This is a genomic window from Blautia sp. LMAG:36 (genome assembly GCF_008680535.1).
GTDB lineage: Bacteria > Bacillota > Clostridia > Lachnospirales > Lachnospiraceae > Blautia_A > Blautia_A fusiformis.
This window is the reverse complement of the sequence record NZ_NALB01000006.1, coordinates 315,001-372,671: the sequence shown is the minus strand read 5'-3', so window position 1 is coordinate 372,671 and position 57,671 is coordinate 315,001. Positions and strand designations below refer to the sequence as shown.

Annotated in this window: 53 protein-coding genes, 8 tRNA genes, 1 rRNA gene and 1 riboswitch (2 of these 63 only partly in view); of the genes, 9 read left to right on the top strand and 53 right to left on the bottom strand. The window is 44.7% G+C overall.

What is annotated here, in order from left to right; translation table 11 throughout:
* A protein-coding gene (locus tag CCC17_RS09170; protein WP_287082976.1) for a M48 family metallopeptidase crosses the window boundary here: on the top strand, positions 1–553 show its 3' portion. It extends 20 nt beyond the left edge of the window; the window shows 553 of its 573 coding nt (coding positions 21–573); its start codon lies off the left edge, out of view; it ends in the stop codon at positions 551–553.
* 3 nt (positions 554–556) lie between these two features.
* Here the strand turns inward: CCC17_RS09170 and holA are convergent, their stop codons facing one another.
* Complete coding sequence (gene holA, locus CCC17_RS09165; protein ID WP_022426949.1) at positions 557–1,552, bottom strand: DNA polymerase III subunit delta; 996 nt, start codon at positions 1,550–1,552, stop codon at positions 557–559.
* A 171-nt stretch (positions 1,553–1,723) separates the two neighbouring features.
* On the opposite strand from holA, the gene CCC17_RS09160 reads away from it, so the two are divergent.
* Positions 1,724–2,131, top strand: a complete 408-nt coding sequence (locus CCC17_RS09160) for a DUF6465 family protein (protein ID WP_021651876.1) — start codon at positions 1,724–1,726, stop codon at positions 2,129–2,131.
* Positions 2,132–2,256: 125 nt separating this feature from the next.
* On the opposite strand, the gene glpK is transcribed toward CCC17_RS09160, so the two are convergent.
* From glpK to CCC17_RS09095, 13 genes are all read right to left on the bottom strand, one after another.
* Positions 2,257–3,756 carry a glycerol kinase GlpK gene (gene glpK, locus CCC17_RS09155; protein ID WP_022426947.1) on the bottom strand — a complete coding sequence of 500 codons (1,500 nt, stop codon included), beginning with the start codon at positions 3,754–3,756 and terminating at the stop codon, positions 2,257–2,259.
* A 51-nt stretch (positions 3,757–3,807) separates the two neighbouring features.
* Positions 3,808–4,383 (bottom strand): glycerol-3-phosphate responsive antiterminator, encoded by a 576-nt coding sequence (locus CCC17_RS09150; protein WP_287082974.1) that lies wholly within the window; start codon positions 4,381–4,383, stop codon positions 3,808–3,810.
* Positions 4,384–4,596: 213 nt separating this feature from the next.
* A complete protein-coding gene (locus CCC17_RS09145; RefSeq protein ID WP_118515046.1) occupies positions 4,597–5,715 on the bottom strand; it encodes an Ldh family oxidoreductase in 1,119 nt (372 codons plus the stop codon).
* Between the two features lie 142 nt (positions 5,716–5,857).
* On the bottom strand, positions 5,858–6,589 hold the full coding sequence (locus CCC17_RS09140) for a glycerophosphodiester phosphodiesterase (RefSeq protein WP_021976755.1): 732 nt from the start codon (positions 6,587–6,589) through the stop codon (positions 5,858–5,860).
* 299 nt (positions 6,590–6,888) lie between these two features.
* A complete protein-coding gene (locus CCC17_RS09135; RefSeq protein ID WP_118515126.1) occupies positions 6,889–7,260 on the bottom strand; it encodes a DUF1667 domain-containing protein in 372 nt (123 codons plus the stop codon).
* A gap of 5 nt (positions 7,261–7,265) precedes the next feature.
* Entirely contained in the window at positions 7,266–8,552 is a 1,287-nt protein-coding gene (locus tag CCC17_RS09130) for an NAD(P)/FAD-dependent oxidoreductase (RefSeq protein WP_287083006.1), read from the bottom strand.
* 7 nt (positions 8,553–8,559) lie between these two features.
* Positions 8,560–10,017: an NAD(P)/FAD-dependent oxidoreductase gene (locus CCC17_RS09125; protein WP_287082972.1), complete on the bottom strand. Its 1,458-nt coding sequence runs from the start codon at positions 10,015–10,017 to the stop codon at positions 8,560–8,562.
* A gap of 464 nt (positions 10,018–10,481) precedes the next feature.
* Positions 10,482–11,141, bottom strand: coding sequence for an MgtC/SapB family protein (locus tag CCC17_RS09120; protein ID WP_044961713.1), 660 nt, complete (start codon positions 11,139–11,141; stop codon positions 10,482–10,484).
* A 345-nt stretch (positions 11,142–11,486) separates the two neighbouring features.
* On the bottom strand, positions 11,487–12,809 hold the full coding sequence (locus CCC17_RS09115) for an ABC transporter substrate-binding protein (protein WP_015527452.1): 1,323 nt from the start codon (positions 12,807–12,809) through the stop codon (positions 11,487–11,489).
* An 89-nt stretch (positions 12,810–12,898) separates the two neighbouring features.
* Positions 12,899–13,717 carry a carbohydrate ABC transporter permease gene (locus tag CCC17_RS09110; RefSeq protein WP_021651865.1) on the bottom strand — a complete coding sequence of 273 codons (819 nt, stop codon included), beginning with the start codon at positions 13,715–13,717 and terminating at the stop codon, positions 12,899–12,901.
* Entirely contained in the window at positions 13,717–14,583 is an 867-nt protein-coding gene (locus CCC17_RS09105) for a carbohydrate ABC transporter permease (RefSeq protein ID WP_022426943.1), read from the bottom strand. The genes CCC17_RS09110 and CCC17_RS09105 overlap by 1 nt, the downstream gene beginning before the upstream one ends.
* 673 nt (positions 14,584–15,256) lie before the next feature.
* Entirely contained in the window at positions 15,257–15,721 is a 465-nt protein-coding gene (locus tag CCC17_RS09100) for a DUF1700 domain-containing protein (RefSeq protein ID WP_022426942.1), read from the bottom strand.
* A gap of 283 nt (positions 15,722–16,004) precedes the next feature.
* Positions 16,005–17,240: a galactokinase gene (locus CCC17_RS09095; protein ID WP_431833698.1), complete on the bottom strand. Its 1,236-nt coding sequence runs from the start codon at positions 17,238–17,240 to the stop codon at positions 16,005–16,007.
* Between the two features lie 347 nt (positions 17,241–17,587).
* Between CCC17_RS09095 and CCC17_RS09090 the strand changes: the two genes are divergently transcribed.
* Positions 17,588–18,478, top strand: coding sequence for an AraC family transcriptional regulator (locus CCC17_RS09090; RefSeq protein ID WP_173733447.1), 891 nt, complete (start codon positions 17,588–17,590; stop codon positions 18,476–18,478).
* A 74-nt stretch (positions 18,479–18,552) separates the two neighbouring features.
* On the opposite strand, the gene xylB is transcribed toward CCC17_RS09090, so the two are convergent.
* The 5 genes from xylB to CCC17_RS09065 form a co-directional block, all read right to left on the bottom strand.
* The gene (gene xylB / locus CCC17_RS09085; protein ID WP_173733446.1) at positions 18,553–20,013 is read right to left on the bottom strand and encodes a xylulokinase; all 1,461 of its coding nucleotides are present in this window, start codon (positions 20,011–20,013) and stop codon (positions 18,553–18,555) included.
* Positions 20,014–20,211: 198 nt separating this feature from the next.
* The gene (locus CCC17_RS09080) at positions 20,212–21,696 is read right to left on the bottom strand and encodes an L-fucose/L-arabinose isomerase family protein (RefSeq protein WP_118515064.1); all 1,485 of its coding nucleotides are present in this window, start codon (positions 21,694–21,696) and stop codon (positions 20,212–20,214) included.
* Between the two features lie 83 nt (positions 21,697–21,779).
* A complete protein-coding gene (locus tag CCC17_RS09075; RefSeq protein ID WP_114002067.1) occupies positions 21,780–22,397 on the bottom strand; it encodes a DUF4867 family protein in 618 nt (205 codons plus the stop codon).
* A 112-nt stretch (positions 22,398–22,509) separates the two neighbouring features.
* Positions 22,510–23,361 carry an AraC family transcriptional regulator gene (locus CCC17_RS09070; RefSeq protein ID WP_287082971.1) on the bottom strand — a complete coding sequence of 284 codons (852 nt, stop codon included), beginning with the start codon at positions 23,359–23,361 and terminating at the stop codon, positions 22,510–22,512.
* Positions 23,345–24,319, bottom strand: a complete 975-nt coding sequence (locus CCC17_RS09065) for a bile acid:sodium symporter family protein (protein ID WP_287082969.1) — start codon at positions 24,317–24,319, stop codon at positions 23,345–23,347. Before CCC17_RS09065 ends, CCC17_RS09070 begins: the two co-directional genes overlap by 17 nt.
* A gap of 208 nt (positions 24,320–24,527) precedes the next feature.
* Here CCC17_RS09065 and CCC17_RS09060 point away from each other — a divergent pair, with 208 nt between their 5' ends.
* A complete protein-coding gene (locus tag CCC17_RS09060) occupies positions 24,528–25,469 on the top strand; it encodes a glycosyltransferase family 2 protein (RefSeq protein ID WP_015527465.1) in 942 nt (313 codons plus the stop codon).
* Positions 25,470–25,472: 3 nt separating this feature from the next.
* Here the strand turns inward: CCC17_RS09060 and CCC17_RS09055 are convergent, their stop codons facing one another.
* Positions 25,473–26,036: a prolyl-tRNA synthetase associated domain-containing protein gene (locus tag CCC17_RS09055; protein WP_144093907.1), complete on the bottom strand. Its 564-nt coding sequence runs from the start codon at positions 26,034–26,036 to the stop codon at positions 25,473–25,475.
* A 179-nt stretch (positions 26,037–26,215) separates the two neighbouring features.
* Positions 26,216–26,288, top strand: a riboswitch (Fluoride riboswitch).
* 61 nt (positions 26,289–26,349) lie between these two features.
* On the opposite strand from CCC17_RS09055, the gene CCC17_RS09050 reads away from it, so the two are divergent.
* On the top strand, positions 26,350–27,579 hold the full coding sequence (locus tag CCC17_RS09050; RefSeq protein WP_287082967.1) for a chloride channel protein: 1,230 nt from the start codon (positions 26,350–26,352) through the stop codon (positions 27,577–27,579).
* Between the two features lie 117 nt (positions 27,580–27,696).
* Here CCC17_RS09050 and CCC17_RS09045 read toward each other — a convergent pair whose 3' ends face one another.
* From CCC17_RS09045 to CCC17_RS09000, 10 genes are all read right to left on the bottom strand, one after another.
* On the bottom strand, positions 27,697–28,032 hold the full coding sequence (locus CCC17_RS09045) for a hypothetical protein (RefSeq protein WP_244791238.1): 336 nt from the start codon (positions 28,030–28,032) through the stop codon (positions 27,697–27,699).
* Positions 28,033–28,324: 292 nt separating this feature from the next.
* Entirely contained in the window at positions 28,325–29,653 is a 1,329-nt protein-coding gene (locus tag CCC17_RS09040) for a transposase (protein WP_244791240.1), read from the bottom strand.
* Positions 29,654–29,818: 165 nt separating this feature from the next.
* On the bottom strand, positions 29,819–30,406 hold the full coding sequence (locus CCC17_RS09035) for a hypothetical protein (protein WP_244791242.1): 588 nt from the start codon (positions 30,404–30,406) through the stop codon (positions 29,819–29,821).
* 9 nt (positions 30,407–30,415) lie between these two features.
* Positions 30,416–31,015: a hypothetical protein gene (locus tag CCC17_RS09030; protein WP_270484784.1), complete on the bottom strand. Its 600-nt coding sequence runs from the start codon at positions 31,013–31,015 to the stop codon at positions 30,416–30,418.
* A 516-nt stretch (positions 31,016–31,531) separates the two neighbouring features.
* Positions 31,532–32,125, bottom strand: a complete 594-nt coding sequence (locus CCC17_RS09025) for a hypothetical protein (protein ID WP_287082965.1) — start codon at positions 32,123–32,125, stop codon at positions 31,532–31,534.
* Between the two features lie 29 nt (positions 32,126–32,154).
* Entirely contained in the window at positions 32,155–33,090 is a 936-nt protein-coding gene (locus tag CCC17_RS09020) for a hypothetical protein (RefSeq protein WP_287082964.1), read from the bottom strand.
* A 142-nt stretch (positions 33,091–33,232) separates the two neighbouring features.
* On the bottom strand, positions 33,233–33,886 hold the full coding sequence (locus CCC17_RS09015; protein WP_021650214.1) for a hypothetical protein: 654 nt from the start codon (positions 33,884–33,886) through the stop codon (positions 33,233–33,235).
* Between the two features lie 34 nt (positions 33,887–33,920).
* Positions 33,921–34,529, bottom strand: a complete 609-nt coding sequence (locus CCC17_RS09010; RefSeq protein WP_022427313.1) for a hypothetical protein — start codon at positions 34,527–34,529, stop codon at positions 33,921–33,923.
* A gap of 13 nt (positions 34,530–34,542) precedes the next feature.
* Complete coding sequence (locus tag CCC17_RS09005) at positions 34,543–35,469, bottom strand: hypothetical protein (protein ID WP_287082962.1); 927 nt, start codon at positions 35,467–35,469, stop codon at positions 34,543–34,545.
* Positions 35,470–35,640: 171 nt separating this feature from the next.
* Complete coding sequence (locus CCC17_RS09000) at positions 35,641–36,141, bottom strand: hypothetical protein (RefSeq protein ID WP_022427046.1); 501 nt, start codon at positions 36,139–36,141, stop codon at positions 35,641–35,643.
* A 261-nt stretch (positions 36,142–36,402) separates the two neighbouring features.
* Between CCC17_RS09000 and CCC17_RS08995 the strand changes: the two genes are divergently transcribed.
* Both CCC17_RS08995 and CCC17_RS08990 read left to right on the top strand, forming a co-directional pair.
* Positions 36,403–37,494 carry an acyltransferase family protein gene (locus tag CCC17_RS08995; protein WP_015527472.1) on the top strand — a complete coding sequence of 364 codons (1,092 nt, stop codon included), beginning with the start codon at positions 36,403–36,405 and terminating at the stop codon, positions 37,492–37,494.
* A 6-nt stretch (positions 37,495–37,500) separates the two neighbouring features.
* Positions 37,501–37,974: a hypothetical protein gene (locus tag CCC17_RS08990; RefSeq protein ID WP_015527473.1), complete on the top strand. Its 474-nt coding sequence runs from the start codon at positions 37,501–37,503 to the stop codon at positions 37,972–37,974.
* 131 nt (positions 37,975–38,105) lie between these two features.
* Here the strand turns inward: CCC17_RS08990 and CCC17_RS08985 are convergent, their stop codons facing one another.
* From CCC17_RS08985 to CCC17_RS08945, 9 genes are all read right to left on the bottom strand, one after another.
* Positions 38,106–39,113 (bottom strand): calcium/sodium antiporter, encoded by a 1,008-nt coding sequence (locus CCC17_RS08985; protein ID WP_015527474.1) that lies wholly within the window; start codon positions 39,111–39,113, stop codon positions 38,106–38,108.
* Positions 39,114–39,453: 340 nt separating this feature from the next.
* Positions 39,454–40,263 (bottom strand): Cof-type HAD-IIB family hydrolase, encoded by an 810-nt coding sequence (locus tag CCC17_RS08980; RefSeq protein WP_015527476.1) that lies wholly within the window; start codon positions 40,261–40,263, stop codon positions 39,454–39,456.
* A gap of 7 nt (positions 40,264–40,270) precedes the next feature.
* Positions 40,271–40,873 carry a class I SAM-dependent methyltransferase gene (locus CCC17_RS08975; RefSeq protein ID WP_287082960.1) on the bottom strand — a complete coding sequence of 201 codons (603 nt, stop codon included), beginning with the start codon at positions 40,871–40,873 and terminating at the stop codon, positions 40,271–40,273.
* 21 nt (positions 40,874–40,894) lie between these two features.
* Entirely contained in the window at positions 40,895–41,125 is a 231-nt protein-coding gene (locus tag CCC17_RS08970; protein WP_015527478.1) for a hypothetical protein, read from the bottom strand.
* 228 nt (positions 41,126–41,353) lie between these two features.
* Positions 41,354–41,427: transfer RNA gene (locus tag CCC17_RS08965), tRNA-Arg, on the bottom strand.
* A gap of 158 nt (positions 41,428–41,585) precedes the next feature.
* The gene (locus CCC17_RS08960) at positions 41,586–42,818 is read right to left on the bottom strand and encodes an ABC transporter permease (RefSeq protein WP_287082959.1); all 1,233 of its coding nucleotides are present in this window, start codon (positions 42,816–42,818) and stop codon (positions 41,586–41,588) included.
* Positions 42,811–44,598, bottom strand: a complete 1,788-nt coding sequence (locus tag CCC17_RS08955; RefSeq protein ID WP_287082958.1) for an efflux RND transporter periplasmic adaptor subunit — start codon at positions 44,596–44,598, stop codon at positions 42,811–42,813. The genes CCC17_RS08960 and CCC17_RS08955 overlap by 8 nt, the downstream gene beginning before the upstream one ends.
* A gap of 2 nt (positions 44,599–44,600) precedes the next feature.
* On the bottom strand, positions 44,601–45,308 hold the full coding sequence (locus CCC17_RS08950; protein WP_118608647.1) for an ABC transporter ATP-binding protein: 708 nt from the start codon (positions 45,306–45,308) through the stop codon (positions 44,601–44,603).
* 277 nt (positions 45,309–45,585) lie between these two features.
* A complete protein-coding gene (locus CCC17_RS08945; RefSeq protein WP_287082956.1) occupies positions 45,586–46,980 on the bottom strand; it encodes an aminopeptidase in 1,395 nt (464 codons plus the stop codon).
* A gap of 261 nt (positions 46,981–47,241) precedes the next feature.
* On the opposite strand from CCC17_RS08945, the gene CCC17_RS08940 reads away from it, so the two are divergent.
* A complete protein-coding gene (locus CCC17_RS08940; RefSeq protein WP_287082955.1) occupies positions 47,242–48,954 on the top strand; it encodes an ABC-ATPase domain-containing protein in 1,713 nt (570 codons plus the stop codon).
* Between the two features lie 384 nt (positions 48,955–49,338).
* Here CCC17_RS08940 and CCC17_RS08935 read toward each other — a convergent pair whose 3' ends face one another.
* The 11 genes from CCC17_RS08935 to CCC17_RS08885 form a co-directional block, all read right to left on the bottom strand.
* The gene (locus tag CCC17_RS08935) at positions 49,339–50,070 is read right to left on the bottom strand and encodes a histidine phosphatase family protein (RefSeq protein WP_021650251.1); all 732 of its coding nucleotides are present in this window, start codon (positions 50,068–50,070) and stop codon (positions 49,339–49,341) included.
* Between the two features lie 88 nt (positions 50,071–50,158).
* Positions 50,159–50,569 (bottom strand): metal-dependent transcriptional regulator, encoded by a 411-nt coding sequence (locus tag CCC17_RS08930; protein ID WP_021650250.1) that lies wholly within the window; start codon positions 50,567–50,569, stop codon positions 50,159–50,161.
* A gap of 77 nt (positions 50,570–50,646) precedes the next feature.
* Complete coding sequence (locus CCC17_RS08925; RefSeq protein ID WP_092071906.1) at positions 50,647–51,231, bottom strand: TetR/AcrR family transcriptional regulator; 585 nt, start codon at positions 51,229–51,231, stop codon at positions 50,647–50,649.
* Positions 51,232–51,377: 146 nt separating this feature from the next.
* Positions 51,378–52,421, bottom strand: coding sequence for a [FeFe] hydrogenase H-cluster radical SAM maturase HydE (hydE, locus tag CCC17_RS08920; RefSeq protein WP_092071903.1), 1,044 nt, complete (start codon positions 52,419–52,421; stop codon positions 51,378–51,380).
* Positions 52,422–52,579: 158 nt separating this feature from the next.
* On the bottom strand, positions 52,580–53,332 hold the full coding sequence (locus tag CCC17_RS08915) for a tRNA threonylcarbamoyladenosine dehydratase (RefSeq protein ID WP_059086183.1): 753 nt from the start codon (positions 53,330–53,332) through the stop codon (positions 52,580–52,582).
* Between the two features lie 216 nt (positions 53,333–53,548).
* Positions 53,549–53,632: transfer RNA gene (locus tag CCC17_RS08910), tRNA-Leu, on the bottom strand.
* A gap of 24 nt (positions 53,633–53,656) precedes the next feature.
* Positions 53,657–53,729: transfer RNA gene (locus CCC17_RS08905), tRNA-Val, on the bottom strand.
* Between the two features lie 9 nt (positions 53,730–53,738).
* Positions 53,739–53,812: transfer RNA gene (locus CCC17_RS08900), tRNA-Asp, on the bottom strand.
* Positions 53,813–53,836: 24 nt separating this feature from the next.
* A tRNA-Ile gene (locus CCC17_RS08895) sits at positions 53,837–53,910 on the bottom strand.
* 4 nt (positions 53,911–53,914) lie between these two features.
* Positions 53,915–53,987: transfer RNA gene (locus CCC17_RS08890), tRNA-Thr, on the bottom strand.
* A 54-nt stretch (positions 53,988–54,041) separates the two neighbouring features.
* Positions 54,042–54,113, bottom strand: a tRNA-Glu gene (locus tag CCC17_RS08885).
* Between the two features lie 301 nt (positions 54,114–54,414).
* On the opposite strand from CCC17_RS08885, the gene CCC17_RS08880 reads away from it, so the two are divergent.
* Complete coding sequence (locus CCC17_RS08880; RefSeq protein ID WP_118515110.1) at positions 54,415–54,981, top strand: flavodoxin family protein; 567 nt, start codon at positions 54,415–54,417, stop codon at positions 54,979–54,981.
* A 155-nt stretch (positions 54,982–55,136) separates the two neighbouring features.
* Here CCC17_RS08880 and CCC17_RS08875 read toward each other — a convergent pair whose 3' ends face one another.
* The 3 genes from CCC17_RS08875 to CCC17_RS08865 all read right to left on the bottom strand — a co-directional run.
* Positions 55,137–56,027: a ribokinase gene (locus CCC17_RS08875; RefSeq protein WP_118515112.1), complete on the bottom strand. Its 891-nt coding sequence runs from the start codon at positions 56,025–56,027 to the stop codon at positions 55,137–55,139.
* Positions 56,028–56,121: 94 nt separating this feature from the next.
* A tRNA-Asn gene (locus CCC17_RS08870) sits at positions 56,122–56,194 on the bottom strand.
* A 99-nt stretch (positions 56,195–56,293) separates the two neighbouring features.
* Positions 56,294–57,671 (bottom strand): 23S ribosomal RNA (locus tag CCC17_RS08865); it runs 1,509 nt beyond the window's last position.

The window sequence follows — 57,671 nt, the reverse complement described above, 5'->3', positions numbered from 1 at the left end:
CTACCGCATTATCCGCAGCAGTCGGAAAACCCTGGCGATCCAGGTCAGCGTTTCCGGTCAGGTAACTGTCCGCGCTCCACACACAATGCCAGATTCCACCATCCATCGTTTTCTCTCACAGAAAGAAAGCTGGATCCTGGAGCATCTCTCACACGCTGCCACTGATCCGGCACAGCCCCAGGCTGAAAACCCGCCTCTTTCAGAATTCCGCCGCAGTTATTATATGGAATCCGCCAGAAAAATATTCAAAAGAAAAACCGCAGCCTACGCCAGAAAAATGGGCGTAACCTACGGCCGTATCACGATCCGGGAACAAAAAACCCGCTGGGGAAGCTGCACCAGCGAAGGAAACCTGAATTTCAACTGGCGGCTGATCTTCGCCCCGGAAAAAGTCCTGGATTATGTTGTGGTACACGAACTTTCCCACAGAAAAGAAATGAATCATTCCCCTGCCTTTTATGCAGTGGTGGCATCTGTGATGCCGGAGTATAAAGCCTGCGAAAAATGGCTCAGGGACAACGGAGCGACCCTGTGGCAGAACCAGTCTCCGTAAAACTCAGGCTCTCACTGCTCTCGCCGAGCTGTACTTCACGATCAGAAGCTCCACGCTGAGCACATCTCCAAGTGTACCTGTCTTTACCGCCTCTTCCGCATCCACAAAATCCCGCACAGCATTCTCCAGCTCTTCCACAGTGTAGGATCTGGCACAGGATGCCAGATTCCGCACAACAAAAGAGGGTACTCCCAGTTTGGAAGCGATCTCGGTTTGAGAAAGACCCTCCTGTGACATTTTCTTGGTCAGGCAGATCTGACGAAACTGTTTCGCCAAAAGAAACAATATCCGCATCGGCGGTTCCCGAAGAGTCAGAAGGTCATAGTACAGATCCAGGGCCCGCTTCTGGTTCTTCTCCGTCACCGCACGCACCATATCAAAGATCTTATTGGTTGTCTGCGTGGTACAGACAGCCTGGATATCTGCAGCAGTCACAACATCTCTTCCGACCGTATAGGAGATCAGCTTTTCCAGCTCCATCCTTATATTTCCCATATCTGTTCCCGTCATGGTCAGCAGAAGCTCCACATCTCTCTGGGTGATCCTGCGGCCATTTTTTCCAAGGATCCCTGCTGCCCACCGCATAAGAGTCTTTTCATCCTGCTGTTTAAATTCCCCGATGCTGCCGCAGGCTTTTACCGCCTTGTACATACGGCTTCTTTTATCTACTTCAGACTCGCAGAACACCAGATACAGATAATCAGGCAGAGCTTTCATATAATCTGCCAGTTCCTCACATTTGTTCTTAAAGAATCCCGTATCCTCAAGAAGGACTACTCTTCGCTCTGCAAAAAAGGGCATGGTATCACAAAGACTCAAAAGCTCCCGGACATCGATCCCCTTCCCCTCATATCTGGTAAAATTCATGGTATCATCGTCCGGGTTCAGAGCCTTCACCAGATTTCTTTTATATTGTTGTTTCAGATAGGCTTCCTCACCGTAAAGGAGATATGCCTGCTTAAATTTTCCTGTTTTAATATCTTCCTGAATATTCTTCAATCTCTGTACCCCTGTCTGATTTTCTCTGTAATCCAGTTTATACGACAACTGCCGGAAATGCAACACCCAAGCAAAAATTTGACTTTCCACCGGATTCATGATACTGTAAACAGGTACATATTCCGGCAGATCCGTTCTGTCAGCGAAATATGCGGAAGGGAGTGTTCCATTATGGAAAAAAGAAGAAACAGCAGAACAAGCAACCTGAAGAGCGCAACCACCAAGGCCAAAGCTACCGTGAAATCAACTGTAGAAAAGATTGAAAAAACACCTGCAGCTGAAAAAACCGTTAAAGCAGTCAAAAAGGCAACAGAGACTGTAGCAGCCAAGGCACCAGAAGTAGTAGAAGAAGTTAAGAACACTGTAAAAAATCATAAGATCAGCGGCATCACACTTGAAATTTTTGAGACATCCATCACAGTTGCCGACCTTGAGGCAGCTGTTAAGAAAGATGCAGAAGCAAAGGGCCTGAAAGGCAAAGAGCTCCACATCTATGTAAATGCAGAAGAAAGAGCAGCTTACTACACTGCTGACGGAGAGGGTTCCGACGATTACAGGATCGATCTGGCCACTCTGTAAGCTCCGGCGGATCTGTTCCGCGATCGCTTACTATGCCGGTCTGTCTGTGACATTCCGGAAACGCAAAAAGCCATGCACAGGACATTTTCATCCGGTCCCGCTGCATGACTTTTCTTTTTTATCTTTTACTGGATCTTTTTGATCCAGTCTCTGGAGCAGCCTACTGCAGCTCTCCAGCCTTTTACCATGGCATTTCGCTTCTCGTCATCGATCTCCGTGCGGAAAATACGTTCCACATCACGGCTTTCCAGTACTGCCTCCTTGCTTTCCCAGAATCCCACAGCAAGACCTGCCAGATATGCGGCACCAAGAGCAGTTGTCTCAATACATTCCGGACGTTCTACAGCTACATTACTGATATTGGCCTGGATCTGCAGGAGAAGATTGTTTGCACTTGCTCCGCCGTCTACACGAAGAACTGCAAGGTCACTTCCTGCATCTTCCTTCATAACCTCCAGCACATCATTGACCTGATATGCAAGTGATTCCAAAGTCGCACGCACAATATGATACTTATTTACACCACGGGTCAATCCCACGATCGTGCCACGGGCATACTGATCCCAGTAAGGAGCTCCAAGTCCTGTAAATGCAGGCACGACGTAGCAGCCGTTTGCATCCGGTACCTTTCCCGCAAAATACTCGGTATCCGATGCGGAATCCACCAGATGAAGCTCATCACGAAGCCACTGGATCGCAGCACCAGCCACAAATACGGATCCCTCCAGAACATAAGTGATCTCTCCGTTAAGTCCCCATCCGATGGTTGTAACCAGCCCGTTATTGGAAAATACCGGTTTATCTCCTGCATTCATCAGAAGAAAGCCACCGGTTCCATATGTATTCTTGGTTTCACCTTTCTCAAAGCAGGCCTGCCCGAACAGCGCCGCCTGCTGGTCCCCGGCAGCACCGGCTACCGGGATCCTTCCACCGAAAAAGGATGGATCTGTCTCACCATAAATCTCACTGGACTCTTTTACCTGCGGGAGCATGCATTTCGGAATATCAAGTTCCTCCAGGATCTCATCATCCCACTCCAGTGTATTGATATTGAACATCATCGTTCTGGATGCATTGGAATAATCTGTTACATGAACAGCTCCCTTGGTCAGCTTCCAGATCAGCCAGGTCTCCACGGTACCAAACAGAAGCTCTCCCTTCTCTGCTCTTTCGCGGGCACCCTCCACATTATCCAGGATCCATTTTACCTTTGTGGCTGAAAAATACGCATCAATAACAAGTCCTGTTTTCTGACGGAATTTTTCTTCCAGTCCCTTTGCTTTCAGACTGTCGCAGTATTCTGAAGTTCTTCTGCACTGCCATACGATGGCATGATAAACCGGCTGTCCCGTATTCTTATCCCAGACAATAGTGGTCTCTCTCTGATTGGTGATACCGATCGCTGCAATATCCTCTGCCGTTGCCTCAATCTGGTTCATAGCCTCTCTGGCAACAGAAAGCTGTGTGGACCAGATCTCACCTGCATCATGCTCTACCCATCCCGGTTTCGGAAAATGCTGGATAAACTCCTTCTGCGCCACACTGCGGATCCTTCCGCTTTCATCAAAAAGAATACAGCGGTTACTGGTCGTTCCGGAATCCAGCGCCATAACATATTTTGCCATATAAAAATCCTCCAATACATTTCTTGGCTGCGGCTCAATGCCTCTGCAGCCTCATAATTTCCATACCTTCTGATTTGTAGTGGAAACCGCTGCTGCCCCCGCACCCAGGGCTCCCATCACATCCTCCTTATCGGAGATCAAACCGCCTGCGATCACAGGCACCTTGCTTGTTTTACATATCTGTTTAAGAATCTTCGGCATCAGCCCCGGCAGAACCTCTACCACATCCGGCAGCTGCTCATGCTGATTTCCCAGATTCTCAATATTCTTGATCGCCATGGAATCAATAAGGAAAAAACGCAGAACTGTATACATTCCAAGCTTCTTCGCCCTGTTGATCATGGATGCTTTTGTTGAAATGATCCCATCTGCATGGATATTTTTACAAATATAATCCACAGAAACCTCTTTTGAGCTTAAACCTGCGATCAGGTCTATATGTGCCATCGCGATCTTCCCCGCCTGGTGGATCCGCTCCACAATTCCCCCAATAGAACGGATATCTCCATACAGGATAAAGATCACGGTAAGCTCCTCCCTGCCCAGACAGTTCTGAAGCCCCTGCTCATCCTTCACAGCCGCTATGATCGGGTTCGCCTCGATCGCGTCCAGAAATTCTTTGTTCATCTTCTCTCTTCCTCCGCAATGTTCACACAATATCATACTATCTCCGCGCATTGTTTGAAGATATTATTCTTATTGTATCAGTTTATTGCTTCAAAGACCAGACACATTTGCCAAATATATCTGTTTTATTTCCGGCTGTATTACAATTCTCAGACAATCTTCTGCTCTGGCAAAAGAAGGGAAGCCCCTATGGACTTCCCTTCTGCAGATACATTATTTCTCAAATGGGAATTTGAACTGTGTAAGTCCGAATTCATCACGAAGTCCGATAAACTCTTTCTGAACTGCCTCTGTCACCGGAACTCCCTTATCCTTACGATACATCCATACATCATATTCCTTCTCGCCTGCTGTGTAGATACGTTCCTGTCCAGGAGCCTTCTCGGAGCCTCTCAGGTCTCTCAGGATATCACCGCATGTTTTCTTGAATGCCTCTGCACCCATAAATGCCTCTGTGTCGATAGCAATAAAGAAATGTCCAAGATGATATGGACGGATCTTTCCTTCCTCATCCTTGCCCTCCAGAGCTTTCAGGAAGAGACCGGACTGAAGAGCTGCGGAAAGGATCTCAACAACAGTAGAGTATCCGTATCCCTTATATCCTCCGGTTGTCTCACCAAATCCACCGAGAGGAGCAAGTGCTGCCTGCTGGCTTCTGATCTTCTTAAGGATCTCTGCACTATCTGTAAGCTCCTCTCCTTCTCTGGAAATAACAAGACCCTTAGGAGTATCATGATTGATACGTGCGTAGTATTCAATCTTGCCATTCTGGATAACAGATGTTGCACAGTCCAGTGTAAATGGGAACGGCTCATCTGTAGGCATACTAAATGTCAACGGGTTGGTTCCAAGCATATTCTCAACACCAAATGTCGGTGCAACGGATGGTCTTGCGTTGGTACCACTGATACCGATCATATTCTCCTTTGCTGCGAGACCTGTCCAGTAGCCTGCGATTCCATAATGGGAAGAGTTACGGACTGCAACCATACCCATGCCGTATTTATGTGCTTTTTCAATACACATGTCCATAGCCTTTTTGCTGGCTACCATTCCCATACCATCGTTAGCATCGAGAACTGCAGTTGTCGGTGTCTCTTTAAGAATATCGATCTTTGTTACAGGATTTAAAATTCCAGATTTGATACGGTCGATATAAATCGGTTTAAAGCGGTTGCAGCCATGGCTCTCAATTCCACGTCTGTCACTTTCCAGAAGTACGTCAGAACAAAGTCTTGCATCCTCTGTTGGAACTCCCATTTTCTCAAATACTGCAGTCATAAAATCGTCTGCAAGCTGCCAGGAAATAAAAGGTCTTGTTTCTTTCTCCATTGTAAAAACCCCTCCATATACATTATTATAGTTTTTTTATTTTACTTATATAGATCTGCAGCAGGACCCCCTCCTGCCGGAGATTTCAAATTTAGCCTGCCTCCTGTATGTGCCTCACAGAAAGCGTCTTTACATCGCAGTGTCAATCCTCATCTGCCACTGCTCTTCCTCTGTCCGGATAATTGGTGATAATGGAGTTTACTCCCCATTTCTTCATCCTTCTCATATCCTCTTCCTCGTTTACAGTCCAGACATTCACCCCGATCCCGTTCTGGGAACAGCTGCGTACATGCTCTTCCTTCAGGTATTCCAGATTCGGATGATAATACTGCACATCACAGGTTCTTGCATAAACCCCTGCATTATCCACGTATTTCTCTACCAGAAAGCCTCCTGCAATAGTCTCATCACTCTGTCTGCACAATACAATGGATGCGTTATTGAAAGAGGAAAGAATGATCCGATCCTCCAGACCATATTCGCAGATCATATCAATGACCTTCTCTTCCATACCACCATAATAATAAACACTGTTCTTCAACTCGATGTTTGTGATCAGATCTTCCTCCTCTGCCATCCACTCCAGATACTCTCTCAGAGTCGGAATCTGAAGCCTGCCGAATTTTCCGGCAAACTTATCCGGATAACTGCAATCCAGTTTACACAGCTCGGCATATGTAAGGTCATAGATATATCCGTTTCCATCTGTGGTACGGTCAACCTTCTCATCGTGCATGATCACCGGAACCAGATCCTTAGTCAGCTGCACATCAAGCTCGATTCCCTCGCAGCCAGCCTCCACAGCTTTCTGAAACGCCAACATTGTATTCTCCGGATATTCTCCGCTGAAACCACGATGTCCAAATACTTTCATTCTAATCATCCTCCATTCAATGCATTACATCATTGTGAGCATTTTTGCTAATTTATATTTCTGATTATATCATAGTATTTATTTATTTTCAACATTTTTCATCTATTTTTATGTATATTTTTTGTTGTTTTTAATCAATTATCCTTTTTAAGCGCTGATATTTTTTGTGCATTTTGTATATTTCATTTCATAGCAAACAAAGCGATAAAAAAGCCTTTTCAGGTTTATTTTATTCGCTTTGTCTGCCGGAGGGCTGACATATTATAAGCATACAGTTTGCCATATATATCCTCTGCTGATCACTGTATGATCTGCTTCACATTTCCTGTAGCCACGATATCCACGCCTGTTCCTGCTGCATTCTCCAGGATCACGTCCCCGATCTGAACCGGTGCTTCCACACATACATCCCGCAGCGCTTCCACACAGTCAAAAATCTTTCCTTTCGGAATATCCTGTGCTGTCTTTACTGACACCACCGGCATATTTCCATTCTTCACACGAACGGTCGTTGTCACGATCCTGGTCGGATCTGTCACTTCCTTCACTGCATATTCCGCGCCTTTTTTACAGGTATTTCCTGTGACGGAAATGATCTCTTTTCCATTCATTTCCACCAGAAGGGCGCATCCCATAGGACATCCGATACAAGTAAGATTCCTTTTTTCCATTTTCATCACTCCTCCACCTGGATCACAAGTTCATGTTTATCCTGTTTCTGTTTTCCTTCCAGAATGGAAAGAAGCTGCTCTTTTTTCAATTTGATCTGTTCCATCTCTCCGGGTGCTGCCACCTGTTTTTTTCTGGAAAAGATCCGTTCTCCATCCAGATATGCACGGATGTAACAATTTTTATACACATTTCCCACACGGAAGCGGACCAGCTGCTCCTCCGCCATATGACCGATACGGATCTCAGACGGCACTGTATAGCGGACTCCGTTTTTGGGCGAAAGCGTGATCTTTATCTCTTCCGGTATTTTGTCCTCTCCATTGTTGTTTATATAGAGAGCCGCATTTCTTCCTGCATTGCCGGCTTCCTCCGAAACAAAATCCACCAGATCATGAACATGAAGAACATTTCCGCAGGCAAAAATACCTTCTACATTTGTCTCCAGACTTTCGTTTACCACCGGTCCGGAGGTCACATTGCTCAGCTTCACACCTGCCTGTCCGGAAAGCTCATTCTCCGGGATCAGACCAACAGAAAGAAGAAGCGTATCGCATTCAAAAAATTCCTCTGTACCGGGAATCGGGCGTCTGTTTTCATCTACCTCTGCAAGAGTGATTCCTTCCACACGCTCTTTTCCTTTTATGTCAACCACTGTATGGCTAAGCTTCAACGGGATATCAAAGTCATCCAGGCACTGCACGATATTTCGCTTCAGGCCTCCGGAATATGGCATCAGTTCTGCCACTGCCTTAACCTCTGCACCTTCCAGCGTCATACGTCTGGCCATGATCAGTCCGATATCACCAGATCCCAGGATCACTACTTTTTTTCCCGGCATAAATCCTTCCATATTTACAAGGCGCTGTGCTGTTCCTGCTGAATAAATGCCTGCCGGACGATATCCCGGAATGTTCAGTGCGCCTCGCGGTCTCTCTCTGCAGCCCATGGCAAGGATCACAGCTTTTGCCCGGATCTGATACATTCCCTCCTGGCGGCTCATGGCAGTGATCACCTTATCCTGGCTGATATCCATGACCATGGTGTTCAGCCGGTACTCGATCTGCTGCTCTTTTACCATCCGGATAAAACGTGCCGCATATTCCGGTCCTGTCAGCTCCTCCTGAAATGTATGAAGACCAAATCCATTATGGATACACTGATTCAGGATCCCGCCCAGTTGCTTATCACGTTCCAGGATCAGGATACTCTCTGCTCCCTCTTTCTTTGCAGCCAGGGCTGCTGCCAGTCCTGCAGGGCCTCCGCCTATGATCACGATATCTCTCTTCACCATAATCTTATCATTCATGGTTCTCGCCCTCCTCTGCAATTTTTTTGTTGATTCCTTCGATCAGTCTGGAAGCTCCGCCTGTTTTTGTGATCTCCTCCATGGAAATGCCAAGCTCCCGGCTGAGGATCTCCATTGTTCTGGGAGAACAGAAGCCTGACTGACATCTTCCCATTCCTGCTCTTGTACGACGTTTTACTCCGTCCAGGGATTTCGCTCCAAGCGGTCTTCGGATCGCATCCAGGATCTCTCCCTCAGAGATCATCTCACATCTGCAGATGATATTTCCATATTCCGGTGATCTTTTGATCAGCTCATTTCTTTCTTCCAGAGAAAGCTCTGACGGATCCAGGATCCCTTTTCTCACCGGATCAAAATCCGGATTTACTTCCGGATGTAATTTTTCTTTTACGATGTCAGCAATCATACAGCCAATGGCCGGTGAGCTGGTAAGTCCCGGTGATGCAATTCCTGCACAATCGATAAATCCGGGTGCATCCTCCACCTCTTTGATCACAAAATCCATACCATCCTCGACAGCACGGAGTCCCGCAAAGCTTGTGATCACCTTCCGCAGTGGAATATCCTTTACTGTTTTACCGGATTTGACGCTTACTGTCTCCATACCCTCCGAGGTAGTTGCTGTTTCCTCCCGATCCTCCAGATCCGTAGCTGTAGGTCCGATCAAAAGGTTTCCATGAACAGTCTGTGTTACCAGAACTCCTTTTCCGCTCTTGTTTGGAAGTGCAAAGATCGTATGATTCACATGTGTTCCTGTACTTTTATCAAGGAGCATATACTCACCCTTACGAGGAGTGATATGCAGTTTTTTCTCACTTACCATATTATGAAAAACATCCGCATAGACACCGGCAGCATTGACGATACAGCCTGTCTCAAGATCACCCTTTGAGGTTTCCACAACAAAACCTTTTTCCTGTTTTCGGATGTTCTTTACTTCTGTGTCAAATTTAAATTCCACACCATTGTTATATGCATTCTCTGCCATTGCAATGTTCAGCTCAAAGGGACAGACAATTCCGGCTGTCGGTGCATACAGTGCTGCCAGCACCTGATCAGACAGATTCGGCTCCATGGCAAGTGCCTCTTCTCTGTCAAGGATCCTCAGTCCCTCTACTCCGTTTTTCAGTCCTCTTTCACGCAGCTTATGCAGCATGGCGATTCCATTCTCAGTTGTACAGACAGTCAATGAACCAGTCTGTTTAAAAGGAAAATCCAGTTCCTTCGAAAGCTGTCCCATCATATTGCTGCCCTTCACATTCAGTTCCGCCATAAGGCTTCCCGGTTCTGCATCATAACCGGAATGAGCGATTCCGCTGTTTGCCTTGGAAGTTCCACAGCATACATCCTCTTCTCGCTCCAGAACGCAGATTTTCAGCCGATATCTTGAAAGCTCTCTCGCCGCTGCCGCTCCGGAAACTCCTGCTCCGATAATGATCACATCATACATAGATCTGTTTCTCCTTTCCTGTTTGCGGATCTTCTGAACTGTCCCCGGCTTTCTCTGCGCCGGAAACAGCAGAATATCCGTTGCAACACAAGCATTGCCGTCCGCAGGTAAATATTCTACGAGGAGTACTGCTTACGAACAGCAATCTTTCAAGCGAATATGCCATTATTTTTATGCCGTAACCCTTGTAATCCTTGTAATCCTTTTGAAACATTAACATTTGTGCATAAAAATAGCCGGCATAAAAACACATTTATCCATGTGTCTTCATGCCGGTCTCTGTTCTCAATGGCATTCTCTGTATTCAGCAAGCTGAATCAGATTCCTTCTTCACTTTGTATTCATTGTATCAGACTATTCTTCATATTTCAAGTGCATTTTTCGTAAAATACATCGTTTTTTCTTTAACATGCTCTTAACTTTCTCAAAAACATGATAAGTTTCATTGTATTCCCGATTCCCGATCATATTTCCTCCACAGAAATAACTCCTTCCTGCTGTCTTACCTCACGAAATACAGTATGGCGTGCTTTCCATTTGGCAGCCTCCATTGTTGCCTGGATCACCACACTCTGTGTTTTGGATCTCTTTTTGATGATAACTACGTTGGAGATCATGATGTCCTCTTCCCGGAGCTTCTTTATGACCATACTCATCTTGTCTTCATTTTCAAACTCCATATATACGTCATAGGTATTGGAATGCTCTTCCACATAAACCTCTATATATTTCGCATATTTGAACACCAGAATAAGCCCCAGCGTGGTAAAGATCGCACCGCTGTAAAAGCCGATCCCCACAGCAAGTCCGATACACGCAGAAGTCCAAAGACTGGCCGCTGTCGTAAGACCGGATACATGTCTCTGTCCGGTCACGATGATGGTTCCCACTCCGAGAAAACCGATTCCGCTGACAACCTGTGCGCCAAGTCGTGCAGTATCTCCGATTCCTGCCCCATTAGAATATACATGGATAAAATCGCCCGTCATCATAACCAGAGTTGCCCCCATACAGACGATCATATGTGTTTTTACACCTGCCACACGCTTCTTCATTCCACGGTCAATACCGATCAGACATCCAAGAAACATCGCAAGAATCAGCCGAAACAGCGTCGATCCCATATTTAAAGTGTGCAAATAATCCGATATTGCATTACATGCTCCGAGAATTCCGCCCAAAAATTTGCCCCTTTCCTGTTGTAACATTATTTTCTGCCGGTGATAACGCCAATAGCGCATCACTTCATTTTGCCTTGCACGAACGCCGCAGGCCACACTCACTCCATTCGAAAGCTGTCTAGTCAGCCGGACTCACTCCGTCCGTCTCACTACGCAGTTTTTCATATGATCCTATCCCCCGGATATACATGATCTGTAGTCTCACAGCATGTAAAACAGCAGGGATACCGGCGCCCAGCGGCGGTATCCCTATCTGTTGCTCTATCTACTGATCAGAGGGCATTCTGATTATTTAATAGACTCGTTATAGTTCTCGATCGCTTTGTTTACAGAAGCTGCAAGCTGATCAACAGCGTCCTGAGTTGTAAGCTTGCCATCATATACCTGCGGCATGATCTCGTTGAATGTAAGACGGGCTTCTGTCTGTACACCTGAGAGAACACCTGCTGTATTGCAGTTTACAGGAGAATCCTTCAGCTGGTTGATAGCTGTCTCGAAGTTCGGGTTTTCTTTGAGGTAAGCCTTCATATCCTCTGTCTCATAAGCTTTCTCGTTGATCGCAAAGTATCCTGTACCCATGGACCATTTAGCCTGTACATCAGGAGTTGTGATGTACTCGATGAATTTCCATGCTGCATCTTCGTTAGCTTCGTTGCCTGTATCTGTAAGCCACAGGGATCCACCACCGATGATAACACCGCCTTCATCATTCTGCTCGATTCTCGGAAGATATCCTGTACCAACTTCGAACGGAGAAGAATCAACTGCATTTTTCAGGATAGCAGTAGACTCGATGATCATACCAACCTGTCCGGAGAAGAATGCTGTCTGAGTATCTGCTGTTGTTGTTCCGTAATCTTCGAAATATCCGGAATCATACAGCTTTTTCCACATATCAAATACTTTCAGGCCGCCGCCGTTGGAATCAAAATCAACAGCTGTAACTGCCTCTTTACGTCCATTGTCATTGTTTCCGTATGTTACACCAAGTCCTGCAAGCTGCTGCTCAAAGAACCATCCGTAAATAGCCTGTGAATAACCAACCGGAGCTGCTCCGCTCTCTACGATCTTCTTGGCATCCTCAAGAACCTCATCATAAGTTGTTGGCGGAGTTTCAGGATCAAGTCCTGCTGCCTCAAATACGTCTTTGTTGTAATACAGCATAGGTGTGGATACGTTAAATGGCATTGCATACTGCTTGCCGTCTACGGTATAGTAGCTGCTGATAACCTCCATAACAGAGCTCTTATCATAGCCTGTGCTCTCAAATTTGTCTTCTACAGGAATGACAGCACCACTGTCATACATGAACTTTGTTCCTACGTCATACATCTGGCAGACATCCGGAAGACCGGAGTCACTCTGCATAGCAGCTTTCAGTTTTGTGATGGTATCATCATAGGTTCCCTGATACTCAGCTTTAATCTCAATCTCATCCTGGGATGCGTTGAAATCATCCACGATCTGCTGAAGCACCTCACCGTTTGTGCCGCCCATTGCATGCCAGAATGTAAGTGTTGTTTTCTCAGCTGCACTTACTGAGCACGGAGCTGCCAGAGATGCAGCCATGATTCCTCCTAAAAGAATCGCCATCCATTTTTTGTTGTTCATATAGAAACCCTCCTTTTATAATGGTCCGACCCGCCCCAATACAGGTCGGACAAATTAACATTTTTGCTACTTGCTCTTATGTGATTGGATCAACCCTTAACAGCACCTGCTGTCAGACCACTGATCATCTGCTTCTGACCAATGATAAATACAAGGATCGACGGAATCAGGATAACCATAGCGCCAGCCATAACCGGTCGGAAGTCTGTTGCCTCAGCCCCCTGAAGCATACCAAGACCGATCTGAACCGTTCTCATATTTACACTGTCTGTTACAAGCAGTGGCCACAGATAGTAGTTCCAGCTCTGAAGGAATACATAGATGATCAGAGCACCCAGTGATGGTTTGATAAGCGGAACACCGATGGTATATAAGAACTTGAAATTTGTACATCCGTCAATCTCTGCCGCCTCATGGATCTCCTTCGGCAGTGTCAGGAATGCCTGACGCATGTTGAATACCGCAAAAGCTGCTGCTGCATTAGGAAGGATCAGCGCTGCGTATGTATTACGGATACCCCAGTCAGCAATAGTCAGGTAGTTTGCGATGATGATCGCCTGGCTCGGGATCATCATGGTTGCCAGCATAATATAGAACAGGACCTTTTTGCCTTTGAACTCCATCATTGCAAAAGCATATGCTGCAAGAGCACCTGTAACGACCTGAGCAAATGTGATAACACCGGATACGATCAGTGAGTTCTTAATGAAGGTAAAGAACGGTGCAAGCTGAAATGCTCTTGTGTAGTTCTCGATAGTCAGATGGGACGGCCAGAACTTTCCGCCGTAGATCTCCTTCAGATCCATCATACTAACATTGAAACAGTAGATAACAGGAACAATAATAATAATTGCAAAAATAATATTCAGCGCATACATCGCCACTTTTACATATGGTTTTTCTTTCATCAGTAGGTCACCTTCTTTTCCAGTCTAAACTGCAGTGCAGTCAGGATGATCAAAATAACAAACAGAATTACGGATTCTGAACAGGCCACACCGAAACGGCTGTTGATAAATGCCTCCTGGTAAATCTCATACACGATAACGTTGGTACTCTCTGCCGGTCCGCCCTGGGTCATCATCTTGAACTCTGCGTATGCCTGTACGGAGTTGATGACATTGATGATGAGAAGGAAGAACAGTGTCGGAGAGATTGACGGAATCGTTACATGACGGTGCTTCTGGAAGAAATTCGCTCCATCCAGGGCAACGCTCTCATAAAGCTCAGCCGGTACACTCTGGATCGCTGCAGTAAGGTAAATGAAATTCATACCGATCGCCATCCATACACTAACGATCGTAACTGCGATCAGTGCATATTTCTTATCTGTCAGCCATCCGATATGAGTTCCGAGAGCCCTGTTCAGGATACCCAGAGAGCTGTGGAAAATAAACATGAACACTACAGATGCCGCTGCTGCGGAAATAGCCATCGGAAGTGCATATACAGTACGGAAAAATCCCTTTGCCCTGATCTTCTCTGTACTGATGATCGCCAGTATAAAACCGAGCACAATAGAAAGGATAACTCGCATAACAGAAAATTTCAGTGTTGTCACCAAACTGTTAAGGAACGTTCCATCTGTAAAAATATTCGTATAGTTGTCAAGTCCTACATACTGTGCCACCTGACCAAGAGGTGTGGTTCTGGCAAAGCTCAGCTGGATCGTCTTAACGAACGGCCAGAATACAAACAGTATAAAAAGGATCATTACAGGAACCAGATAGAGATAAGGCTCCACTGTCCTGAAAAAAGATTTTTTACTTTTCATTGTATATCACCTGCTTTTCATAAATTTACGTACTACCGATCAGCTGCATCATCACGATATCTCTGTCCCCCTGACAGTGCTGATCATGTTGCTCATTACACATTCTGCTGAAAAACATTTCCGTTATATCTTCCAGCAATTACCCCAATACATTAAGCAAAACTCTCATTTACGTTCTGCTGTCAAAAATGCCCTCTCACTACCCTCCTTTGTATTTGCGCGTTTGTTATCTTTACCAGCTTTTTTACCAAATGATAACATATTTCTTGCATATAATCAACAGCCATTTCTCTATTTTTCAATATTTCTTTATTTATTTTATACAATTATCATTTAATAACAATTATTTTTTTATCTATTTTATACAATTTACCGTACCTCAATAAGGCAATCCATTCTGATCACCTTCCATAAAAAAATAGATAAAAAAATCGGCAGAAAATAACGCATCCTTCGATGCATATCTTCTGCCGTTCTCTCTTCTCAATGGCATCATCTGTTTTTATACAAAACAGACACAATCTCAACTTGTTAATCCAGATTATACAGTAAAATCCACTATAAATCAAGACCAAACACATATTTTTTATGCAAATCTTATAAATACTTTTTTCACAAGCAATCCATTTCATTACACGGAAATTGTCTTTAACTCACAGCTGTTGTGGAACAATTACACTTTTTTCTTCCTGTACCAGGATATTAAATACAAAACTATACCAAAAATTATCAAAAATGGAGCAACTGCCACCAAAACAGTTGTTAAAAGTATCACAATTAACGCTGCAATGGCGATCACGATCGCCTTCCCATACCATGTGCTCAGATCCAGTTTAAAGCTTCTTGCCTTTCCGGCACTGCTCTCCGTCCCATTATCCGCATAATCATCTGCACCGTAGCTCTCTTCAGAATAACCGGACTCATCATAAACAGCTGCACTGTCATCTGTATCGATCAAAGTCTTGGCAATCAGCCTGGGATCCCCCAGTTCTGCCAGAACATCTGATTCACTTCGGCCGTTCCGGACCTGAGACTGAATGTAATCCTCATAATACCGCACATGAGCCGCAGCTCTCCCCTGGGTCATCTGTCCGGACAGCTGCCCCCGTAAAACCTCAAGAAACTCTCTTCTGCTCATAAATATGTCAAACCTTTCTTATGAAATATAATGAAAAAAACAAAACTCAAAACAACTCCAGAAACATCACCTTGAAAACTTCTGCAAATTCTTTTTTAATACTCTCTTAAAATTTTTCTCATTATACCATAACCCATAAATTTAAATCAGAAACAAATCATAAAATTTTGATTAAAAAATAAAAAATCATAGTACAGCGCAAAGGGCGGTTCATTTCCGGATGCCGCCAAAGCCGCATTCGGAAACGAATCGCCCTCCATGACGTTCGTTATGCCGTCAAAAATCACTCAACATGAACAGCCCCTGTACTCCTGATATTCATCGGATAGACATTTTCCCTTCCAACATACTGAGCCATATAGTCCACATACGCATCTGCGTTCTCGATTGGAAGCACGCACATGATAACTCCTGCAAAACCACCACCATGAACTCTGCAGATACCAGCACCGATCTTATTCAGAAACAGCTTGGTAAGCGCCAGACTCAACGTGATCTTCTGCTCCTTGCAATTCTGCAGAGAATAACAGTTCTGCAACCACTCCCAGGAAGAATTACCAGACTCTTCAAGAAGGCGCAGGAATCCCTCACCGTCTTTATTCTCAACAGCCTTCACAGCATCTGCAACACGTCTGTTCTCTTCATAAAAATGCATCGCACGAAGAACAGCACGGTCATTCGGAATATCCTTCACATGTGCCAGAAGATTCTCCATACTGGACTCACAGAGAAGCTCTACGCCCATAGCCTTCGCAGCCTCACGCATCTCCATAGGAATAGAGGAATATTCCTCACTGAGATCTGCATGGCCCTTACCGGTATTTACGATCACAAGTCTGCAGCCCATATCCTCAAAGGAAAATGCAATCTTCTCACAGCTGATATTCTCTTTATCAGAGAAATCCAGAAGGATCGGGCCACCGGCAGCACAAGCCATCTGGTCCATCAGACCGGAAGCCTTTTTCCAGTAAACATTCTCAGCATACTGACCTGCTCTCGCATACTCGCCATACTCCAGCTTACCTTCATTAAAGAAATAATTGGTGATCGCACATACAAGCATCTCAAAGGAAGCAGAGGAGCTTACACCTGCAGCGGCAATAACCTTGGTGGAAACATAAGCGTCAAATCCACCGGTAGCATAGCCTTTTTTCTGCATATACTCCATAATACCTGCAACAAGAGCATCTGTACCTTTTGTATAGGTTTCTGTGCTGAGCTTGTCAAGATCAACAACTACTTCCTGTTTGTAACCCTCACTGATCATATGGATCACATTGGTTCCGTTTGGATAAGCAGCACCGATGGTATCCAGATCAATACTTGCCGCAATGATCTGACCGCCGTTATGATCAACATGGTTGCCAATGATCTCCGTACGGCCCGGAGCAGTAAAAAACTCTGCCTTGTCATGATGATATTTCTTCTCGAAATTCACAGCAAGATTGGTATAACGGGCGCTGCTCTCCTCTGTCTCGCCATAGATTTTTTTCAGCACTTCTGCTGCCGGAATTTTAATTGTTCCCATTTTTTCTTCCTCCTGTTATATAGTTTACACACCCCAGATCCGGAAGAACCTGAAAAAATCTTCCGCTCTGTCACGCTTCATGGTTACTGTTCACTCCGTTCTCAGCAACACGCTTCGCAATGCGCGGAATATTACCAGTGAATAGTAACGCTTCATGTACTTTTATTATAGCAGTTCCGTCTTTTCTGTCCATAACAATTTTGTGTAAAAACCGTATTATTTTGTGGTGATCCCGGAATATCCCTTTGCATTTTCTGCCTTTTCTGATAAAATAAATTCCACTATGAAAAGCAGATATACACTTCAGGATCCGCGCACAGAAGGAAGGAGGTAACACCATGCAGATCATCACAGATCCCGCCGGAAAAGAACTGAAAAAACACGGAGACAGCTCCTTCCCATTCCTGGTAAGCTACGAGCGGCTTTCCGGCTATGAGACCGGTTCCTTTCTGTGGCACTGGCATCCGGAGATCGAGCTTACCTATATCGAAAAGGGCGAAATGCTCTACAAGGTCAATCAGAATACCTTTCACTTGAAAGAGGGACAGGCAATCTTTGGCAATGCCAATGCCCTTCATGCCGGATATATGTATCAGGATCAGGACTGTCAGTATATCCCCATAACCTTTGACCCCAAACTGATCTACGGATTTTCGGGAAGCCTTCTTTTCCAGAAATATACAGAACCGATCCTCCGAAGCTTTTCCCTGTCCGCCGTACCGCTTGATCTATCTTGCAAATGGCACTCCGAGGCCATAAAAGATATCCGTGACATCATCGGCCTGGACTGCAGTCGGGAACCCATGTATGAATTTGAGATCATCGCCAGACTGCAGCACTTCTGGAAGATCTTGTATGAAAATACGATCTCCCGGACAACTCTTCCATCCGGTCAGGATGAAGAAAACTACCGCCGCATCCGTCAGATCATGTCCTATATCGCAGAACACTACTCTGAAAAGATCCTCCTGAATGATGTTGCAGACCTGATCCACTTAAGTCCCAGCGAATGCAGCCGGCTTTTCAAAAAATGCATGAATATCACACTCTTCGGATACATCCAGGAATACCGCATTGAACGCAGCCTGGAATATCTGGAAAATCCCTCCTGTTCTATTACGGAATCAGGACTACTGTCCGGTTTTTCGGACTCTAATTATTACACAAAAGTCTTTACGAAAATCAAGGGCTGTACACCAAGACAGTACAGAAAAAATCAGGAGCTGTGACATGCTCCTGATCTTTAACCGTTCAGTGCTCCATACCTATGAAGCATAACAATATTTATCCGTGAAAATGGCTGTTATCTGAACAACTCTTTCATTGCCGGATACAGTTTGCGAAATTTCCGGTATTTTTCTTCATATTTTGCAACCAGCTCCGGTTCCGGTTCTACCGTATCTACTACCCTGACCAGCTTATTACAGATCGTTTCCACATCCGGGTATTCGCCGCAGCCTACTGCTGCCAGCATTGCACCGCCCATGGACGGGCCTTCCTCATTCTCCGGCACATCCACCTTCAGGTTCATCACATTTGCGATGATCTTTTTCCAGAGAGGGCTCTTGGCTCCGCCGCCGCAGATCTTGGTGCGCTCAATATGGATCCCGAGGCTTCTTGCAACCTCCAGGGAATCGCGAAGCCCGAAAGCAACTCCTTCCAGAACAGCCTGTGTCATATCTGCTCTCGTGGTATCCATGGACATTCCGAAAAATACGCCTCTTGCATCCGGGTTGTTATGCGGAGATCTCTCTCCCATCAGATATGGAAGGAAAAACACCTGATTTTCGCCAAGCTTTTGGATCGGTGCCTGCTCTGCCGCAAAATCCTTTATCTTAAGGATCTCCTCTGACCACCATTTGTTGCAGGAAGCAGCACTTAACATGCATCCCATCAGATGATAGCTTCCATCTGCATGGTCAAAGGAATGCAGTGCATTGTTTTCATCTACTCCGAAATCTTTGCTGGAAATAAAGATCGTACCAGATGTTCCAAGGGAAATGTTGCACTGGCCATCGCCAACCGTTCCTGTTCCCACAGCTGCCGCAGCATTGTCGCCTGCACCTGCTACAACCTTCACATCCTCTGAGAAGCCAAGCTCTTTTGCAACTTCCGCTTTCAGGTTTCCGACTACCTGCCAGCTCTCGTACAGCTTCGGAAGCTGTTCCTCTGTGATATGGCAAATCTCAAGCATTTCCTTTGACCAACAGCGGTTCTTCACATCCAGAAGAAGCATACCGGAAGCATCGGATACATCTGTGCAGAAGGATCCGCTTAAACGATAGGCAAGATAATCCTTCGGAAGCATGATCTTTACCACTTTTTTGAAATTCTCAGGCTCATGCTTCTGCATCCAGAGGATCTTTGGTGCAGTGAAGCCTGCAAATGCAATGTTTGCGGTATACTGAGAAAGTTTTTCCTTTCCGATAACCGTATTAAGATATTCCGTCTCCTCACCGGTACGGCCGTCATTCCAGAGAATCGCCGGACGGATCACATTGTCATCTTTATCCAGAGTTACAAGACCGTGCATCTGACCACCAAAACCGATTCCTGCTACTTCTTTGCGGTCAATCCCTTCTGTGAGCTCTTTGATCCCTTCTATGCTCTGGGTGAACCAGTCCTCCGGATTCTGCTCAGACCAGCCCGGATGGGGGAAGAACAGCGGATATTCTTTTGATACGATGTTGCAGATCTTTCCGGATCCTTCCATAAGAAGAAGCTTTACAGCGGAAGTTCCAAGATCAACGCCAATATAATACATAGTAATTTTTCCTCCTGTAAATACAGAAACCGCAGCTCTCAGTTCGCAGCGCCTGCACGCCTGAGAGCCCGCGGTTTCTGAATCGTATTTAACCAAATCAAGAAAGTCCCCTGCGGGGTTACGAAAAGCAATAAGCAGCGAGTGGAGACTTGCTTGTATCAGGCAGCACGTACGGATGATCTTACCTGCCTGTTTTAATTATCTCCAAGGATTCTCTGTCGGATATCTCACGCCTGCCGGCTGATTGTAACCGATCTCTTCAACCGGTACACCAATGTATTTGAACACCTCGAAGAGAGCTTTTCCGTGATGTCCGAATGCTACAGCACCGTGATGCGGGAATCCTCCCTCGATCAGCACGTGACGGTAGAAACGTCCCATCTCCGGAATTGCAAATACACCGATAGCACCGAAGGAACGTGTTGCAACCGGAAGAACCTCGCCGTGTGCGATATATGCACGAAGCTTGTTGTCCGCTGTACTCTGCAGACGATAGAAGGTGATATCTCCAGGCTTGATATCTCCCTCAAGAGTTCCGTTTGTAACCTCGATTGGAAGGGATCTTGCCATGATCATCTGATATTTCATCTCACAGAAGGACAGCTTGCTGGATGCTGTGTTTCCACAATGGAATCCCATAAAGGTATCCTGAAGTGTATAGTTGAATTTTCCTTCGATAGATTCTTTGTACATATCCTTCGGAACGGAATTGTTGATATCAAGAAGTGTAACGATATCATCACTTACTACCTGTCCAATAAACTCACTTAATGTACCATAGATATCAACCTCACAGGATACTGGAATGCCCTGTGCTGTCAGGCGGCTGTTTACATAACACGGAACGAATCCGAACTGTGTCTGGAATGCCGGCCAGCATTTACCTGTCAGTGTTACATATTTACGATATCCCTTGTGATCTCTCACCCAGTCTTTCAGAGTCAGCTCATACTGTGCAAGTTTCGGAAGGATCTCCGGCTTCTTGTTTCCTGCGCCAAGCTCCTCTTCCATCTCTTTAACGATTGCCGGGATTCTCTCATCACCTGCATGATTGTTAAATGCCTCGAAAAGATCCAGCTCAGAATTCTCCTCGATCTCTACGCCAAGGTTGTAAAGCTGTTTGATCGGTGCATTGCATGCAAGGAAGTTTGTAGGACGCGGTCCGAAGCTGATGATCTTTAAGTTGCTAAGTCCTTCGATTGCTCTTGCGATCGGAAGGAACTCATGGATCATATCTGCACAGTCCTCTGCGTCACCTACCGGATACTCCGGAATATAAGCTTTTACGTTGCGAAGCTGCAGATTGTAGCTTGCGTTCAGCATACCGCAGTAAGCATCTCCACGTCCCTGGCAAAGATTATCCTGTGTTTCCTCTGCTGCTGCGATGAACATCTTCGGTCCCTCGAAATGCTTTGCAAGAAGGGTCTCAGAAATCTCCGGTCCGAAGTTTCCAAGATATACACAGAGTGCGTTACAGCCTGCTTTTTTGATATCCTCCAGAGCCTGGACCATATGGATCTCACTCTCTACGATACAGACCGGACATTCGTAGATATCCTTTGCATCGTATTTCTTTGTGTAAGCTTCTACAAGAGCTTTTCTCCTGTTTACGGAAAGACTTTCCGGAAAACAATCTCTGCTGACTGCAACGATTCCGATCTTAACTTCTGGCATGTTGTTCATAATCTTCATTCTCCTTTTTATATCCGGCAGATTTTCCACCGGTGATATTATTGTTCGTTTGTAACTATTCACTTCACCCAAAATCAGTCAAGTGTGATATTTTCACCCTTCAATCCGTTGAATGCACCTTCGATCTTCGCATCCTCATGAGCGATAAGCCATTTATTTCTGGCTGTCATCAGACCGTCCTCTCCGTCCTCTGACATCGGAAAATCAATCTCTGTGTTGGTTCCTTTCGGAAGAACAACTACACACTGAAATCCACTCTCATTCACATGACACGGTGCATAGTGGAGCGTTGTGGCATAAACCTCGATCCCGGTTCCTGCCGGTACCAGAAATGCCTCCACCTTTGAGGTATCGTATGTAAGATCCTCTTCTATATCCTGCTGATGTCCGATAAGCAGTACAAGATCTGTCACTGCTACATTGATCTCGGAATTCCGATGATATTCCAGGGCATTCAGCTTTTTATTGTGACCATTGCAATATCCGATCTGGACAGGTAATCCACCAAACGCTCTGTTTTTCAGCTCTTTTTCCACATCGAGAGCTTCCAGCTCCTCTGCTGACGGAACATATACCACATCCTCCGGAACCGGTGTATGCTTCATCTCCTTCAGAAGCGGACCGAAATTGTATCCCTCCAGAACCTTTCCGTATCTGCGGAAAGCCGGATCTGTTACTTTCTGAATTTTCACGATTTAACCCTCCTTACAAAATTACTGTTTCACAGCTTCTCTGTATCTTCGTTTTGAACTGAAAAAAGCATACCACATCATGGTATGCTTTTCGCCGCTTTTCTTGACTCATTCATAGCACTTTTTTGACATTTTTATGATTCTGACGCTCCACTCTTCCCGGCAGGATCCCGTAACGCTTTACAAATTCCCTGGAAAAAGCCCTGCTGCTTGCAAACCCGTTGTCAAGTGCGATGGAGCTGATGGTATGATCTGTATTCAAAAGCTCCTTATAGGCGTATGCCATGCGGATATCCTGTAAATATGTCTTAAAATTGACCTTCGCATATTTCCGGAACATCCTTGACAGATATGCATCGGAATATCCGAACATGGCTGCAAGTCCGGAAAGCCTGAGTTCCTCCTTGTAATGCTCCCGCATATAAGTGGTTATTTTTGACAAAGCATCCAATCTGCGGCTGATCTTCAGCGCATTCTCCTCCACCTCTGTTTCCCTGTATGCGGAAACCATAAGATAAAGGACTTCATAGAACACTGCCCTGATACGGAATTCGTACCCAGTTTCCCCGGATACGTACACCCGATACATCTCCCGGATCAGAGAAACCATCCGCCTGTCTGTTTCCTCAGACTCTTCGTTTCTGCTCCGAAAACGGATGAACCTCTGAGCGGTAAAATAATCCGAAAACTGCTTCAGCGGGATCTGCAGTACGATGGTCTCATTACGTACTGGCGCCTGAATAGAATGTACTTCATTGGAATTAATGATCAGAAACTCCCCTGCCTTCAGCGGATACTCTTTCTCATCGATATAAAAATAAAGGCTCCCGTCCATCACCGCAAAGATCTCGATCGAAGTATGCCAGTGTTTTTCCCTTACATAATTTCCGTTTCTTCCTTCAAAAAGAAAAAGCTTAAAAGGAAATCCCTCATTGGGAATGATCAATTCATGCTGAAACTCCATGCTCCTTCTCCCTTTCCTGCTGTCCGGTCTGGACCCGGCGCATCATACTTCCGTAAAAAGCCGCCAGGATCTGCTGAAATAACGTTCCGATCATAACCGGAAATAATGTTTCCGCCGGAAAATACGCTCCCGCGATCACCGCACCGGCGCTGATGTTCCGCATTCCGGAACCATAGATCATGGAAACCGTTGCCTCTTTATTCTGCCTTGTAAGAATGGCAATGATCCAGCCAATGGCATATCCCCCTGCTGCCAGGACCAGGATCGCTGCTGCTACCTCCAGCCGTTCTCCGTTAAGATGCTTCATATAAGGAGAAACTTTGGAGGAGTTGGAGGTTACCACAAAAATCAGGCACATTTTTGAAAAAGGTGCCAGCTTTTTCGGCCAGGTCTCCATAACCTTTCCATGGCTGACTTCATTAAGGCACATGGCAAGGACTGCCGGCAGAGCGATCATGAAAACCAGCTCCTTCATCATTCCCACAGTATCCATTTTTACGCTGGAGCCCACCAGGAGCTTCAATACTGTCGGGATCAGAAAGGGAGCCAGGATCGTATCGATCACAACCAGCGAAAGTGACAGCGGACTGTTTCCATTATAAATGGATACCCACATCAGACTGATCACCGCTGCAGGTACGGAAAATTCCAGCACCATTCCTGTGATATAATTCATATTGCCCGGGAACAGAAGATGTCCCAGACCGCAGGCGGCCACCGGTCCCAGCACATGAAGGACCAGCAGCATCAGGAGCAGCGGAAGCGGCCGCTTAAACACATCTGCTACATCACGGAACCTGGATTTCAGCGCACCGATAAAGGTCATAAATGCAAAAGCATACGTCACATAGGGCACGCCATGCTTTGCAATATCCGGAAACAGTACCCCCGTAAGCAGACAGGCCGGCGTCACAAAAGCCATCCATTTCTCCATAAAGCTGTTAAATTTTTCCAGCATATCACACCTCTTGTTTATCTTTTTTTCTGTCTTTTTTTACAGTTTATCACAAAAAAACAGCGGTGCAAGAAAAAAATCCCCTGTTTTATAGCCGATTCCGGATAAATATGATATGATAGTACCCATCCAAAAGCAACCTGAAACCAGGGCGGACTACAGATAACCGCCAAAATGATCATTTTTTATGATCTGGAAAACGAGGCAAAAAATGATTTCTTTAATTATACCATGCTTCAATGAGGAAGAATCTCTTCCGCTTTTTTACCCGGAAGCCACTTCTGTCCTCAGGCAAATGAACTGTGATTATGAACTGATCTTTGTGAATGACGGTTCCAGAGACAGAACCCTTGAGATTTTAAAAGAACTTTCCGAAAAGGATCCTCATGTGATCTATCTTTCTTTTTCCAGAAACTTTGGAAAGGAAGCTGCCATGTATGCAGGCTTCTGCAATGCCGGCGGCGATTATGTAGCAGTGATGGACGCTGATCTTCAGGATCCGCCGTCCCTTCTTCCGGAAATGCTGGAGAAGCTGGAATCCGGAGAATATGACAGCGTTGCCACCAGGCGTGTCAGCCGTGACGGAGAGCCACCTATCCGGAGCTTTTTTGCCCGGAAATTTTATCAGCTGATCAATAAGATCTCGGATGCAGATATTGTGGACGGTGCCAGAGACTTCCGTCTGATGAAGCGCAGTATGGTGGATGCCATCGTCTCCATGAGTGAGTACAACCGCTTCTCCAAGGGAATCTTCGGCTGGATCGGTTTCCGCACCTGCTGGCTCCCCTACAAAAATATCGAACGCGTAGCCGGTGAGACCAAATGGAACTTCTGGAAGCTGTTTAAATACGCCGTCAGCGGCATCATCAATTTTTCTCAGGTACCGCTGACCATCGCCTCCTGGTTCGGAACGACCATGACCGGTTTCTCCTTTCTGGTCCTGGTAGCCATCATCGTCCGAAAGCTGATCTTTGATGATCCGGTCCCAGGCTGGGCTTCCACCATCTGTGTCATCATCTTCATCGGCGGCCTGCAGCTTTTCTGCCTGGGTATCATGGGACAATACATAGCCAAAACCTACATGGAGGTCAAGCAGCGCCCCCATTACATCATAGCAGAGTCCAACAAAAAGGACTTTACACCCATACGTTGATTTTTATTCTGTCGGAAGCTCGACCACCTGATATTCGTGGCCCAGCGCCGGCAGGATTTTTTCTTTTACATCACTGGTCTTCATTAACAAAGTGGAAGTATTGATACACGGATGGCATCCGAAATATTCTTCATCCAGGACTTCTTTATCGATCACCAGATGTACCTTCTTTTCTCTGTCAAAGATCAGTCCCATCAGACTTAAGGATCCCGGGGTAATGTTCAGATATTCCTCCATCTGCTCTCCGTCTGCAAAGGAAAGTCTGGCTGTTCCGATCTGTTTGGACAGAAATTTTGTTTTAAACGGCTTCTCTCCAGGCATCAGCAGAAGATAGAAATCTGTTTTCTGTCGGTTGCAGAGAAAAAGATTTTTGCATATCTGCGCTCCCAGAAGCTGATCCACTGCCTCGCAGGCCTCCATGGTCATCAGTGCCTCATGATCTGCTCTTTTATATTCAATCCCAAGACTGTCCAGAAAATCGTACACTGCGATTTCCTTCTCCAGACGGCCCTCGGTATTCTCCGGTCTTCCTGTATAGATCGTTTTGTCAATTCTTGGTTCTTCCATGGTGTCTCCTCCGTTATTTTTACATTCTCATATGTGCAAGTCTTAGTCGCAGCATATTACGCTTTGCTGCTTCACCCGTAACCTGCCGATTTGTTTAATCATAGCATACCTGTAGCAAATAAGATACTCCGGATTTCCGTCTGACTATTGACGATATCAGCCTCGGATGCTATACTCTCAGGCAGAAAGGGAATGAAGTTCTCCCCCGATCTTTATCGAAACCGCCAATGAGCTGATGACTTCTGTGCAATGCACGGGGTTACCAGCTTTTTTTGATGGATTTTTAAGATCCGGGAGATTGAAAGGAGTTACTATGACAAAAGAAACTATCCAAAAAGAACATCGGATCCTACAGCTGAAATATGCTGTCCTTGCAGTGGTCGTGGGAATCTGCGTCGGGATCGTAGATACCATCTTCGGCCGGGGCCTGCTGGCGATCTCTGATCTTCGCACCGCACACTGGCGATATCTGCTGCCCTTCCTGCCTCTGGCCGGACTTCTTATTGTGTGGATGTATCATCATTTCAGCACCTTAAGCTTAAAGGGCATGTCCCTGATCTTCGAAACCGGGCAGAAAAAAAGAGACCAGATTCCTCTGGCCCTTGTCCCTCTGGTAATGATCGGCACCTGGATCACTCATCTCTTCGGAGGAAGTGCCGGTCGTGAAGGTGTTGCCGTGCAGATCGGTGCTACACTCTCTCACGAGGCAGGACGCAGGCTGCATATCCGGGAAAATAAGCCTGTCATGCTGATCACCGGTATGGCTGCCGGTTTTGGCGGTCTGTTCCAGACGCCACTGGCCGCTGTATTTTTTGCCATGGAGGTGATCGTTGCCGGATATCTTGAGTACGATGCGCTGCTGCCGGCACTTATTGCCGCATATACAGCCTCCTTCACCTCTCATTTCCTGGGACTGGAAAAATTTGCTGTGGATATCCAGGACACCTGGACTGTGACCGATCTCCGAAGCATGATCTCTCTCATTGCTCTCGGACTTGCCTTTGGTCTCGCCGGACGATGCTTTTCCGTACTTCTTCAGAAAGCAAAGAAATTATTCGGGGAAAAAATCTCAAATCCGCTGATCCGCATCGGTGTCATGGCCATTCCACTGGCAGCTCTGCTGTTTGTGATCCACGGCGGACGCTACACAGGTCTTGGAACCAATCTCATCTCCGCTTCCTTTGCCGGAGAAACGATCTACGGATATGACTGGATTCTGAAGCTTCTGTTTACTGTATTTACACTTGCCATCGGTTTTCAGGGCGGCGAAGTGACACCACTGTTCTCCATCGGCGCTTCCCTTGGAGTCGTCTTAGGTTCCATCCTCGGGATCCCTCCGATGATCTGTGGGGCACTTGGCTACGCCACAGTATTCGGCAGCGCCACCAACACCCTCATCGCCCCGATCCTCATCGGCCTGGAAGTCTTCGGCACCCGAAACACCATCCCCCTTATCCTGGTATGCATCCTCGCTTATCTGGTCAATGGAAATCACTCCATTTATGGAGCACAACAGAAGGCGCTTTGCAGGTTTGAGAAGTAGATATGTACATATTTTTTATTCGGTCATGGCTGACTCGGTTGTGACCGAATAAACATTAATATTGTTATAACTCTTTCGAAAATGCTCAATATCAGATTCGCCATATGATTCCTTTCTTCAGCTATTAATGGATTCTATCTCCGAATCATCATATATTTTCTTTAACTCTTTTCTCATTTCCTTATTGATATTCATATATCTTGAATTATCATCAGCCCATTTTACTTTCAGGATATCGTGTTTGCGTACATATAATACAGGCAGCCGGCTTCTGTGCTTAGCCATAAAGATTCCCCCGCTTTCATAAAAAGTTTCCTGCAGGTAATCATTTATTTCATCTACCTGGATCACAAATGTAAAACGAATATCCTTCTTTTTTTCTTCTCTGGTCATCTCATTGATCCAGAACTCTGCAAATTTATCATTTAACAACAAAACATCATTTCTATCCATATCTGTAATATCTATAAGCGCCCAGATATTCACCTGATTATTTCTATTTTTCTTGAAAAAACTTACTTTTCCTTTTTCGTCCAGTTCATATTCTGACTTTTTTTGGTACTGGTTATGTAAAAGCCCTTTGTGAACCTCCCACGACTGAAGTCGCGTGCTTCCAGACGCTTTAGGCGTCAGACTGAATATCGGCGGATACGCCTATAACTTAGGTGCGCAGTTATGCGCATTTCCCATGCCGGATATGGCTGGTTCCCACATTACAGGTAGTCCGCTGTATATCTGCCTGTATCTATTCTACTTTTAAGAGTTCCATTTCTGAATGGAGTTTTCTCAGATCTGCATAGACACATGAGGTTCTACGCTTTACAGAAGGGACTTTTGCCTCCAGTAAAGACCTTTCCGTTGCCGGAATGGGTTTTAAAAGTTCTCTGATAAAATATCTCGCTCCTATATTACAGGCTGCTGACAGGTCACAATTATATCGTTTTCCTGTCTGGAAAGTACAGAGGCTGTGATTTTCCCAATCACGTGTTACCGCTCCGGAACCATCATAAGCCAGTCTGCTGGTATTCCATGCGCAGATCCTGGATACCCGCATCCCTTTCCTGTGTGCCTGATGTCCACAGCGCCTCTGTATATCCCGCTTTCTCCACAGGTGCAGTTTCTGTTTTTTCTTTCCCGCTATCTTCCCCTGCATCTCCAGATACTCGAACACGATCACATCTGCATGGTTTTCTTCCGCATATCTTACAATCGCACCTGCAGTCTTTTTTCCAAGTTCCGTGTTCAGACGTTTCGTATATGCCCATCTTCCCTGTGTCTGCGCAGAGCCATGTTCCCTCTGGGATCTGCGGATCCGTCCCAGTGTGCGGTACATCCGGTCTTTTTCACTGGGATGATCTATGAATCTTCTTCCCAGGACAGTTCCGTCTGCCCGCATGATGGTACAGACTGCATCGGTATTGATCCCTAAGTCCACGCTGCAGATAACCTGTTCTTTCACAGGTGTTTTGGTAAGTGTTACTTCTTCTGTATAGGAAAAACGCAAAAAGTACTTCCGGTGTCTCTTTTCCAGAGTCGGGGCAGATGCCTTTTTCCCTGACCAGTATCTTCTCAGATGTTCCATATCTGTATGCTCCAGACGTACACAGGACCATTTCCAGTCATGACCGTCATAGAGTTTCAGGTATGCTTCGTCTTTCCCTTCCACTCCTTCACGGTACATGACATCACGGTAGAAAACCGGCATGGCGTGATTTTCATATACAAGCTTTGGTTTCCCGCTCTTTCCGTCTGTCTTTTCCCATAGATCCAGCCGTGTTTTATAAGAGGATACTGTCCCCAGTGCATGCTGGATGGCAGATCTGCGCAGATAGGAAGGCATCTTTGGGAACCGGATATCAAAATCAAAACAGGCATGATTTTTCTTCGTAGTATGTACCAGATGTTCTGCAGCATTAAAACGCCTCTTTGCATCCGGGATTTCTGCTAATTCTTCCCATACCTGCACATAAATTCCAATCAGATAGCTGACAGCAGCACGATAAATCTCCAGTGTCTGGCGGATCGGGATATTCTGTTTTCGTAATTCTACACCATAACTGGATATTATCTGCATTTTTATTTCTCCCTGATAACTCTTTTCTCAGATTCTGTTGTTTTTTCTACTATCCATGGCTATATTTTAGCACATATAGTGCCATAAGTAAACATGTGTTCTTTCTTTGGGTAAAAAATTTGCGCGTCTAACTCATCACTAAAGTAACGAGAATGCGACGCGCAGTTATTCAAATACAACGTTTCGTTCTTCGACCTCTTCTGGAAAAGTTATTTTGATATCTATTAACTTCTCATATTTGTAACAAATAAAACTGAATGGCATCCAGATTTCTTTTTTATTCTCTATATACCTATAGCTTCTTGCATGAATCCTAACACTATGCTTCAGAAATTCAACATACCCCGCTATCATTAAAATATGCAGTGATAATAACGCTTTTTCAATCGCATCATTCCCACTGCTATTCGTCCAACATTTCCAACAGGAATATACTGCTGCAAAAAAAACATCTGTCAAAAGCAACATTTGAAACAGAAAACACACTCTGATTCCGGAAAGCCATTTTCTATTTTTTCTCATCATCCCATAAACATATAAAGGATTTTCATCTACACTTTCCGAAGAAATATCCTGATCCGGTGTTTCGCCATGTCTGAATACCCATCCAGTCAATGTCACATATCCCAAACCGGCTACTGCAAATGTGAAGCTATCATCTTCAAAAATCCAACGATATGACAAAAATAAAATACAAAATAACAAAATTTTTTCAGGTATATTATTTTTTCTTTTTCGGTTTATTATGATCACCCCTAGTCGTCAGGCCTGTACAACATCCGATATTCCCAGACAATCCAACAGATCTTTTTTCATTTTCTCATATTGTTTTTTATATCTCGAATATCTATATACCGGAAGGATTTCCAGGCGATTATAATAACGGTTATATACCGCTCCAAGACGGTATCGTCTTTTATACATCATTATCCCTGAATTATTCCGTACAATGCTCTTCAGAACACGATTATCATCTTCTACTTCCAGCACAAAGGAAAAATATATTTTCTTTTTTTCCTCTTCTGTTTTGATATATTGCTTCCAAAATTCTACAAAAGCTTTATTTAATTTTCCGATATCCGCTTCCTGAAACAGATCTGTTTTTACATATGCCAGAATATGTATCTCATCTGTTTTGTCATATCTGTAGAAAAAAGTTTTTCCATTTCGAGGAGCTTTATACGTATTTATATATTGATAAATCCCAAAATCTTTTTCCATTACATCAGAATGTATCTGTAAATCCCTGTAACACACTGGATTTTCATAATACATATTGATATTCTGGCACAGAAAACTGAATGGCGCCCAATTTCCTTCTTTATCTGTTGGATATTTATAATTCTTTTTATAAAATTTCACATAAAATATCCACATGCATGATCTTGCCATAATCATAAAAGCCAGCGAGATATTCAGAAGGATTTCTATCACTGTACTATTTATACCTAGATTTACATACTGCATCCCCAGATATACAAAATACACTCCCAACCACAGGATCATAATTTTTCGCAAAAACAAAAAACTTTTTAACTTTCCGTTTTTCCTGATAGGAAGAGCATATTTCGATTCCTTTTTTTCATTTAACATACCGTGTACATAAAATGGATTCTGACAGTTATAACTATCCGGCACATTATAAGGGGTTTTCCATCTTGACGGTATAATAACCGTAGGAATAAATAGAATATTTGAGATCATCAGGCTTACCAGAACCGCCAAAATTTCCATTACACCGATTGGCGCCAAATAGAAATAAAAAGATTTCAGTAATCCTCCAAATACCAGGGCATATACGCACAAATAACTTGATTTGCTCAACATGTCGATCATTTTTCTGTATAATTGCCTCTTTCTTTTCTAATATATATTCTTTTAATCAAGTGATATCTTCTCTCCATTTACATAAATCCAATAATCTTTCGGTTTGTGTTCCATGTATCCATAACATATCTTTTCATTTTTGTTATTTTCTGCTTCCAGAAAATTTGTTCCTACAGAATCCTTCACATCGGCTATTACATAATTATCATCATTCGGTGCTACCAGTACATACCATTCCCCATTGATTTCTATCGTTGACATATCGATATTTATCTTTACATCTTGATACTCTCTGCCTGTACCATAAAATATAGAATCCGGCAATTTCCATTTTCCAGAACTTTCCGGAAAAATCTTCCCCTCTACTGTTCCTTCGTTATCCATGATAACATATGTAGAATTTTCTCCCTGTAGAATACGGATGATCTCAGCATTATCACCATATGCTTCTACAGCTTTCTCCACAGAACTGAAACTTCGGTGAGTATACATTGTATCGCAAACAAAGAGTCCGATCCCTAATATAACAATTGGCGCAACAACCTTAACTGGTGTCTTTTTTGATTTTCTTTTATAGGAAATAGCGATCACCAGATTAACAATAATTATCAGATATACCATTGGTTCTATCACTTTGATCAACATACCTTTTTCACATCCCCTTTGCATACCGTCTACAGATCTACATCCCGTCTTCCGATCACCCGCTTCAGTTCTTCTCTCATTTCTCTGTAAATATTTTTATATCTGGACTTACGGTCCGTACATTTTATTTTTATGATGTCATGTTTTTTCTCATACAAAACGGCCATACGACTTCGATGTTTATACATCCGTATTCCTGATCCGTCATAAAAAATCCTGCCTATAGCATCATTGATTCTCTCAGTCTGGATCACAAAGGTAAAACGTACATCTTTCTTTTTTTCTTCTCTGGTCAGCTCATTACACCAGAAAATCTCAAATGCATCATTCAGAAGCTGGATATGCATTTTCTTCATATCTGCTATATCAATGATCGCCCATAAGTTTACCTGTTGATTTTTTCTTTTCTGATAAAAACAGATTTGGTCATTCTCTTTTAATATATAATTTGCTTTTTTAGCATATCCACTTTTAAAAAGACATTCTTCAAACACCAGAGGCTGATTTTTCTCCGTTTCTTCTGTTGGATCAGGCAGTATCCTTCCTGCCAGTCCCTGCATTTCATATCCGATAAAGCTGAATGGCATCCAGATACCTTTTTTATTTCTCGGATAGCAGAAACTTTTCTTATAAATATGGATATAATATGCCTCCACTACACCAAGACTCATTATTATTCCCCAGTAAATCCAGAAAAATTCCAGTCTGATTTCCTGATATCTTCTATGTATTATATGATCAGAAATGAACCCTGCTGTCATCACAAGAACATAACTCAAAAGCAAAATCTGTACTACAAAATATCCATTTATTCCGGAAAACCATTTCCTATTTTTCAACATTTTTCGTACATACAGAGGATTCCTGTCATCATATAAATTTGCAAAAGGAAAACTTTCATTTCTTGCCCAAATTCTATCTGCCGATAATACAGCTTCTCCCATTGCCGCCAATACTAATGCCATTCTGATCTCCGGCATGATCTGGTAGCAAGCTGGTGTCAGAAGTAATGTTATTAGAAAAAAACGTTTTGTTTTTTCACTCAAGCGATATCTTCTCCCCATTTATAGAAATCCAATAATCTTTTGTTTTATGATATCTATTATTTTAATGACTACTTATTATTTTCCATCCAGTTCTGACCCAATCCTTCAAAAACCCGATTGGAACCATCTTCTGTCCATTTGCAGAAACCCAGTAGTCCTCTGGGTATTTTTTCAGATATCCATAGTAAACGTTTTCGCTTCCTTTTGCTTCGGAAAATTCTGTTCCTTCCGAATCGTATACATTCGTTATGGGAGATTTTATTCCCGGATATGGTGACACCACAACATACCATTCCCCATCAACTGCTACGGTAGATACGTCTACTATAATCCTGTCTCCTGTAAAACGCTTTGTGTCCTGAAACTCTGAATCTTCCGGAAGTTTCCAGCCGCTTTCTGTTTTTTCAAAAATCTGTGAGTCCATCACATCTCCATCATCCATAATAACCAATGCTGAAGTTTTTCCTCGTAATGTCGCCACGACATCTGACCGATCATCATAGGCTGTTACTGCTTCCTCAAGTGTATGGAAACTTTGTTCAGCCTCTTTGTTATTTTCGGACATCATAAATATGATGACCACAGACAAAAGCGGAACCAGTATAAATATGGATATTTTTCGTGGGATTCTTTTCCTGGAATCCACAACTGCCACTATCATGAGCAACAGCAATAAGATTCCCCACGACCACCAGTTAGATAGTGAAATATTCATTTTTATGTCCTCTTTTTCCTACAATCTTGACGCTTCACAGATTGATCTCTACTTTATCTCCATCTACAGAAATCCAGTAATCGTCTGGTTTCGTTTTCAGATATCCATAATATACCGTTATATTCTCATATTCCGCTTTTAAAAATTCTGTTCCAGCCGAATCGTGAACCTCATCTATAGAATTCTCCCCCATAAGATAATGTGGGAGTATTACAATATACCATACTCCATGTATTTCTATTGATCTCATATCAATATTGGCATCTTCTGAAGGATAGCTCATACTTTTTCTGAAAAATGCTGAATCCGGCAATTTCCATTTCTTTCCATTTTTTGGAAAAATTCTTCCTTCAATAGATCCATCTTCATCCATGATAACATATGTAGATTTCTCATCCTGCAAGGTTGCTATTGGCTTCGCCTTAACATCATATGCCCGAATCGCTTTATCCAGCGAGGTAAAATTTCGCTGCACAAATACTGCCTGAAACATGATAAATAACAAGCCAACCAAAAAAATTGGTCTGATTATAAAAAGCGGTACCTTTTTAGATTTTTTCTTGCATACGAGAGCAACCGCCAATGCAATAAACATTAATATTGTTATAACTCTTTCGAAAATGCTCAATATCAGATTCGCCATATGATTCCTTTCTTCAGCTATTAATGGATTCTATCTCCGAATCATCATATATTTTCTTTAACTCTTTTCTCATTTCCTTATTGATATTCGTATATCTTGAATTATTATCAGCCCATTTTACTTTCAGGATATCGTGTTTGCGTACATATAATACAGGCAGCCGGCTTCTGTGCTTATCCATAAAGATTCCCCCGCTTTCATAAAAAGTTTCCTGCAGGTAATCATTTATTTCATCTACCTGGATTACAAATGTAAAACGAATATCATTCTTTTTTTCTTCTCTGCTCATCTCATTGATCCAGAACTCTGCAAATTTATCATTTAACAACAAAACATCATTTCTATCCATATCTGTAATATCTATAAGCGCCCAGATATTCACCTGATTATTTCTATTTTTCTTGAAAAAACTTACTTTTCCTTTTTCGTCCAGTTCATATTCTGACTTTTTTTGGTACTGGTTATGTAAAAGCTCCTTTTCAAATACAACGTTTCGCTCTTCGACCTCTTCTGGAAAAGTTATTTTGATATCTATTAACTTCTCGTATTTGTAACAGATAAAACTGAATGGCATCCAGATTCCTTTTTTATTCTCTATATACATGTAGCTTCTTGCATGAATCCTAACACTATGCTTCAGAAATTCAACATACCCCACTATCATTAAAATATGCAGTGATAATAACGCTTTTTCAATCGCATCATTCCCACTGCTATTCGTCCAACATTTCCAACAGGAATATACTGCTGCAAAAAAAACATCTGTCAAAAGCAACATTTGAAACAGAAAACAACCTCTGATTCCGGAAAACCATTTTCGATTTTTTCTCATCATCCCATAAACATATAGAGGATTTTCATCTACACTTTCCGAAGAAATATCCTGATCCGCTCTTCCGCCAAATCTGAATACCCATCCAGTCAATGCCATATATCCCAAACCGGCTACTGCAAATGTGAATCTATCATCTTCAAAAATCCAACGATATGACAAAAATAAAATACAAAATAACAAAATTTTTTCAGGTATATTATTTTTTCTTTTTCGGTTTATTATGATCCCCCCCCCTAGTCGTCAAATACATTTCCCATATATTTTTACATACAAAACTTATACATAAACCCAATATAACTTTCCTAAATACTTATAACACTTCATATACCGCGTTCCTTTTCCCGGAGTATACTCACATCCCCCGCCAATAACTCTCCCATACTTTCGTATTGCAATATTAGAATTAACCTTCCTATTACTCCAATAATCTCTAGAATAAGCATTTATTCGCGTTACTGTTAATTGCCTCATTTTTTCATTTTTTTCTTCATTAACTGCCCTTCGTAGCGGTAATGCCTCTGCGAATGAAAGGTTCATATTTGAAATTCTTCGATTTGCGTCATGGTAATCTTTTCTCATATATTTCAAATATCCTTTTTGATTTTGCTTTGGTCCTATATTATCTACAGCACTCCAAAATAATGATATTCCCGCACTTACCGCACCATTTATAACCGCACTTGTAAAATCTCTATTTTCATAATAATCACTTACAAACGAAGTAACACCACTTACAACTGCACCTGTTGTCGAACCACCAATTCCCAAAAATCCCATAGCGGTTCCAAGTCCTGCGGAAGCGGCAGTGATCCAGTTTATCTCTGACAGATTTTTCCCCAGCTGCTATACTTGTATTCTACTACAGTCTCTCCGGCGTCGTCAATCAGTGCAATGACATCATTCTGCAATAATAAATTTTTCGTTACGGTTCCCTCCGACAGCTTTCCAATCTCCCACGTTCATGCTATACTAAACCTATCTCTGTCTGCCCGTTTCAGTCATGGGGCAGACTTATTTTTTTCAGGAAAGGATTTATTTATGAAGCGTATCAAAAATATCGATCTGCTCCGTGCGGGGGCGATCCTCTACATTATGCTGTATCACTGCTACGTTCTGTCCGGGCAGCCATGGCAGTCGCATACAGCCATCCACACACTTCTGACTCTTGGAGGTGAAGTAGGAGTTACACTGTTTTTCCTGTTAAGCGGATATGGGATTTATCTTTCCCTTTCTTCTTCGGAGGCGCGAGGCTGTCTCCCCGGCTGGCGGGCTTTTATGAAAAAGCGCTGCATCCGCATTATGCCCCAGTATTATGTATGTATCACGGTCCTTCTGATCTTTATGTCCACGCAGATGTTCAGCAATGAGGGACTTCGTCACATCCTTGCGTACTATACGTTCACGGAGAACTTTTCCCCGGTGACTCATGGTTCCATCAATGGTGCGCTGTGGACGATGGGCGTGATCTTTCAGTTTTATCTGATCGCCCCGTTCCTTTATAAGGCAGTCCGGAAAAACTGGCTCGTCTCTGCCATTGTGTCCATTGTTTTCACTGTTATCTGCCGGTTCGCCGTTGTCCGCTATCTCCACAATTCCGGGATTTCGGATAACTCTGTATATTTTGTATACGAGCGTCAGGTATTCTCTGCGCTGGATAATTTCGTGCTGGGAATGGCTGCTGCCGCTTTCTGGAAACAGACCGGAGATCGTATGCAGGATTACCGGCTGAAGCTTGGACTTCCGGTTTCTATTGCAAGCACCGCACTGATCCTGGTATGGATCTTTTATTATCACAGTCACGGGCTTTATGGCACCGCTCCCTCCGGTTATCCGGCACATTCCATCCTTGCAGGCCTGTTCAGTATACTACTTGTGGGATTCCCCCTCCTGCCGGAAATGGATTTCAGGTTTCTGCATCCGCTGTACTTCGTAGCCCGGAACCAGTACGGGATCTATCTGTGGCATATGCCCATCATCATGATCCTGCAGGCCAATGCGCCATGGTTCAACACCATGAGCCAGCAGCGCTTCTGGCTGTTTTTGCCATGTATGGTGGTCATCACCTGCGTATTCGGCTATTTTGCAACCCGCTTTATCGATCATCCCGCTTCTGCGAAAAAGAAAGGATAACTTCCCATGAAAGACAGAACCGCCGTTAACCACAATATCCGCAAGCATTTTAACGAACTGATCTACAACACAGCCCGTTACACAGAGATCGCATTATCCATCGTGATCATTATCGTGATCGCACTGTCCGGACTGCGTCTGATCCTTACAACTGCCGGTACCTCCATCATGGATATGGACACCAGCTTTTTTACCAGTTTCCTGTCACAGGCACTGTCTCTTGTAGTCGGTGTGGAGTTTGTAAAAATGCTCTGTCGCCATTCCGCCCAGACTGTTGTGGAGGTCCTGCTTTTTGCAACAGCAAGGCAGATGGTCGTGGAACATCTCGATCCTGTACAGACACTGATCGGGATCATCGGTATCGCCATTCTTTTTGCCATCCGGAAATATCTGATGACGGACAGCGATGATATGACCCCGCATCAGAAGAACGCTTCAGAAGAATCCTCAAAAAAAGCTTTCTCTTCTGAGTGCAAATGAGCATAATTGCAGAAAAGCTCCAACTGTATCCCGATATTGATACAGTTGGAGCTTTTCTTATAAATTTTGCATTGGTATAAACCCTATCCGATACTATTATCCACGTCGGACCAGCTGCATGCCCACAACAGCTATCTCCAGATAATATACCCTGCATAGACTAGGTACATACACACCATGGAAATTCCCTCTTTCCGGCTGATCCTCTGCTTTGTGGCCGCATAGATCCACACGATCAGCGAGAACACGATAAGTATGACAATATCAATAATATTTTCCCGGATCAGTGCCACCGGATTGATGGCAGATGCAACTCCGAGAACCATCAGAATATTAAAAATATTGGAGCCTACCGCATTTCCCACAGCCATATCCACTTCGTTCTTTCTGGCTGCAACCACGGAAGTCACCAGCTCCGGAAGGGAAGTTCCGATAGAAACAATGGTCAGTCCCACCAGTGTCTGGCTCATTCCAAGATCAATGGCAATGCGGCTGGCAGCATCCACAGTAAGATCTCCGCCAAAGGCAATGGCAAGTGCGCCTCCCACAATAAAAAGGATGCTCTTCGGCCAGGAAAGGATGCCGATTTCTTCTTCCAGCTCTTCCATTCCTTCCATGTCCACATTTTTTCCTGCTGCCCTGGCCTTCATGGCACTTTGGATCATTACCACAATATAGCCTGCAAAAAATCCCAGCAGGATCATTCCATCCAGATGACCAAGTCTCATTCCGATCGTATCTCCTGCTGCCAGGATCCCAAGCCCCAGAAGAAGGAGCGCACAGATCATGGAAAACGGAATATCCCTCCGGATGGTTTCCTTCTGTACCAGGATCGGCGTCAGGATGGAACAGACTCCAACAACTACCATCAGATTAAAAATATTGGAACCTACCACATTGCTGACCGCAAGCTCATTGTTATTGACCAGTGACGCTGTAACGCTGACTGCGGTTTCCGGAAGAGATGTTCCCATTGCCACAATAGTAAGACCGATGATGATCGGCGGCACCTTCAGCCTTTTTGCAATACTGGAGCTTCCTTCTACAAAGAAATCCGCACCCTTCATCAGGAACACAAAGCCGATCACAAGAAAAACTAACACAAGGATCAGCGGTGAACTGTTTACCAGATTTTCCATTTTTCTTCTCACTTTCTTTTTTTATTTCCCATAACCCGGAGATTCATTGTCGCCCGCCCTGCTGAAAAAATTCTTTCCGGCATTCTTTTGTTACATAAAAAAGACCCATGTATGCCCTGCTGCAATAAAATATAACAAAGCATACATGAGTCTCATTCTTTAAGATTTGCCAGGTTTTTCAGAAAAAACCGGGTCTGTTGACAAATCACACTTACGTGCGAACTACTCCCTCATGGAATTAAAATTTTCAATTTTTTTCAATTTAACAGAATTGTTTTTAAAAGTCAACCCCTGGCCGGTGACTTTTCTTTACCGAAAGCACATATTTTATGTATCTTTATTATTTTCCGCTTTCAGAAACAATCCCTTTCAGGATCTGTAGGACTCCATCTTCACTATAAGAGGGACACACTTCCATGGCTGCTGTCTGCACTTCCGCTCTGGCATTGGCTACTGCATAGCTCATTCCCGCTTTCTGGAGCATGGCAATATCGTTGAGGTTATCTCCGAATGTACAGGTTTCCTCCGGAGAAATTCCTAACTGTTGCTGGATAAATTCGACAGCTGTACTTTTTTCGCCCTCCGGCGGAGTACTGTCCATCCATTCTTTTCCGGCAGCCGCCAGTGTTACCTTATCCCTCCATGCCGGTGTAAAATACGGTGCACAAAGCTCCTCGCACCGTTCCGGGTGATAGACAGAGAATTTCAGCACCTGTTTTCCCTGAAGAGAAGAAAGATCATCCACTTTTCTCATATCATAGCCATAGGAATCCCGCAGCCACCGGAACATCCTTCCATTCTCATTCTCCGCATAGCAGCATTCCGGTGTGGCAATAAAGCAGTCACATTCCGGCATTTTTTCTTTCACCATATGATGCATGCGTTTCCAAACCTCATCCGGAAGTGTATGTACCTTCAGGATCTTATCATTCTTCCGGATCACCGTACCGCCATCTGACACAAAATACACCAGATCCTTCACCGGCTCAAACAGCTTCCTCTCACTGTCATACTGCCGCCCGGAACACACCACAAAGGTGATTCCCAGCTCAGTCAGCTTCCGGATCACTGTCATATATTCCGGATTGATAGTCATGGTCCCGTCTTTTACAAGAGTTCCGTCTACGTCTGTTGCGATCAGTTTTATCATGTTGTTTTTACTCCTCTCCCATCTGAAATACCAATATCCTCTCTCTCTGATTTTTCCCGTCGAAAAGATCCTGACAGTCGATCTCGTCCAGGAATTCCAGTTCCTCTACGGTCATCAGATATGAAATATATTCGTCAGATGGATAATAGAAAAACAGTAGCATTTCTCTTGTTTTTTCATACCAGGATTCCCGGATGCGTCCGATGACGCTTCTCAGTATTTCCACAGAAAAGGGATTGAAAAAATAAAATCTGTCTGCGGCCTCCGGCACCTGAAAAAGGGCCGCATTCTCCAGTATAAATGATGTTTTTGTCCCGGAAACAGCCCGCTGCCTGTTTTCTTCTGCGGCTTTTGTCATACGTTCATCGTACTCCACGCCTGTAGTCCGGCATCTGACCTGCCACGCCAGAAAAAAATCCACTCTGCCTTTTCCACATCCATAGTCGATCAGATGATTCTTTTTCCCCAGATATCCACAATAAGCCAGCCGTTCCAGCACCCCGTACGGCGTTGGCTCGTATGGATAACAGTACTGATCCGATCTGGAATCGTCACGACCGGTGGTTTTGATCTTCAGCAGCTTATCATATTTTACTTCATTTTGATCCATGCTTCTGTTAATCTCCGTTCGCTACATCGGGCAGCTTCGTTTTTCCTCTTTATCCATATCTCCATGGACATACCTGGCATTGAACTCCATATTGATCTCACGGATCTCTTTCTTTCCGTCAATATAATCCTGATACATATCCGCAAGTCTCGCCATACAGCCATCACAGTTCGCGGAAATATTTCCAAGAGATTCCTCCACGATCTGTTTACGTTCTTCTTTTGTTGTATCTTTGATCAGATATCCTGGCATTGTTTTTTCCTCCTGATAGGTTCACCTCTATTTCAGGTGTTTTGTACTTTCATTGTTGTTTACTTTTTCCTGTGAAAAAAGCTGCTTGTATCAGACAAACAGCTTTACAAAAATTTTTCTTTTCTGTTTTTTTATTCTACTCTGGCCCACTACCAGTGTCAATACAATTTTTCGCCTGTTTCCGAAACACAAAACAAAAGCCTCCGGAACAATTCCAGAGGCTTTATACGTGCGTTAGAGGATTCGAACCCCCGACCTTTTGGTCCGTAGCCAAACGCTCTATCCAGCTGAGCTAAACGCACATCTTTGTTGCTTTTCCTTTGTGATATTTCGTATCACCGCTGCAACAATATGTATGATACTCTAAGACCTATAAAATGTCAAGGGTTTTTTGAAACTTTTTTTGATTTTTTTTAAAAATATTTTTTATTGCTATTTTTGATGCAAAAGCAACAGTTTTCTAATTCCGTCTAAGTGCCTCGATCGGGCTCAGTTTCGCTGCCTTTTTCGCCGGATAGATTCCGAAAAACACACCTACTGCACAGGAGAACAGCGTAGCCGCCAGGATGGTTCCCGCACTGATCCCAGGTGTGATGGTCATTCCCATACTGCTGCTGATCACCGCACAGATCACATAGCCGCCTGCAATCCCCAGCACAATACCGATCAGCCCGCCTATGATCGTCAGGATCGCTGCCTCCGCAAGAAACTGTAACATAATGGACGAGGTTTTTGCTCCAAGGGATTTCCGGATACCGATCTCCCTGGTACGCTCTGTGACGGACACCAGCATGATGTTCATAACACCGATACCACCTACCAGAAGGGAAATGCCCGCAACAAAAGAGATAAACGCAGTTACCATGCCAAGCATCTGATTCATGGATTTCATGACATCCTGGAAGCTCTGTACCTGGAAATATTCATCTCCGGCACACTGGTGACGTCTCTCAAGAAGATTTATGATCTTGTCTGCGACCGCCTGGGAATCCAGACTCTTATCCGCCTGAACTATGATCTGATAAAATTCTCCGCTGCTTCCGGTAAAGTCGTCCATGGCCGTATAAGGCACATTTATGGTCACCGGCATTCCATCGTAAGTATAGCTGACAAAGGTTCCGTTCTCCTTCTGTGTGGTGACTCCGCAGATGCGAAATGTCTTGGTCAGATCATAGCAGGTGATGTCCAGTGTCATTCCCACTACATCATCCGTTCCGAAAAGCCTCTTCGCATCGGCATCGGAGATCACGCAGACGTTTTTTCCCTCTTCGACCTCCTTCTGCCCGAAATAGCTTCCGTACTTCACAGAAGCATTATCCACCAGCTTGGCATCCTGGGCCTCCCCGGTCACTGTAAGATTAAAATCACCCTTTCCGGTTACGGTCTCGCCTGTATAGGACTCCGAAACATTAACACCTTCCACGCCATCCAGCTCCCGGACTGCATCAATATCCTCCGACTCGATCCAGACCTGGTCTGCTATGGCATCATCACTGCAGTAAACAGCGATCTGGCCGCCTCCGATATCATTGATCTCACTGTTCATCTGATTCTTCGTACCCTCACCGATGGACACAATGGCGATCACTGATGCAATACCGATAATGATCCCTAACATGGTGAGAAAGGATCTTCCCTTATTAGCCATGATATTATGGATTGCCATTTTGATATATTCATAAATATTACTCATCGGCAGTCTCCCCTGTCTCTGCTGCACTGTCACTGTCTGCCGCTGCTGCCTCTGCCTTCATTCCCTCTTCCAGGGAGCCCAGATCCTCGATGACCTTATCTCCAGCTTTAATGCCATCTGTGATCTCAACAGAATCCTCGGAACTAATTCCTGTTGTGATATCCTGCTTCGTGATCACACCATCCTTCAGCACATAACAGAAGGAACCATCCTTGCCGATATTTACCACGCCTGCCGGAAGCGTTACCACATCCTCTGCCTTTTCTGCATAGATCTTTACCTTCGCATCTACTCCCAGAAAAATATCCTTGTCCGGCTTGTCGATGCTCACTGTGGCAGAGATCAGTGTGGAGCCCTTTTCGTTGGTTGTCGCAATGTGACTGATCTTAGTCACCTTGCCGGTATATTTCCTGTCGCCGATGGTAATGTCCGCATTCTGGCCTTCCTTTACCTTATCGTAGTCATACTTGGACACATTGATATCAACGCTGACCTTATCTGTATTCTGCAGGGTAAAAAGCTCCATTCCCTGTGTTGCCGCTGCGCCCTGCTGGACTGCTGATTTGGAAATGACGCCGTTAAAATCCGCCGAAATGCCTTTCTTTCCTTCTTCTACCAGCTCTTTCGCAGATTTTGCATCCAGCTCAGTAAGATTGTTGCTGACACGCATTTTTTCTTTCTCTTCTTCTGTAAGGCTGGCAGAATCCGCCTCTGCAATGGATTTCTGGGAAGCAAGATCTGACTGCAGATCCGCCAGATCAGAGGTTGCCTGTTCGATCGCATTCTCAATGGCAGAAGTATCCACTGTACTTCCTGCAGAAGAAGCATCCGCAGATGCATGATCTGTCAGATCCTGTGTTTCCTCTGAAGCTCCATCGGTAACAAAATCACCGGCTGCACTACTGCTGTAATCGGAATACTCCGGCATTTTTGGCTGGCTGGCCTTCTTATCCTCATAAGCTTCCTTTGCTTCCTGGCAGGCGATCTCTGCCTGACTTCTTGCTGCTTCCGCTTCATCCAGCGCCTGGGCATTCTCATCGCTCTGGTCTGCCTGCCACTGTGCAAAAGCCATCTGATAACTGGTATCTGCCTGATTATAAACATTCTGTGCCGTTACATAATCGGAATTCAGCTGTCCCAGCTCCTGCTGGTACTGCGGAAGTGTCTCATTCTGATATGTAGTCAGCGCTTCTGAATACGCTCTCTGAGTCTCTGCATCCCTGGTAGCCTGGGCCTCTGCCTTTGCCTGGGTCTCCGCCTGGGCCTGTGCCTGCGCATCTGCCGCAGCCTGAGCCTGTACAGACGCCAGCTGTGATCTCAGGGAAGCCAGATAATTCTGCTGCTTCCTTACCTGCTGTTCCAGACTGGAAACCTTTGCTTTTGCGCTGTCCTGCTTCTGCTGGGCCTCATTGGATTTATTGATGGAATTTTTGTAATCATACTGTCCGGACTGTACATTCAGCTCTGCTTTCTGATTATCCCTCTCCAGATCCTTCACTTCAAACTCTATCAGCTTCGTTCCCTTTGAAACCGTATCGCCTTCTGCGAAGGATACGCTTTTGATCTGTGCGTTCACCGGAGAATAAAAGGTCTTCTGCTCATCACTGACAACGGTTCCGGTTGCATCTACGATCTCCTCCACATCTCCTGTCTCCGCTTTGGTAACAGCAACCTGCGGAATCTGTGATCCCCCGCGGCCTGCACCTGATGCCACATAAATACCGCCTGCCACAACAGCCACTGCTGCCACACCGATCACAATCTTTTTCCCTTTTTTCATTCTTAAGCCTCCTCGACAAATTCCTCATTGATCGTATCTGATTCAATTTTTCCATCCATGATCCGGACCACACGTCTGGCCTGAGCCGCGATCCCATTATCATGAGTGATCAGGATCAAGGTTTCTCCTGATCTGTGCATTCCCTTCAGGATTTCCATAATTTCCCTGCTGGATGCAGAGTCCAGATTTCCCGTTGGTTCATCTGCCAGGATCACCGGCGGCCTGGCTGCGATAGCTCTGGCAATAGCCACACGCTGCTGCTGTCCCCCTGACATTTCGTTTGGCTTATGGTCCATACGTTTCTCAAGTCCGACTTTTTTAAGAGATTCCACAGCAAGCTTTCTTCTTGTTTTCCGGTCGATCCCACGATAGATCAGAGGAAGCTCCACGTTTTCCAGCGCCGTAAGATTTGCGATCAGATTAAAGCCCTGAAAGATAAAACCAATCTCCTTATTTCGTACCACCGAGAGATCATTATCCTTCATTGTGGATACATCTGTTCCATTCAGATAATATTTCCCGGAGGTGGGGACATCCAGACAGCCCAGCATGTTCATAAAGGTGGATTTTCCGGAACCGGACTGTCCGATAATAGCCACAAATTCACCCTTATGGATCTCCAGGTCCACATGATCCAGCGCCCGCACCTCATTTTCTCCGGGATTGTAAACCTTGCACAGATCTACTACCCGTACCAATGCATCTTCCATAATAAAATTACTCCTTGTAAAGTAAATCAGTCCCAGGCAAGCCCCTCCTCTGCTTATTGCTTATTGCTTTTCGCCATTGAAACAGAGAGCTTCCCTGATCAGGTTAAAAATACAGAGCGAAGTCTGCAGGGGATACTGCTGTTTCTCGTCGGAACGCTCCAAGCCAAAACAGCAGCAGGCAGACTGCTCTGTCATTTCCGGGAAAACCCCGCTCATTGATCTGTAACGAAAAGATTACCTGAATGTCTTCAGAACTGACACACATTTATACATCTGTTTATGCATCAAGTAAAAATGCCTTATATGCCTTGTATGCCTCATATACATCCGCCTTGCTGGTAACCTCCCACGGAGCATGCATACTCAGCACTGCCACGCCACTGTCGATAACCTCCATTCCGTAAAGTGCCGCAATATAAGCGATGGTTCCGCCTCCGCCAAAATCAACCTTTCCAAGCTCTGCTGTCTGGAAAGCAACATTGTGATCATCAAAAATCCTGCGAACTCTTGCAACGTACTCTGCATTGGCATCGTTAGAACCGGATTTTCCTCTTGCCCCGGTGAACTTGTTAAGAACAATACCGCGTCCAAGATATGCTGCATTCTTTTTCTCAAAAGCCTCACCATAGGCCGGATCATAGCCGGCACTTACATCGGAAGAAAGCATGCTGGAATTACGGAGAGCTCTTCTTAATGCAAGCTCGGAATAGCAGCCCATTCCGTCCAGAAGCTCTGCCACACTGTTCTCAAAAAATCTGGACTGCATGCCTGTGGCACCAACGCTTCCGATCTCTTCCTTATCTACAAGGAGACAGCAGCCGGTACGCTTCGGTGTCTCCTCCATCTCCAGCATTGCCGCAAGGGATGTGTAAGCGCATACACGGTCATCCTGTCCATATGCTGCGATCATGCTGCGGTCAAGTCCACAGTCTCTTGCCTTTCCTGCCGGAACGATCTCCAGCTCTGCTGAAAGAAAGTCCTCTTCCTCAATACCATACTTCTCATTTAAAATCTTCAGCACATTCTGTTTTACCGCATCCTTTTTGGAATCATCCGGAAGCTCTGCAAGAGGTCTGCTGCCGATCAGGATATCCAGCATCTCACCCTCAATAACCTCTGCTGCCTTTTTCTGGAGCTGTTTTCCGGAAAGATGGATCAGAAGATCTGTGATGTAAAGTACCGGATCTTCCACATCCTCACCAATGCTGATCTCCACAATGCTTCCGTCCTTCTTTGCAACAACACCATGCATGGCAAGAGGCAGTGTCACCCACTGGTATTTCTTTACACCACCATAATAATGGGTATCCAGATAAGCCAGATCCGTATCCTCGTACAGAGGATTCTGCTTGATATCCAGTCGCGGAGAATCGATATGTGCACAGAGAATGCTCATACCTCCGGAAAGCTCTTCCGTTCCTACATGAAACAGAGCAACGATCTTCTTCATCCCTACCGCATAAACCTTGTCACCGGCATTGATCTTCTCGCCTTTTTCAAGCTTCGACTCAAGAGATTCATATCCGGCAGCCTCTGCTTCCTTCACGATTTCTGCAACACATTCCCGTTCCGTTTTTCCTTTATCCAAAAATTCTCTGTAAGCCTTCGCAAGCTTCTCCATTTCTGTCTCTTCTGCTTCCTTATAAGAAAGCCACGCATTTCTTCTTTCCATTTTAGTGGTCCACCTTTCTTTATAGCTTCCGGCAGCTGCCGTTTCTCATCATATTATCTGCAATCTGTCTACTATTATAGGTCAAACATTTACGAATTTCCACCGCAATTCCCATTCTTTACAAAATCTTTATGATTCGTTATAGTAGTTCTTAAGAATTGGCCCTGTATCCAAAATTTTCAGGTATCTCACACACGGAAAGCTTTCTGTTTCACCGTAGACTTTACCTGTATGCTCCAACAGGGCAAAGGAGGAAACAACATGCAAGCATCTGCTCAGCTAAAAGAGCTTCTTCACAGCATCAACCGCAAAAGCTATCCTGCATACAAGTCTCTGCGGGGTGCATACCAGTTTGACCGTTATATTTTGTCCATTGACCACGTGCAGGGGGATCCTTTTGCCTCTCCCTCTCACATCAGTGTGAAGCTTTCCCACCGAGACACCGGATTTCCGGCAGAATATTATAAGGATTCCCTGACCCGCATCACACTGGGAGACTTTCTGAACCGCCAGTTTGAACAGCAGGTAAACCGTTATACCTTCCGTGCAAAAGGCTCCGGAAAAAGCGGCCTGATCTCAGTAAGCCACTGTGGTCAGGAGGTTCTTGCACGTACCGCCTGTGAAATAACGGAAAAAGGCATCACTGCCCGTTTTTTCATCGGTTTCCCGGCCAATGGCAGAACCATCAACTCTCCCGAACTGGAAAAAATCCTCTTCGATTTTCTTCCGGTCTGTGTTCACAAGGCATTTTTTTACCGGAATCTTGACCCGGAAGCGCTGAGAAAATCCATCTGCCTTGCCGAAGATCAGGCATTTATCCGTCAGGAGCTGAAAAAACGTTCTCTGGTTGCCTTTGTCAGTGACGGCGCTATCCTCCCCAGGGAAAGCGGCATCTCTTCACGCCCGATGAAAAACTCTGTTCCTTTTGTTTCTCCGGAAAGCCTGAGGGTTTCCATGGAGCTGCCCCACAGAGGAACCATAACAGGCATGGGCATTCCCTGCGGCATCACCTTGATCGTAGGTGGCGGCTACCATGGCAAATCCACCTTACTTAACGCACTGGAGCTGGGAATTTACGATCACATTTCCGGCGATGGCCGGGAATATGTCATTACCGATCCTTCTGCCCAGAAGCTTCGCTCTGAGGACGGCCGTTTTATCAAAGATGTGGACATTTCTCTTTTTATCAACGATCTTCCAAATAAAAAAGACACCCTCTGCTTTTCTACAGAGGATGCCAGCGGCAGCACTTCACAGGCTGCCGGTATCGTGGAAAGTATGGAGGCAGGAAGTAAAGTCTTTCTCCTTGACGAGGATACCTCTGCCACCAACTTTATGGTCCGTGATTCCTTCATGCAGCGAGTGATCTGCCGGGAAAAGGAGCCCATCACTCCATTTCTGGAACGTGCCCGGGATCTCTATGAAAAGGCAGGGATCTCCACTATCCTGGTTGCCGGAAGCTCCGGAGCTTTTTTCCATATTGCGGATACTGTGATCCAGATGGATAATTATCATCCGGTGGACATCACAGCAGTCACCAAAAAGCTCTGTCAGGAATATCCTCTCTCAGACATTGAGGCCCCTGCATTCCGCCTTCCGGAAAGCCATCGCATCATGACCAGGGCCAAAGTGGCTCCATCCCGCCACAGCCGTCCCGGACAGCCGGAAAGACTGAAAACCAAGGTTCACGGCAAAGATGGCTTTTCTCTTGGAAAAACCGAAGTGGATCTCCGCTATGTGGAGCAGCTGATCGACTCCGAGCAAACTGCATCCCTGGCGTTGCTTCTGAAATATGCCTGCGAACATCTCATTGACGGAAAACGTACTCTGCCGGAGATCATCACTTATCTGGATACTCAGCTGAAAAGGCAGGGATTGTCCTTCTTCTCGGAAGGCTCTTATATTCCATGCGGTTATGCCATGCCCAGGATCCAGGAAATATATTCCTGCTTTAACCGCTATCGCAGGCCGTAGCTGTGCCTGAAGCTGTATATCCAATAAATCTCAGACAACAAAAAAATACTGCCGATAAACATTGGAAATCTTTATCTCCTCTGTCATTCGGCAGTTTTTTCCTGCAATGCAAAACCACCGTCCTGTCGGCTCTGTCTTGCCAATGGAACGGTGGTTTATCTTCATACATATTTTAGGGAAAGGAAAGAGTTTTTCTTAAGAGCTTCTGTTCTCTTAAGATGTTTATATCATACAGGATAAATGTGAGAGAAATTTGTACAATTTCTAATAAATTTATAAAATTTATTAACGAAGTCTAATCATTTTCCAAAATAATCCTGCTGATCATTATTTACCATGGTCTTCCGGAAAAACACGAAATATTACAGCCGTTTCTTTCGCTTTTTAGTCGTGTCTCTGCTCTTTGTTATCATATGTCTCACAGAATCTGGCAGCAAAAGCCGGCGGCTCCTGATGCGCATACAAATGAGAAATGTCTCCAAAAGAGCTCATACGGAAGGACGCGATCCCTTTTCGCCTCTCCTCTGTAACAATGGTGCTCACTGATGACGGCGCCGCACAGAAATTCTGCAGCATCACCAGCGGAGAGATACTGAGAAGATAGCTGATGAGTACACAGCTTACACCGAAATGGCAGAAAAACACAAGCGTATCTTCATTGGCTTTTTCTGCTCTGTAATAATGTCCTTCCCGCACATAGCCATGCTCTGCCAGAACTTTATCAAAATTCTGTGTGACCCAGTCATACTCTTCTTTCATTTTTCCCTCTCGCAGGATGTCATTATCCCACCAACGGTCAAAGCTGTAGAAATTTTCGATCTTCGTCCAGTCCTGGGGAAGCCAGTCCCAGGGAATGATCTTTTCCCCATGAAGATCCGGTCTTCTGATCTTTACGTCGAATTCTCTCAGCCACTTGCATTCTGTAGCTGTTCTTCCGTTTTTCTTCAGTGTGCAGGATGCGGTATCCTTTGCTCTTCCAAGCGGAGAAACATAAAAATCCCTGACATCAAGAGCTGCGATCTTTTCAGAAAGAAATTCCGCTTCCTTCCAGCCCTTTTCGGTCAGGGAATCTATTGTGTAATCCGGGTCTCCATGTCGTATAAAAAGTAATTTCATCTTTTGGTATCCTCCATTTCATAACCTGGATTTCCATTATATTCTTATTTTTTCAGTTGTCAATTCCTGATAGCTTCTGCTGCAGGGATCAAACCTGATCCGCGGTTTCTCCATGGAGCACAGCCTGCTGCTCCCTCAGCTCATAAACTGCCTTTTTCAATGCCTGAAAGCTCTCCTCACTGATTATGTGCTCGATCCTGCAGGCATCATGAATCGCTGTTTTTTCCTGGACTCCCAGTATCATCAGCCAGGAAGAGATCAGCTGATGACGTTCATATACCTTATCGGCAATCTTATGTCCGTCCTCTGTCAGACGGATATCTCCGTTGTCGGCTACTGTGATGAGATTTTTCTGGCGAAGATTCTTCATGGCAACACTGACACTCGGTTTCTTAAAGCCCATCTCTGCCGCGATATCCACAGCTCTTACAAGAGAACTCCTGTTTCCAAGGATCAGGATCGTTTCCAAATAATCTTCAGATGATTCATTTGATCTCACGTTATTTACACCTCCCTCGGTTTGTTAAAACTAACCAAGTTAATCATAACATACTTTAGGAGAATGAGCAATGGTTTTTAATGCTTTCTGTTTAGTTCTGCCTCAATTGCCAGAAGGCACTGGCTGGAACATATCTGCAGAATTCTGGAAATTTCCAGGAGTTTTTCCCTGGAGCAGTTTCCCCGGAGCAGTTCACAATATCCCTGAAATTTCATCTGTACCAGGATATGTACCAGCTCGTGATCAACTTCTTGTCCACATTCCTTTTGAAAACGTTCATTAAGGATCTGCTCCATTTTCGTACAGGCATCCTCACGGAAATTCTCATATCTGGTACCTTCAGCTCCATCTATGAGGATTTTTGCGATGTCCCTGTTTTCCCAGATAAATTCCATAAGTATCCTGTCATATTCTTCCGGATGCAGTTGTTTTTCCTGATTCGTAAAGTCTCCCATGATCCGCTTCAGATCCTCTACCGTCTCTTCCACGATTTCTTCAAAAAGAGCTGCTTTACTTTCAAAAAAGAAATATAGCGCTCCCGTAGTCACCTCTGCTTTTTTGCAGATCGCACGAAGAGAAGCCTTCAGAAATCCCCTGTCTCTGAATTCTTCCTTCCCCGCTTCCAGAAGTCTGCTCCGCACAGCATTTTCTGATTTTTCCATATTTTACGCACTCCATCATTTTTCCTGCATTCCGCTTTGCAGGAAAATTCCGCTTATTTCTGACCAGCTGTTAATTTTTTAGCAATCTGATCTTACTGATATTTTACCTTAAATCGCTGAAAAAAGAAAGTATTTTGTACCCCGTGTCAATCTGTCATCGGGGAATCTCCACGGTCTGTAACGATTTCATAGCCTACAGACTCCACACGTCTGGTAAGGCACCCTCTGCACTCTGCTGCTTCCTCGCCTGTACAGATCTTGTTATCATAAAGCTCATACTGTTTACGGTTCTTCACCGGAGAAAGATTGGGCATTACCACATTTGCACCCGCCTGAAAACCCTTTTCCCTGCCTCTGGGGTCCAGGGTCCCCAGTGCTGTGGTTGCCGGAAGAAGTACCTGTGGAAGCAGGATCCGGATGACAGACAGCAGAAACAGTGTCAGATCCACACTTCCTGCCGGTTCCTCTGCAAATTTCGTATCATGGTGCGGGACAAATGGTCCGATCCCCACCATATGCGGATTCAGGTCTTTAAGAAAAACAAGGTCTTCCGCCAGATACTCCAGCGTCTGTCCCGGCGCACCTACCATAAATCCGGCACCTATCTGATATCCCAGTTCCTTCAGGGTATAAAGACACTGTTTACGGTTTGCAAGACTTAAACTCTCCGGATGAAGATAACGATAATGTTCCTCACTGGCCGTCTCATGACGGAGTAAATAGCGGTCTGCTCCAGCATCTTTAAATCTCTGATAGCTTTCTTTTGATTTCTCCCCAATGGACAGCGTGATCGCACAGTCCGGATATCCCTGTTTGATGGACCGGATAATGTCAACCATCCGGTCATCATTAAACCATGGGTCTTCCCCTCCCTGGAGCACAAATGTCCGAAATCCCAGCTCATAGCCATTCTCGCAGCACTGCAAGATTTCTTCCTTTGTAAGGCGGTAACGGCTGGCATTCCTATTAGAACGGCGGATCCCGCAGTAATAGCAGTCATTTCTGCAGTAATTGGTAAATTCTATCAGACCTCTTGTATATATTTTATTTCCAAAATATTTTTTCTGTATACGGACAGCCTCTTCCCGAAGCAGACGAACCGCATCCGGATCCTGGTATAAGTGCAGAAGTTCCGGATATTCTTCCTTTGTCAGCTGTCCTTCTTTTATAAATTTTTCAACGATCCCCATACTTTATCTGTCCTTCTCTTTTATTTACAAAACTATCTGTAAAAAATATTTTATCACAAAAAAACAGATATTGCACAATATAAGTATACATGCAATATCTGTTCTTACAGAATGATTACTGTTCATTCCGTTCTCAGTAACACAGAATGATCCAATTTTTATTTAATAAGATCCTTTACAACCTCACCGGCAATGATCAGTCCCACTACGGAAGGCACAAAGGCATTACTTCCCGGTACCTGACGTCTCTGAGTACATTTTCTTTCTGTTCCCGGAGGACAGATGCAATGAGACTTGCAGCTGATCGCCATATCATCAATTGGAGTCATTGGCTTCTCCTGTGAGTAAACCACCTTCAGTTTTTTGATTCCTCTTTTTTTCAGTTCACGGCGCATGACCTTTGCAAGGGGGCAGACGGACGTTTTATAAATATCTGTCACTATAAAACCTGTTGGATCCATCTTATTTCCGGCCCCCATAGAGCTGATGATCGGTGTTCCTGAAGCCTTTGCCTGCTCTACGAGCATCAGCTTTCCGGTTACAGTGTCGATTGCATCGACTACATAATCATACTGGGAAAAATCAAAGGAATCTGCTGTCTCCGGCACATAAAATGTTTTGTGGATATTTACAACTGCATCCGGATTAATTTCAAGAATACGTTCTCTGGCCACGTCAACTTTATATTTCCCTACGGTCTTTCTTGTTGCGTAAATCTGGCGATTGATATTGGTGAGGCATACTTTATCATCATCAATGAGATCCAGGGTACCTACGCCACTTCTGACCAGTGCTTCCACCGTATATCCGCCAACACCGCCAATTCCGAATACTGCGACTCTGGAATTTTTCAGCTTTTCCATTCCTTCTTTTCCGATTAATAATTCTGTTCTTGAAAACTGATTCAGCATTTTCTGACCTCTCCTCATATTCTTTCCATGTATATTTATACTGACAACGGATATATTTTTTATATCTGTCCGATTTGTTTTACAACTGTCAGGATTCTATCATGGGAAAATAGCCTTGTCAATATCCCTACCAATAAGCTAGGAATATTTTCCCGTTTTCATCAATATATTTTATGACACAAAAAAAGATCCCTGAAAAAGGAATCTCACTGATACTGCGGGTAGCCGGACTTGAACCGGCACGGAGTTGCCCCCGAGAGATTTTAAGTCTCTTGTGTCTGCCTATTCCACCATACCCGCATATTCAATTAATTTGTTCAAAAATGGGGCCTATAGGGCTCGAACCTATGACCCTCTGCTTGTAAGGCAGATGCTCTCCCAGCTGAGCTAAGACCCCAAATATGAACGACCCAGAAGAGACTCGAACTCTCGACCTCCGCCGTGACAGGGCGGCGCTCTAACCAACTGAGCCACTGGGCCATACAAAATATAAAACTTTTAAAATGGACCTTCGGGGACTCGAACCCAGGACCGACCGGTTATGAGCCGGTTGCTCTAACCAACTGAGCTAAAGGTCCAAAAAGCCGATGATCGGACTCGAACCGATAACCTGCTGATTACAAATCAGCTGCTCTGCCAATTGAGCCACATCGGCGTATTAAACACCAAATGTTGAATCGAGTCAATGAATATCCAGTTTAGTTTTAAGTGACTCCAAGGGGATTTGAACCCCTGTTACCGCCGTGAAAGGGCGGTGTCTTAACCGCTTGACCATGGAGCCATATTTCTTTTTTATGTTTCGCTGTTTTGTATTTCCCTCAGCGACGAGTTAAATAATACCATACCTTTTTTATAATTGCAAGCTTTTTTTTGAAAAATTTCAATTTTTTTTACAAACCTGCAAAACTGGCCTCAAGCCCTTATAAAATGCGGAAGTTTTACTGTTCACTCCGTGATCCACAACACGTTTCACATTGTAATTCTCGTTTTTTCATCATCTATGAGCGTCCTTCAAGAGATTGACTTTATTTTTTGTACGTATATAATGATGTTAAAAGAATTTTGAAAGGATGATCATTATAATGAAGGTTTTATTACTGAACGGCAGTCCGCGCAAAGAAGGCTGCACCTATACAGCACTCACAGAAGTTGCCAACACTTTAAAAAAGAATGGTATTGAAGCTGAGATCTTCCAGGCTGGAGATCCTTCCCGCGAAAATGTCACAGCCGCAGCTGAAAAAATGAAAGAGGCTGATGCTCTTGTTGTCGGCTCTCCTGTTTACTGGGCTTCCCCATCCGGACAGATCATGGAATTTATGGATAAATTTGCTTCTATGGCAGGAAAATATATGGTCCACAAGCCAGCCGCAGCTGTTGCTTCTGCAAGACGCGCCGGCACAACTGCAACTCTGGACGTTCTGACTAAATATTTTACATATCATCAGATGCCGGTAGTCTCCGGAAATTACTGGACAATGGTTCATGGTAATACCCCGGATGAAGTCCATAAAGATGAAGAAGGTCTTCAGATCATGCGTACACTTGGCAACAACATGACATGGCTTCTGAAATGTATTGAAGCCGGAAAGAACGCCGGTATCAATGCTCCGGAAACTGAAGAAAAGATCAAGACTAATTTTATCAGATAGTTTTATCGGGAGACTATTTTCCCTTATTATAGTAGTATACAGCGTAGCGAAGATTCACCGTTCGCTGCGCTGTATTATTTTTCATCTGTATTTTCAACATGGTCCTATTACATTTTATAATTATGACACGTCCAATATTTATACTGCCATAATTCTTATTCCCTCTCCAGTGCCTCCATAACCTCATTCCGCATTGGCACAGATGCTGCTGCTCCTAGCCTGGAAACAGCGATTGAAGATGCTTTTGCGGCCATTCTGAGACCTTCTTCCGGGCTCATTTTTTCCAGAACAGACGCGAGGAAATAGCCGGTAAAAGTATCTCCGGCTGCCGTAGTATCAACAGCCTTTACCGGAAAAATCCCCTGTCTGTATATACCTTTTTTATCCTGATATACAGCTCCGTCTCCTCCAAGTGTCAGTACTACAGAAGCATCTGGATACATCTGACTGAATTTCTTCAGAATCTCATCTGGTTCTTTCTCTCCTGTGATCTGCTCACCTTCGATTTCATTCACAAGAAACAGGGAAATCTTATTTAGATCGCATTTATCCAATTTATTGTTATAAGGAGATGGATTGAGAATGATCTGCATTTCTTTCTCGCTGGCTTTTTCTATGATGTAGTCCAGTTCGCTGATCTCATTCTGCAAAAGCAGCATATCTCCCTTATCGAAATGTGAAAGGACTTCATCTACAAATTCTTTCGTAATGCTCTGGTTTGCGCCACCATAGAGCAAAATACAGTTCTGACCATTCTGATCTACCTGTATCACTGTATGTCCACACGGACCTGAAATCTGATGGATAAATTCGGTATTTACATGATTATCACGGCAAGTTTCCAGCAGAATTTCTCCACCATCTCCGATCAATCCTGCATGATAAACCGGCACTCCTGCCTTCGCCAGAGCAATAGACTGATTCAATCCCTTCCCACCACAAAAAATCTTACGGTCAGTCGATGCCTGTGTCTCGCCCGGTATCAAAATACTATTTACCTGATATACATAATCCAAATTCAGCGATCCAAAATTCAAAACCTTCATTAAAACCCCTCCTTCTGATTTTATCTGCATTATCTTCTATTCTTTATTATACAAAAAAATCCTGCAAACATAAAGTTTACAGGAAATAAAAAAACTCCCCCTGTTGGACTCGAACCAACGACACTGCGGTTAACAGCCGCATGCTCTACCGACTGAGCTAAGGAGGATTACTAAAATATTTAAATTTAAGGTTTGTACCTTAAAAACTACATACATGCTTGTTGATCGTTAATCAAACTCTTGAATCAATTCTTAACCTGCGTTTCTTGGTCAAGCCCTCACCCGATTAGTAACAGTCAGCTCCATGTGTTACCACACTTCCACCTCTGCCCTATCTACCTCGTCGTCTTCAAGGGGGTTTACTTCATAAGAATGGGATATCTCATCTTGAGGGGGGCTTCACGCTTAGATGCCTTCAGCGTTTATCCCTTCCGGACTTGGCTACCCGGCCATGGCTTTGGCAAGCCAACCGGTCCACCAGCGGTCCGTCCATCCCGGTCCTCTCGTACTAAGGACAGCTCCTCTCAGATATCCTACGCCCACGCCGGATAGGGACCGAACTGTCTCACGACGTTCTGAACCCAGCTCGCGTACCGCTTTAATGGGCGAACAGCCCAACCCTTGGGACCTACTACAGCCCCAGGATGCGATGAGCCGACATCGAGGTGCCAAACCACTCCGTCGATGTGAACTCTTGGGAGTGATAAGCCTGTTATCCCCAGGGTAGCTTTTATCCGTTGAGCGATGGCATTCCCACTTAATACCACCGGATCACTAAGCCCTACTTTCGTACCTGCTCCACCCGTCGGTGTCGCAGTCAAGCTCCCTTCTGCCTTTGCACTCTTCGAATGGTTTCCGTCCATTCTGAGGGAACCTTTGGGCGCCTCCGATACCCTTTCGGAGGCGACCGCCCCAGTCAAACTCCCCGCCTGGCATTGTCCCACCGCCGGATCACGGCGGCTGGTTAGAAGCCCAATATCACAAGGGTGGTATCCCAACAGCGGCTCCGCGGCAACTGACGTTACCGTTTCTCAGCCTCCCACCTATCCTGTACATGCAACACCGGACCCCAGTGCCAAACTGGAGTAAAGCTCCATGGGGTCTTTCCGTCCTGGCGCGGGTAGCCAGCATCTTCACTGGCACTTCAATTTCACCGGATGTATTGCCGAGACAGCGCTCAAATCATTACGCCTTTCGTGCGGGTCGGAACTTACCCGACAAGGAATTTCGCTACCTTAGGACCGTTATAGTTACGGCCGCCGTTTACTGGGGCTTAAATTCAAAGCTTCGCGTTACCGCTAACCTCTCCTCTTAACCTTCCAGCACCGGGCAGGCGTCAGCCCATATACCTCACCTTTCGGTTTCGCATAGACCTGTGTTTTTGCTAAACAGTTGCTTGAGCCTATTCTCTGCGGCCTGCTCTCGCAGGCACCCCTTCTCCCTAAGTTACGGGGCCATTTTGCCGAGTTCCTTGGCAATACTTCTTCCGCCGGCCTTAGGATTCTCTCCTCATCCACCTGTGTCGGTTTACGGTACGGGTACAATATGAACGATAGCGGCTTTTCTTGACGCATGGCTCACGGGCTTCGCTACTAATCTTCGCTCCACATCACGTCTTCCCATTGCATGGCGGATTTTCCTACC

Bases quoted from the DNA above. Each gene is read 5' to 3' on its own strand.
- CCC17_RS09160 (WP_021651876.1), top strand. From the start codon at position 1,724: ATGGAAAAAAGAAGAAACAGCAGAACAAGCAACCTGAAGAGCGCAACC.
- CCC17_RS09055 (WP_144093907.1), bottom strand. From the start codon at position 26,036: ATGGAAGAACCAAGAATTGACAAAACGATCTATACAGGAAGACCGGAG.
- glpK (WP_022426947.1), bottom strand. From the start codon at position 3,756: ATGGCAAAATATGTTATGGCGCTGGATTCCGGAACGACCAGTAACCGC.
- CCC17_RS09120 (WP_044961713.1), bottom strand. From the start codon at position 11,141: ATGGGATCGACGCTGTTTCGGCTGATTCTTGCGATGTTTCTTGGATGT.
- CCC17_RS08875 (WP_118515112.1), bottom strand. From the start codon at position 56,027: ATGAAGGTTTTGAATTTTGGATCGCTGAATTTGGATTATGTATATCAG.
- CCC17_RS09145 (WP_118515046.1), bottom strand. From the start codon at position 5,715: ATGGAGAAAGAAACAAGACCTTTTATTTCCTGGCAGCTTGCAGACGAT.
- hydE (WP_092071903.1), bottom strand. From the start codon at position 52,421: ATGGGGATCGTTGAAAAATTTATAAAAGAAGGACAGCTGACAAAGGAA.
- CCC17_RS08985 (WP_015527474.1), bottom strand. From the start codon at position 39,113: ATGGAAAATCTGGTAAACAGTTCACCGCTGATCCTTGTGTTAGTTTTT.
- CCC17_RS09060 (WP_015527465.1), top strand. From the start codon at position 24,528: ATGATTTCTTTAATTATACCATGCTTCAATGAGGAAGAATCTCTTCCG.
- CCC17_RS09015 (WP_021650214.1), bottom strand. From the start codon at position 33,886: ATGAATATTTCACTATCTAACTGGTGGTCGTGGGGAATCTTATTGCTG.
- CCC17_RS08980 (WP_015527476.1), bottom strand. From the start codon at position 40,263: ATGATAAAACTGATCGCAACAGACGTAGACGGAACTCTTGTAAAAGAC.
- CCC17_RS09080 (WP_118515064.1), bottom strand. From the start codon at position 21,696: ATGAACAACATGCCAGAAGTTAAGATCGGAATCGTTGCAGTCAGCAGA.
- CCC17_RS08925 (WP_092071906.1), bottom strand. From the start codon at position 51,231: ATGGAAAAATCAGAAAATGCTGTGCGGAGCAGACTTCTGGAAGCGGGG.
- CCC17_RS09115 (WP_015527452.1), bottom strand. From the start codon at position 12,809: ATGAACAACAAAAAATGGATGGCGATTCTTTTAGGAGGAATCATGGCT.
- CCC17_RS09025 (WP_287082965.1), bottom strand. From the start codon at position 32,125: ATGTTGATCAAAGTGATAGAACCAATGGTATATCTGATAATTATTGTT.
- CCC17_RS08880 (WP_118515110.1), top strand. From the start codon at position 54,415: ATGAAGGTTTTATTACTGAACGGCAGTCCGCGCAAAGAAGGCTGCACC.
- CCC17_RS09070 (WP_287082971.1), bottom strand. From the start codon at position 23,361: ATGGAGTTTCAGCATGAATTGATCATTCCCAATGAGGGATTTCCTTTT.
- CCC17_RS09040 (WP_244791240.1), bottom strand. From the start codon at position 29,653: ATGCAGATAATATCCAGTTATGGTGTAGAATTACGAAAACAGAATATC.
- CCC17_RS09050 (WP_287082967.1), top strand. From the start codon at position 26,350: ATGACAAAAGAAACTATCCAAAAAGAACATCGGATCCTACAGCTGAAA.
- CCC17_RS09110 (WP_021651865.1), bottom strand. From the start codon at position 13,717: ATGAAAGAAAAACCATATGTAAAAGTGGCGATGTATGCGCTGAATATT.
- CCC17_RS08970 (WP_015527478.1), bottom strand. From the start codon at position 41,125: ATGCCAGGATATCTGATCAAAGATACAACAAAAGAAGAACGTAAACAG.
- CCC17_RS09135 (WP_118515126.1), bottom strand. From the start codon at position 7,260: ATGGAAAAAAGGAATCTTACTTGTATCGGATGTCCTATGGGATGCGCC.
- CCC17_RS09020 (WP_287082964.1), bottom strand. From the start codon at position 33,090: ATGGCATTAGTATTGGCGGCAATGGGAGAAGCTGTATTATCGGCAGAT.
- CCC17_RS08990 (WP_015527473.1), top strand. From the start codon at position 37,501: ATGAAAGACAGAACCGCCGTTAACCACAATATCCGCAAGCATTTTAAC.
- CCC17_RS08935 (WP_021650251.1), bottom strand. From the start codon at position 50,070: ATGAAATTACTTTTTATACGACATGGAGACCCGGATTACACAATAGAT.
- CCC17_RS08950 (WP_118608647.1), bottom strand. From the start codon at position 45,308: ATGGAAGATGCATTGGTACGGGTAGTAGATCTGTGCAAGGTTTACAAT.
- CCC17_RS08975 (WP_287082960.1), bottom strand. From the start codon at position 40,873: ATGGATCAAAATGAAGTAAAATATGATAAGCTGCTGAAGATCAAAACC.
- xylB (WP_173733446.1), bottom strand. From the start codon at position 20,013: ATGTATTATATTGGCGTTGATCTTGGAACTTCCGCTGTAAAGCTTCTT.
- CCC17_RS09010 (WP_022427313.1), bottom strand. From the start codon at position 34,529: ATGGCGAATCTGATATTGAGCATTTTCGAAAGAGTTATAACAATATTA.
- CCC17_RS09000 (WP_022427046.1), bottom strand. From the start codon at position 36,141: ATGGGATTTTTGGGAATTGGTGGTTCGACAACAGGTGCAGTTGTAAGT.
- CCC17_RS08940 (WP_287082955.1), top strand. From the start codon at position 47,242: ATGCAAGCATCTGCTCAGCTAAAAGAGCTTCTTCACAGCATCAACCGC.
- CCC17_RS08995 (WP_015527472.1), top strand. From the start codon at position 36,403: ATGAAGCGTATCAAAAATATCGATCTGCTCCGTGCGGGGGCGATCCTC.
- CCC17_RS09140 (WP_021976755.1), bottom strand. From the start codon at position 6,589: ATGAAAGTATTTGGACATCGTGGTTTCAGCGGAGAATATCCGGAGAAT.
- CCC17_RS09150 (WP_287082974.1), bottom strand. From the start codon at position 4,383: ATGAACAAAGAATTTCTGGACGCGATCGAGGCGAACCCGATCATAGCG.
- CCC17_RS08945 (WP_287082956.1), bottom strand. From the start codon at position 46,980: ATGGAAAGAAGAAATGCGTGGCTTTCTTATAAGGAAGCAGAAGAGACA.
- CCC17_RS08960 (WP_287082959.1), bottom strand. From the start codon at position 42,818: ATGAGTAATATTTATGAATATATCAAAATGGCAATCCATAATATCATG.
- CCC17_RS09130 (WP_287083006.1), bottom strand. From the start codon at position 8,552: ATGGTGAAGAGAGATATCGTGATCATAGGCGGAGGCCCTGCAGGACTG.
- CCC17_RS09065 (WP_287082969.1), bottom strand. From the start codon at position 24,319: ATGCTGGAAAAATTTAACAGCTTTATGGAGAAATGGATGGCTTTTGTG.
- CCC17_RS09105 (WP_022426943.1), bottom strand. From the start codon at position 14,583: ATGAAAAGTAAAAAATCTTTTTTCAGGACAGTGGAGCCTTATCTCTAT.
- CCC17_RS09090 (WP_173733447.1), top strand. From the start codon at position 17,588: ATGCAGATCATCACAGATCCCGCCGGAAAAGAACTGAAAAAACACGGA.
- CCC17_RS08955 (WP_287082958.1), bottom strand. From the start codon at position 44,598: ATGAAAAAAGGGAAAAAGATTGTGATCGGTGTGGCAGCAGTGGCTGTT.
- CCC17_RS09045 (WP_244791238.1), bottom strand. From the start codon at position 28,032: ATGGATAGAAATGATGTTTTGTTGTTAAATGATAAATTTGCAGAGTTC.
- CCC17_RS09125 (WP_287082972.1), bottom strand. From the start codon at position 10,017: ATGTATGATGTGATCATTATCGGAGCAGGAGTTTCCGGAGCGGCAGCG.
- CCC17_RS09100 (WP_022426942.1), bottom strand. From the start codon at position 15,721: ATGAGCAGAAGAGAGTTTCTTGAGGTTTTACGGGGGCAGCTGTCCGGA.
- CCC17_RS08915 (WP_059086183.1), bottom strand. From the start codon at position 53,332: ATGCTGAATCAGTTTTCAAGAACAGAATTATTAATCGGAAAAGAAGGA.